Raw genomic sequence first — 57,162 nt, forward strand, 5'->3', positions numbered from 1 at the left:
TATTGGGTGACATCAAACCACCCCTGACCGCCCAGCCAGTCGCGCAATTCGACCAACCGCAGCGCATCATCGGGATCGGGGAAGCGCCTCGCCGCAATCGCCCCGGCATTGGTCAGAAACAGCAAAAGCACGACCAGCCCATAGGCCAGCCCCGCCCGTTTCAGGAAATCGCGAAAATCGCCCCTCATGCCGCGGCCCGCGGGGTAAAGATCACCAGCGTGCGCAGCATCCATGTGGCGACAAAGCTGATGCCCACCGCCGCGATCTTGGCAAGGCGCGGATCAAGCCCCGCCCATGCGCCCGCCCCGACAATCGCCGTGGTCAGCCCAAGGCCCAGCAAAGCCGAAGCCACAAACAGCCCCTTTTGCGCCCAACGCGCCGCGCCATGGCCCGCCTCAAACACCACCCGCGCCGACAGGGACCAATGCACCGCCACGCCCAACCCATAGGCCAGAGCCGAAGCCAGCGCCGCCGCCATCCCGGCATAGAGCAGCCCCAGAAACGCCCCCATGTCCGCGCCCAGCGCCACCACGCTGACGCCCAGATAGCGCAGGGCCGTGGCGCGCAGGAGGTCGATCATCAGGCGGCTGCCCTGTCCTCGGCACATTTTTCGGCGGCGATTTTGTGCGGAACCTCGCGCAGGGACGAAAGGGCAGCGGCCTGATCGCGGGTCGGGGTTACGCCGGCGCGTTCGCCCTCATCGCCCGCCTCGTGATATTCGGCGTCCTCGTTCACCTGCCAGATGTCGTAGATGCGCGCGCCGGCCTTGATGTTTTCCACCGTCAGCATCGCGGTCATCATCGCGTGATCCTGATTGTTGTAACGGTGCATCCCGTTGCGCCCCACCATATGCAAAGTGGGGAAGCGCGCCTCCAGATCATCGCGCATGGCGGCGACATGGGCGGCATAGCTCTCGTCATAGACCGGATAGGCTTTTTCCTGACGCACCACCGCGCCGCCGATCACCTGATCGGCGCTGACCAGGCCCAGAATCTCCATCTCACGCGTGGCAAGGGCGATCAGCTCATCATCGCTTTGCGACCACAAACCGTCGCCTTCGAAACAGAAATATTCAAGGCCGACGCAGGCGACATCCTCTTGCGGCACCATTTCGGGCGACCAACTGCGGAAATTCTGGATGCGGCCAACCTGCACCTTGGAATCATGGATATAGATCCAATTGTCCGGAAACAGATCCTTTGACCGGATCTTCAAAGCCACGGTCAGGAAGTCGCGATATTTCAATTCCATCGCGTCCGCCATGCTGACCGGCAGCGGATGGATGCGACTGGCCAGTTCGCGCATCGGGGCGCTGGAAATGACATGGGCGGCGCGGATCACGCGCTCTCCCCCGGCATGGCTGGCCGACACGCGCCATTGCCCGCCCGCCGCTTGCGAGAGTTGTTTGAGAGCATGGCCCATCAGCACTTCGCCCCGCCCGCTGGCGATGACATGATCGCGCGCCGCGTCCCACATCATGCCCGGCCCAAGGCGAGGATAGCGGAAGGATTCGAGCAAAGTCTTGGTCTGCATCCCGTCATTGGGACGTTTGTTCAGCCCCAGCGAACGCTTCAACCCGTCCACCACCGCGCCCCAGAGCGAGAGGCCCTTGATCCGCTGTGCGGCCCAATCGGCGCTCATTTCGTTGCAGGGCATGCCCCATACCTTTTCGGTATAGGTCTTGAAGAAGATCGAGAACAGCTTCTGCCCGAACTGATTCGTCGTCCAGTCCTCAAAGCTCTTCACCTCGCGGCGGGGGAACAGCTTGGCCTTGGCAAAGCTGGCCATGCAGGTCGTGCTGCGCCAGATGCCAAGATTGCGCAACGCCTCGAAGGCGCGCAGCGGATAGGAATAGAATTTGCCCTCGTAATAGATCCGGCTCATGCGCGGGCGCTGGATGAAATCATCGGGCAGGATTTCGTTCCACAGATCGACAACCGCCTGAGATTTAGAGAAAAAGCGATGGCCGCCAATGTCAAAACGATAGCCTTCGTGTTCGACCGTGCGCGAAATCCCGCCGACATAGCGTTCATCCTTTTCGATGACGCAGACGCTGTAACCCGCCTTGGTCAACAAATAGGCCGCCGTCAGCCCGGCCGGGCCAGCCCCGATAATGGCCACATCAACCGCCCGATCCGTGCCATGTTCGCCAGAAGAAAGGCCGCCGCAAACCATCTGTTTTCCTCAAATTCCGATCGTGGCGAAGGTGAAGGAAAATGGACAATATAAAGTTAATCCTGCCCTACCCTCCTCGCAAATCTACCTAACGGCGATCTCCCTAGGCGGGCGCAGGGAAAGCTGGCCATTTGCCCCACGCTGGGGCAGGATGACGTGGGTTAGGCATTAAAGGCGGGTTGGATGGGGAATGGTGCTGCGCTGCGCGGTCGATGGCTGCTGGCGCTGATGGTGGGCTGGGCTTTGGTGCTGGGCGGGCTGTGGCTGGCCGCGCCGCCCGAACATCCTGAAATCACGGTTTTCTATCGCCTGTTACAGGATCAATGGCTGCTGCTGGCCACATTATGGGCATGGGCCGGGGCGGCGCTGGCTCTGTGGCGATGGCGGCGTGTCGGGCCATGGCGGATGGGGTCGCGCGCGGTGGGCGTCGTGATTGCGCTGGCCTTTGTCGTGGCGCTGGCGGGCCATTACCTTGTCCTTTGCGGCTATGACCTCAGCCGCGACGAACAAATGGTCAGCTTTGACGCGGCCATTTATCGCAGCGGTCGACTGGCATGGCCGATCCCCACCCCGTGGCAGGGCGATATTGCCGCGCTCAACACGATTTTCATGATGCCTTTGGCCCATCCGGCGGCATGGGTTTCGACCTATCTGCCGGGCAATGCCTTGCTCGAAGCGATGCTGGGGCCGGTCAAGGCGCCCTTGCTGCTGGCCATATCGATACTGGCGCTCTGGCGCATCGCACAAAGGTTGCTGGGGCCGGATCAGGACGCACAGGCCGTCACGGTCGCGCTGTTCCTGTTGTCGGGTCAGGTGCTGTTTTCGGCGATGAGCCGCTTTGCCATGCCCGCCCATCTGGCCTTTAATCTGGTCTGGCTCTGGCTGTTCCTGTGCGACCGGCGGCGGACCGATCTGGCGGCGCTGGCGGTGGGATTTTTCGCCACAGGACTGCATCAACCCCTGTTCCATCCGATGTTCGTCGCGCCATGGCTGGCACTGTTGTTGTGGGATCGGCGCTGGGGCCGCGTGGTGCTGTTTGGGGCTGGTTATGTCGCGGTGGGCCTGTTCTGGCTGTGGTGGCCACAGATGACACTGCACGCGGTCATGGGGCCGGATTCCATGGTGGTCGAAGCGGGCAGCGATTACCTCTCGCGCCTGATCGATACGCTGGCGCAGAACCGGGACAATGGCACGTTGATGGCCGCCAATCTGCTGCGCATGGCGGCATGGACGCATCCCGCGCTCTGGGTGCTGGCGGCGCTTGGGGCGATTATGGGGTGGCGCGACGGGCGGGTGCTGGCGCTGATCGGCGGGATTGTCATCATTGTCGTGGTGATGGGGCTGATCCTGCCTTATCAGGGGCATGGCTTTGGCTATCGCTATCTCCACCCGATGCTGGGCAATGCGGCGCTGCTGGGCGGGCTGGGCTGGCAAAGGCTGGGCCATGCGTGGCGGGATCGGTTGCGTTCGGGGTTCGTGGCGCTGTCGGGGCTGACGCTGCTGGTGCTGATGCCGATGCAGGGGTGGATGGCCAACCGTTTCTATGGCGCCTTTGCCGCGGCCAGCGCCAAGATCGACACGGTTCATGCCGATTACATCATCATCGGCAATTATGATGCACCGCTGGCGCTCGATCTGGGTTTCAACTGGCCCGATCTGTCGAACCGCCCCTTGCGGTTGATCGAATATGATTATGACGATCTGGAAGAAATGGCCCCGCGCCTTTGCGCCCATGGCGAAACGGTGGCTCTGCCCCGGCGCAGTTTCTATTTCGGCATAGGCCGTGCGATCAACATGATGCCGGGGCGCACCACCGAGCGTCGCCGCGCATGGCACACGCTGGAATTCACCAAGGCCGGGTGCAAGGTCGTCAGCCTATTTTGACGCCAGATCGAGGACAGAGCGCGCCATCACGTCCCAAGAATAGCGCCCGCCCGCCCATGCGGCCATACTCGCCCGTTCCGCCATGGTCAGGCCCGGCGCGTCCAGCACGGTCGCGATCCGGGCCGCGCAGCCTTGCGGATCGCCCAAATCCACATCCACCCCGCGCATCCACCGCCCCGCCTGTGGGTCGGCCAGATGCGTGGGCGCGCCGCAAATCACCGGCAGGCCGCAAGCCATCGCCTCCTGAATCACCAGAGGATAGCCCTCCCCGACGCTGGGCAGCAGCAGGCAATCGGCGCTGCGATACAGTGCGGCCAGTTGCTCCGCGCTTTGCGGCCCCAGATCGTGGACATTGGGCAATCCCCATTGCCACGGCCGGATCGGCCCCGCCCCGGCCAGCAGAAAGCTGATATCGGGCCGCATCGCCGCCACTTCGCGAAGGATCGACAGGCCCTTTTTTTCGACAAAACGCCCGACAAACAGCACCCGCCGACGCCCGCCCGGCACGCCCTGCGCCGCCGGGCCGATATGGGTAAAAGTCGCGCCGTCCACGCCGTTGAACAGCAACGTATGATCGCGCCACGCCGGATCGCCCAGCAAATCTCGACGCACCGTGTCCGATATGAACACCAACCGATCCGCCGCCCACAGCATCGGGCGCGTCACCACGGCATTGGCCAGCGCCATCACCCCGCGCATCACCGCCGAGGCAAAGGGAATGCCCGCAATATGCTGGATCAACACCACCGGGCGCCCGCGCATCTTGCCCATCACCATGGCCAGAATAGAGGTCACATAAAGCGCATCATGCACCACCAAAGCATCAGCATTCCCCACCGCCCGCCACAGGGCCGCAATCCCCCTTGGCCCCGGAATGGGCATGGGCAGACCGCTCAGCTTCTCGGTCGGATTGACGCAGGGCAGCGAGATGGCGTGAATATCATTGGGGGCGGCATCCTGCGCGCTGGCCGCCCAAGTCACTTTGGCCCCCGCCGCCTTCATCCGGCGCGAAAGGTGGCCCGCCACGCGCTCTATCCCGCCAAGGTGGCTTTCGAAAAAATGGCTGACCATGAGGATGTGCATGGTGTGGGCTTAATCGCTTTGCCTCCGGCGGGCAAAGGGTCATCGACCCTTTACAATCCCGTTTTGGGGTGGTTTGTGGTGGGCCGGTGGCGTGGATCTTGGATTGCTATTAAAGCCTGCGGCGCGGCGAACTCGCGTCAAATGGCGCCGCAGGCTTTAAAATTGAAACCTATCCCCCATCAACCAAGGCAGCGTTTTCGGCACCCACCCCATATCGGGATTGCAAAGGGCCCCCGCCCTTTGCCCGCCGGAGGCATCTTCTTACCCCCTGCAGACCTTACTTCCGAACAATCGCCCACCGCGACAGCAGGAAATTCGCCCCGATCATCAGACAGGAGGCCAGAGGCGCGGCATAGACCATCGCCAGCCCGACCGGCCCGCGCAACACCCATGTCACGCCAAGGGCCAGCGGTGTGTTGGTGCTCATGGCAAGGGCATAGCGGCCATAGCGCGCCATGCTCATCGGTTCGCGAAAGGTCAGGTGGGAATGCAGGACGTAGCCGACCAGCGACACCAGCACAAAGGACAGCGCAAACCCGACCGCCGAAATCGCCAGCGGCCCGGCGCCCCGCATCGCCCAATCGGTGGCGATCATCACCCCATTATGCAGCCCAAGGCATGTCGCCGCGACAAAGCCATAGGCCAGACCCGTGCGCAGGCTCATGCCGTTACATGGGCGCGCACCAGATAGATGCAGGCATTGTCATCGCGCATCGCGGCGGGCGTCACGGCATCCTCAAATACAGCGCGCGCATTCATGACAATCGCCAGCGCCCCGGCGACCAAAGGCCCCAGCACCGGAAATTTGCGCAGGACAAAGGCAAAGGCCGTCAGGCGGATCATCGTCGTGGTGGCCAAAGGCCCACAGATTGAATGCATTTCCTCCACCTTGATCCCGCGCGTTTCCAGATCCAGCGCAAGGCCGGTCCGGGTCCAACGACGATGATCTTCGGGGTGGGGGTGATAGAACCAGCTGCCATGGGTGGAAAGGATCAGCGTCCCGTCCGGTTTAAGCAAACGGCGGATTTCCGCGCAATAGGCGTCCAGATCGGGGACATGCTCCAACACCTGGGCCGACAGGATGGCGTCCACGCTGTGATCGGGCAAAGGCACGCGTCCGTCCGGGCCGATGGGCAATTTGCCCTTGGCCACGGCGTCATCGTCAATATCGGCGGGCCGGTAATCCAGCCCCATGCCCCGCAACAGCGCCGCATAGGGCAGATCGCCGCATCCCAGATCGACAATCGTCGCGCCCTTGGGCAAACGCCCCGCCTGCGCCCGGATCAGCTTGGACAAAGGCGCCAGTTGCAGCCAGTCCGTGTGCCAGAAAGAAGGAGCCACGCGGCGCGTATTGTCCATTACAGATCCTCCTCACCCGGAACAAAGGCCGCATCATGCCCCGCGATGATCGCCAGCAAGAACCCGCCCAGCGCGGTCTGTACCCCGATCGCCCCGGACGCAGCGGCCACCACCAGCGGCAGCACCGAAGGCAGCGGCAAATAGCCGCCCGCGCGCCAGTTAATGCCGATCACGGCCAGACAAGCCCCTGAAAACACCATCAGTCCCAATCCCAACACCAGCGCATGTTCCAGCGTCAGCACCGGGCTGAAGCGGTCGAACCAGTTGTTGAGATCACGATAGCCGGTTCTTACGCCATAGAAATGGGTGGCCATCGCCATAATCGCGGCAAAATGACCCACGGTCAGCAAAAATCCCGCCAGAATGGTCCATCCCGCACCCACCACCGGATTGCCCGCCAGCCAGCCCATATCAAAGCCCAGCGCCACGCCCAGAATGCCCACCGCCGCCAGCATCGCGATCAGCGACGGCACGCCAAACACCCAAGTGGGCGAGAGCATCAACAAATAGCGCAAGTGCCGCCACCCATCGCGCCATGGCCGCAAATGCGGCGCCCGGTCGCGCAGATCGGGTTGCAGCTTGGCCGGCACCTGTTCGATATGCAGCCCGCGCAAGCTGGCTTTGATCACCATCTCGCTGGCAAATTCCATGCCGGTGGAGGACAGGCCGCATTCCATAAACGCCCGTTTCGTGATCGCGCGAATGCCGCAATGCGCGTCATCGATCCCGCTGCGGAAAAACAGGTTCAGTATGCCCGTCAGCACCGGATTGCCGATATAGCGGTTTTTCCATGGCATCGCCCCTTTGGCGATTCCCCCGGCAAAGCGCGACCCCATGCACAGATCCGCGCCATCGACCAATTGCCCGATCATCGCCACGCCATCGGTGAAATCATACGATCCATCGGCATCGCCCATCAACAGATAGCGCCCATGCCCGCCTTCGCATCCGCCGATCAGCGCCGCGCCATAACCGCGCCGGGGCACCGCCACCACGCGCGCGCCCTGTGACACGGCATAGGCCTGTGATCCGTCTGTGCTGCCATTATCGGCGATGATGATTTCGGATGTCAGGCCATAGGCCATCTCGATGCGATGCGCGGCCTCCTTGGCATTGGCGATGCAATGGGGAAGGCTTTGAATTTCGTTGAGACAGGGCATGATGATCGACACATCAATGCCTTGGCTTGCCTGCTCGCTCTCGCCCACTGTTCCACCCCGACCCCGAATGCGGCCACATGCCGGCTGCGCTGGTACGGACGGCGGGACTCGAACCCGCACGAGCAAAGCTCAAGGGATTTTAAGTCCCTGGCGTCTACCATTCCGCCACGTCCGCAAGGCAGGATCATGGCTCTGGCAGATCGGCGGGCAAACGGCAAGAGGGGCGCGTATGGGCACCATCACCCAATATCCCCCGCCCCCAACAAAAAACGCAGGCGCGCCCCCCCGGCTGCCTGCGTTTTTGTCGTAATCGGCCCGAAAGCCGGATTTTTCAGACGTTAAGCCGCGCGCGCATTTCCTTGCCCGGCTTGAAGAAAGGCACCTTCTTGCCCGGCACATCCACCGCTTCGCCGGTGCGCGGATTGCGCCCCTTGCGCGGATCGCGTTCGCGTGTGGAAAACGCGCCAAAGCCGCGCAATTCCACCCGGCCACCATCGGCCAGTCGCTGAGCGATTTCATCAAAGAACACATCGACGATCTTTTCCACATCGTCGGTGCGCAATTCAGGGTTGGCCTTCGCCAGCGCCTGCAACAGTTCAGATCTGATCATGAACACACCCCCTCTGGGCCGCGGTCCCATTCCTAATGGCCCGACCGTTCAAACAACCTCTCATCCGGGTCGAGTCTTTTTGCCGACCTCGGACTGTTTTATGTACAGAACTTCAAGACTTTGTACAATAGCGCCCTTAGGTGCAATACGGTGGAGCGCCTTGGATCAGCGACGATTTTGGTCGATTTTTTCAGACTGAGGGGATCGTCTGTTCCAATAATTCGCGCGCATCCAGGCCAAGGCGCGCGATCCGATCCAGCACCGCAGGCCATTCATTCTGCAAAAATTGTTGTTTTTCAGCGTTCAACAACCATTCGCGCGCGCCGGGGGCCACCATCATGCCCACCCCGCGCTGAACCTCGACCAATCCATCCAGTTGAAATTGCTGATACGCCTTGGCGACGGTCAAAGGATTGGCCCCCTGTTCCGCGGCCAGCGCCCGCACCGATGGCAACATCGTGCCTTCGGGATAGGTGCCATCAATGATCGCGGCAACGATCATATCGCGCAGCTTGAGATAGACCGGGCGGGTGTTGGCTGTCATGGCGCATCACTGCCATAATACAGCCCATCACACAAGCGCGACCATCGCGGCAAACGGCCAACTTGGCGCTTTCCTTTGCTTACTTCGATGTTAATTTGCGCCCCCATGACGACCCCTTCTGACGCGGCGCCTTTGCCCGCCGCCGCCACGACAACCGGCCCGACATGGTTTGGCCATCCGCGCCCGCTGGCCCGCCTGTTCGCCATCGAGATGTGGGAACGTTTTGGCTATTACGGCATGCGCGCCCTGCTCATGCTGTATCTGACCAAGCATTTCCTGTTGGGCGACCGGGTTTCGGCGGGGATCTATGGCGGATATACCGCGCTGGTTTACCTGACGCCGCTGATCGGGGGCCTGCTGGCGGATCAATATCTGGGGTCGAAACGTGCGGTCAAATTTGGCGCGCTGATCATGGCGGCGGGCTATTTCGCGCTGGCGCTGGGGGGATCGCCGGCGCGGCCATGGGCCGAATATGACGGCGCGCGCCACGCCATTGTCGTTTCGCATTTCCGCGACGGGCCAACCAGCGCCGCCGACGAAACCCGTTCGGTCGAGGATGGCGGGCGCCTGCTGCTGATCAAGGGGCTGGAGGATGGCAGCATCGACCTCATCGCCCCCGACGGATCGGTGTCGCGCCATTTGGCCCCCGGCGCGTTGAAGGAAGGCGCGGATCGCGATGAATTGCGCCTTGCCATCACGTTGATGGCGCTGTCGGCGGTGGCGGTGGGCAATGGCTTTTTCAAACCCAATATCGCCACCATCGTCGGCCTGCTCTATGCCGATGGCGATCAGCGGCGCGATGCGGGTTTCAGCATTTTCTACATGGGCATCAACCTTGGATCGTGGCTGGGGCAAATGGCCTGTCCGATCCTTGCCGACCATTTCGGCTGGGGGACGGGGCTGGCCTCGGCGGGGGCGGTGATGTTGATCGCATGGGCGATGATGCATTACAGCCAGAGCAGCCTTGGCGGGCTGGGCGAACCGCCAGTGGTGGCGGGGCGCGATCCGGCGCTGTGGATCTATCCGGCGGCGTTGCTGGCGATTCCGGCCTGCTATTTCCTTTTCACCAATCTGATGCATGCCGCCGCCCCCACGCCGGGGGCCGGATTTATCGGCTATCTGATGGGTCTGCCGGTGATGGGCAAATTGCTCTGCGCCACTTTCGGGATCAGCCTGCCCGCCATCCTGATCTGGTCATGGCGTGTGGGCAGCCGGGCCGAGTTTGAAATGATGCTGGCCGCGATCATCCTGATGGTGTTCAACACCGTGTTCTGGAGCCTGTTCGAACAGGCCGGATCGTCGCTGACCCTGTTCGCCGACCGCAATGTGGACCGCTCGGTATTCGGCTGGTTCGAAATGTCGGCGCCGGGGACGCAGCAATTCAACGCCATCGGCATCATCACGCTGGCCCCGATCATGGGGGCGCTGTGGTCGGTGCTGGCGCGGCGCGGGTGGGAACCCTCGATCCCGGTCAAATTCAGCATGGGGCTGATCGGCGTGGGCGCGGGTTTCCTGTTCCTCGTTTTGGGCACGCGTTTTGCCGGGGCGGATTATCGGGTCGGGCTGGGTTGGCTGGCGGGGCTTTATCTCATTCATTCGGTAGCGGAATTGTGCATCTCGCCCGTGGGCATGTCGATGATCACCAAACTGTCCATCGCCCGTGTGGTGGGTCTGATGATGGGGGCGTGGTATCTCTCGCTGGCCATGGGGCAATATGGCGCGGGCTTGTTGGCGCAAATGGCGACGGTGGAAACCGTGGGCGGCCAAGTCACCAACCTGAAGCTGAGCCTTGATACCTATGTGGCGGTGTTCACCCAGATCGGGATCGTGACGATCGGCGTTGGCCTCGTGCTGCTGGCTCTGGCCGTGCCGATCCGCAAACTGATGCATGGGGTAAGCTGAGGGGGCGAAGTATGGATCAGGCGTTTTCATGGCTGCTGACCGGGGCGATGGCCTTTGTCGGGTCACATTTCCTGATGTCCCACCCGTGGCGCGCCGGATTGCTGGCGCGGTTGGGGGAAAAGGGGTTTCTGGGGCTATATTCGGTCGTGTCCTTTGCCACGCTGGGCTGGACCATCGTCGCCTTTCGCGCGGTCGGGCCGGGTGGCACCCCGATCTGGGACGGTACGGGTGAGGCTATATGGGCCATCGCCAGCCTGCTCTCGCTGATCGGCATAACGCTGCTGCTGGGGTCGCTGCACGCCAATCCCGCCATGCCGCAGGTGCCGGGCGAAAAGATCGCCGCCGCCCGCGCCACCGGCGTCTTTGCCGTCACCCGCCACCCGATGATGTGGGGCATCGCGCTCTGGGCGCTGGCCCATGTGTTGGTCGCGCCGACGCCGCGTGTGATCGTGCTGATGGGGGCCATGGCGGTGCTGGCGCTGGTGGGCGCGCGGTTGCAGGATGGGAAAAAGGCCGAACTGCTGGGCGCCGCATGGGAAAGCTGGAGCGCGCAGACATCCTATTGGCCGCGTGTATCGGCGCTGGGGCGGATTTCGCCGATGTTGTGGGGCGTGGGGATCGTGGTGTGGCTGGGCGCGACGTTTGGGCATGTCCATGCAAATCACGTTCTGGCGGGCGTGTGGCGGTGGGTTTTGTGAGGTTTATGCCTCCGGCGGGCAAAGGGCGGGGGCCCTTTGCAATCCCGTTACTGTCAGCGTGGCGCTATGGGTTCGGCGCTTGGTGTAGGGCGCGGCGTTAGAATTTTTAAAGCCTGCGGCGCCAATCAACGCCACCTCGCCGCGCCGCAGGCTTTCAATCGATTACCCAATACGCAGCCCCGGCGATTCACCACCCCAATAACGGGATTGCAAAGGGTCGAGACCCTTTGCCCGCCGGAGGCACAAGCCCCCTTACTCCACGCCCGCCGAACACTCCGCACACATGCCCCGCAATTCCACCACCGGGCGTACATCGGCAAAGCCCGCCCCACGCGCCGCCTCGATCAACGCGCCGGTCAGACGGTCATCGTCGATATGCACCGCCTTTCCGCATCCGTCACAGATCAGGAAGATGCAGTCGTGGCGGCATCCGGGGTGCGGGTTGGCGATATAGGCATTGGCGCTTTCCACCCGGCGCGCCAGATTGGTGCGCACGAACAGGTCAAGGATGCGATAGACGCTGTTGGCGGCCACGCGCTTGTCGCGGGCCTTGGACACGGCCTCGGCAATGTCATAGGCGCTGGCGGGTTTGTCGCGCCCGGCAAGGGCGTCGAACACATCCCCGCGCATATCGGTCCATTGTTCCCCGGCATTTTCCAGCGTGGTGCGGGCGGCCGCAACCAGCCCTTCGCCGCTATATTCGCGGTGGCGGGGGTGTTCGTGGACATGGTCGTGGGCGTGTTCGTGGGTGGCGCTCATACCCCCTTATAGCCCAAATCAGTTGCGGGTGAAATCAGCCTTATAGAGGGCTGGAAACATCTGTTTGAACGCGGCCACCTTGGGCACGTCCCAATAGGCGATATAGGGGTGGGTCGGGTTGCGGACCATGAAGTCCTGATGCTCACCCTCGGCGGCATAGAATTGGCGATAGGGTTCGATTTTGGTCGCGATCCGCCCGCGCCACAGGCCCGACGCCGCAATCTGGCTCAGATAGGCCCGCGCCACGCGATCCTGTTCCGGCCCGATGGGGACCAAGGCGCTGCGATACTGCGGGCCGATATCCGGGCCTTGGCCATTGGCCTGGGTCGGGTCGATGATGACCGAGAAAAAGATGCGCAGCAGATCGTCATAGCGCACCTGCGCCGGATCATAGGTCACGCGCACCGCTTCGGCGTGGCCGGTGTTGCCATGACCGACATCATCATAATGAGCCGTATTCGCAGCCCCGCCGTGATAGCCGGAAACCGCGCTGGTCACGCCTTTGACATGGCTGAACACCGCCTCCACACCCCAGAAGCAGCCGCCGTCAAAGATCGCCTGTTTCAGGCCCGGCGTTTCCTGCGCCATGACCGTGGCCACAGGCGCCGTCACCGTGTGTGTGTTGGCCGCATCGGCATTCTGGCACGCGGCCAGCGCCAGCATGACGGGAAGGGCGAAGAGGATGCTCCGCCCCATCACCTTATTCCGTCGCGTGAACGGGCGAGGCGTTAGCCTGTCCCACAAGGCCGGAAATGCCACCCGAACCGGTGGCCATAACGGCTACGATCAAAGCGCCCCCCAGCGCAAAGCCAATAGCAAATGAGCGAAGCAAATCGCGGTTGAAGAGGCGCATAAAAAAGTCCGGAGGTTGTTTCTGGGGTCGCAAATGGTGATGAATTGGGCCGCGTCTAGGCCATCAAAGCTTAACCCAGCATGACACCGCGACCAAACGGGGCATATGTGCGACGAAATGCTGCAACGCAATGGGGCGTTGCAGCATTGCATCACATTGGCCGCAATCAATGGCGGAAATGGCGCATGCCGGTGAAGACCATGGCCAGACCGGCTTCGTCCGCCGCCTTGATGACTTCATCGTCGCGCATCGAACCGCCCGGCTGGATCACCATGGTCGCGCCCGCCTCGACCGCGGCCAGCAGACCGTCGGCAAAGGGGAAGAACGCATCGGAAGCCACCGCGCTGCCCTTGGTGCGGGTCTCGGCAAAACCGTGAGTTTCAGCCGCTTCGGCGGCCTTGGCGGCGGCGATGCGCGAGGAATCGCGACGGTTCATCTGGCCAGCACCAATGCCGGCGGTCACGCCTTCCTTGGCGTAAACGATGGCGTTCGACTTGACATGCTTGGCCACAGTCCAGGCGAACAGGGCGTCCTTCAATTCCTGTTCGCTGGGCTGACGCTTGGTCACGACTTTCAGGTCATCCAGAGTGATCGCGCCATTGTCGCGGTTCTGGACCAGCAGGCCGCCCGCAATCGGCTTGGCGATCAACCCGCCGCGCTTGGGCGAGGGGATTTCACCGATCAGCAGCAGGCGCAGGTTCTTCTTCTTGGCAAAGACCGCCTTGGCATCGTCATTGGCATCGGGCGCGACGACCACTTCGGTAAAGATGCCGCTGATCGCTTCGGCGGTCGGGCCGTCGAGCGGGCGGTTGACGGCGATGATGCCGCCGAACGCGCTGACGCTGTCGCATTTGAACGCCGCCTCATAGGCTTCGACCAGCGTGGATGCCGTGGCAACGCCGCAAGGGTTGGCGTGCTTGACGATCACGACGGTCGGCTCGGCATCGCGGAATTCGGCCAGCAGTTCGAGCGCAGCATCGGCGTCGTTGTAATTGTTATAGGACAGTTCCTTGCCCTGCACCTGCACGGCCTGAGCCAGACCCTTTTCCTTGGCGCCATGGGGCACGTAAAGCGCAGCAGCCTGATGCGGGTTTTCGCCGTAACGCAGCTCGGCCACGCGCGCGCCGGTGATGGCGATGGTCTCGGGGAAGGTTTCGCCCTGATCGACCGTGGCAAACCACTGGCTGATCGCGCCGTCATAGGCCGCGGTCAGCGCATAGGCCTTGGCGGCAAACTTGCGACGCTGGGCCAGCGTGGTTTCACCACCCGCCACGATGGCATAGTCGGCCGGATCGGTGACGATGGCGACGAAATCGTGGTTCTTGGCCGCAGAGCGAACCATGCTGGGGCCGCCGATGTCGATGTTCTCGATGATCTCTTCGCGCGTACCGCCCTTGGCGACCGTCTGAACGAAGGGATAGAGGTTGACCACCACCAGATCGATCGCGCCGATCTCATGCTCGTTCATGGATGCCACATGCTCGGCATTGTCGCGCACGGCCAGCAGGCCGCCGTGAACCTTGGGGTGCAGCGTCTTGACCCGGCCATCCATCATTTCGGGGAAACCGGTCAGCTCCGAAATGTCCTTCACATCCAGACCGGCGTCGCGCAATGCCTTGGCCGTGCCGCCGGTCGAAAACAGCTCAACACCCTTTGCGGCCAGCGCCTTGCCCAGATCAACAAGACCCGTCTTGTCCGAAACAGAGAGCAAAGCCCGGCGAATGGTGACAGTGTCAGTCATGGATGGAGTCGTCCTGTGAAGCTGCGTGTTTGGCGCGGCCCATAAGGATTTTGGCGGTTTTGGGAAGGGTGAAGGGGGGTAAAGGGCAAAGAAAATGCGAGGGGCTCGCCCCTCGCGCTCCCGTTACTGTCTTCGTTGCGCCATGGGTTCGGCCTCATGTATCGGACGAAACGTCTAAATTTTAAAAGTCTGCGGCGCCTTTAACGCGACCTCTCCGCGACGCAGGCAATAATTCAAACCGCTTCGCGGATCAGCGCCCAACTGCCAGCCAAGCGCAACCCCATAACGGGATCGCAAAGGGCCCCCGCCCTTTGCCCGCCGGAGGCAAAAACCCTAAACCCTACCCCATCTTCTTCAAAATCCACGAGAAGCTCCCGCCCCCCCGCGACACCATGCCCTGGATGACCAATTGCTGGACCGGCACAGGCCGCCCCTGCCCATCGGCCCAGATCGATTCCTCGATGGCGATTTCGCCCCCGCCGCTGCGGAATTGCCAGTAGGAGCCATCGGGCAGCGCCATGCCCACGCCCTGCTTATCCTGTGACAGGCCGATTTCGATGCCGGGGCCAAGGTGGAAACGCAGCGCATAGGAGACCATGCCCCGCTTGCCCTTGCGCCCGGTGGGGACCAGCAGATCCTCGCCGCGCAATTCGGTGCCGTCGTCGCGCAGGATCAGGATACGGCGATGCGTCAGGCCATAGCGCCCGGCATAGCCGTCATGGCTGGCCTCCAGCCTTGTTGCGCCCCAAGTGCGACTGGCCGCGCCATTGCGCTCGCCCTCGATGCTGCGACGGTCAACCTCAACCTCGGCCACGCCCGAGCCGAGGCCGCCATTTATCAGCACCGCCGTCGAATTGGCATCGTCCAGCACCAGCGTCGAATGGGCCGCCGTGGCGCGCAGCCCTTGTTCCAGCCGCACCGGCATAAGGCCACCCGCCGCCGCGCCGCCGCCGCAATTGATGATCACCCGCTGTCCGGCATGGCTGAGTTCAAAGGCCAGCGTCGAGGCGCAGCCATTGCGCGCATGGCGGGTCAATGGCGGGGGCGCAGCGTCGAATTGCATCACGCTCTTGCCCGCGACCACGCGCTGATAACCCCATTGGCGCACCTCGCGCAGGGGCCGCGTACGCACACCCGACGCCGCGATCAACGCCGAGACATCCGCCGCCGACACCGCCCATCCGCCCTGCCAGCTGCCCAAGGCGCCATCGCCGTGCGTCAGCGCCAGCAAAGGCGGCACCATCAGCGCCAGAATCGCCTCCAGCGCGGCGGGCGGTTCACGCCGCGTCGCGCGATAGCACGCGATGACCTGCACCAGCAGCGCAATCGCCTCCATCTGACCCAGCGGGCTGCGCGACATGCAGCCGCCATCGTCGCCCAACAATTCACCCAGCGAAGCGATCAGCCCTGCCTCACCATACAAGCGGCGCGGACGGCCATCGGGCAGCAGCAGCCCCGCCGCCACAATCGCGCACCACCCCGCCACCTGCGCCAGCGTATCTTCGCCCCGCGCCACGTTGCGGTCCAGCCAGCGGGCGTGATCGTTCATCGCCTCCAGCGTCTGAACCCGCAGCGTCTTGTCCCCGCCCGACAGCAGCAGCGGCGCATGGACCAGCCAGCCCAGCAGGCGCGCGCCCGTATAGGCCACCGTCCATGCCGGCCCCTTGCCGGGCCGCGACGGCGCCTTGGGATTGGCCATCAGCCAAGCGGCCAGAATGCGTTCGGCCACCGGCGAGACCTGTTCACGTGGCCCCGCCGCCTCCAGATCGGCCAGCCAGTGGAACCCATGCACCATCCGTTCAAGCGGCGGCACCATCCGCCCCGCCCCGGCCAGATCAAGCTGGGCAATCGGCTGTTTCAGCCCGTGGACCAGAAAATGGCCCGCCCGCAGCGCAGCCCCCGCCGCCTTGTCCCCCGGCAGAGGATTGGTGACGGTGGCCAGCAATTTGGGGCGCGCAGGTTTGCGAAAAGGCGCGGTCAGCACCGGCCCCGGAATGCCCATGCGATAGGCAAGCCGGATCAGCCTTTCCCCCGCGCCCAGCGAAGGCGGCGTAAAATCCGCCAGCGCCAGCGCGCGGCCCGGTTCAACCAACTGGGCCGCGACGTCACCCTGATCCGGCGTTTCGGCATCATCCGAATTCGCGTCCAGAGTTGGTAATGGGATAGCCTGCCCCTTGCCCTTACCCGACTTGCGGGTCTTGCCCTGTGCAGACATATCCAGGTTCATGGTTCAGCCCAGCCCCTTGAGAGCCGCGATATTGGCGGCATATTGATCCGGCCCACCCCGGAACGTCGCGGTGCCCGCCACAAGAGCGTTGGCCCCCGCCGAAACGGCCAGCGGCGCGGTGGTGGTGTCGATCCCGCCATCCACCTCCAGATGGATGTCGCGCCCGGTCTTGTCGATCATCTTGCGGATCGCCTCGATCTTGCGGAGTTGGCTGGAAATGAACTTTTGCCCGCCGAAACCGGGGTTCACGCTCATCACCAGAACCAGATCGATGTCATCGATCAGGTAATCCAGCATCTTGGCCGGGGTTGCCGGGTTCAGCGAAACGCCCGCCTTGCACCCGGCGGCGTGGATTGCCTGGACTGTGCGGTGGCTGTGGGGTCCGGCTTCGGGGTGGAACGTGATGATGTCGGCGCCCGCATCGGCAAAGGCCTGAATATAGGGGTCGACCGGCTGGATCATCAAATGGACGTCAAAGATCTTCTTCGTATGGGGGCGCAGCGCCTTGACCACCATCGGGCCGATGGTGATGTTGGGCACGAAATGGCCGTCCATGACGTCAACGTGGATCCAGTCCGCGCCGGCCGCGTCAATCGCGCGCACTTCTTCGCCAAGGCGCGAGAAATCGGCCGAAAGGATCGATGGAGCAATCAGGGGCGGCGTCATCACACCAGTTCCACACAAGTTGAATTGGCGATAAACGCCATGATTCGCGCACTCACAAGCACGTACATCTCCATTTTCCACACACTTATCGCCAAAGGCGGGTTCGTGAGGGGCAAAAACCCCGGATTTATGCGCATTACAGCGCCTCAAGTCTGCGATATTCCGGGCAAAGCCCGATAAACCAGAGCGCCTTGCAGTTTTCTGGGGAAAAACCAAGTACCGATGACCCGACACCGCCCGCATAGGGAAAATTCCGATGCAAAACCGGCCTTGCGTTGGTGAAAACTCTATTAGCCAAAACTAGGGCTAATGACCTGTTACCACCAACAGGCTTCGGCAAGAGCGTCCGACCTATCATGACGCCCAGGACGGATGCCCGACGATCGGCCGGATTGGCCAATTGGCAACGGCGGCTCGCATGGGTGGATAACAGCAATGGACAGTACGAATTCGCCACAGGAAGCCCAACGCAAGGGGCTACTGCGCCCAATCAATGTATTGGTGTTGGCCGCGATTTTCATGCTGGTGAGCGCAACAACCGTCACCCTGATGCGCATGAGCAAGGGCGCCGAAGAATATGAGCTTGGCATCATCAGCCGCGGTTGGCAGCATAACGTGCATCAATGGCAGGCCAGCGGTCAGGCGTTAATCCGTCAGGACGAAGCGCCAGCCCGACTGGAGGCTGGCGACCAGCGCTGGATCGAACAGGCCATTCTGGCCCCGATGCGCGCACAGACCGGGTCCGGGCAAGTCCGGCTTGACCCGGCCGGGACGAATGAAAAGGACACGGCGCTGCGCCTTGTCCATGGCGCCCCCATGCTCACGCTTCCCGTCACGGCGCAGACACTGGCCGGCGCGCCCGCGCCCTATGTTCTGCGCGTGACGGTGGATCAGGGCTTGATCTCGGCATTTGGGCGCCAGCATGGACAGACGCATCTTCTGCTGCCCAAGGGCAAACCGCCCATCAGCGACCATCACCACATGCCCCTGACCAGCCCGGATGGCCAATTGGTGGCCTCGGTGGCATGGCCCGCAATCAATCCGTTCAAGGCGTCGGAAACCGAGATTCCCCAGATGCTGGCGGCCATGGCGGCGGCATTTCTGATGCTGGTCTGGCTGTTCATGCGGCGCAGCAACACAATCGCCAGCGACCTTATCGCCAGCGAAGCGCGCGCGCGCCATCTGGCCTTTCACGACACGCTGACCGGATTGCCCAACCGCGCGATGATGTTCGACCGGTTGGGCCAGAATCTGGCCATGTCGCGGCGTTATGCGGGTGAAATGGCGGTGCATTGCCTCGATCTGGACCGGTTCAAGGAGGTCAATGACACGCTGGGCCATCATGCAGGCGACGAATTGATCCAGCAGGTCGGGCGGCGGCTGACCGAATTGTGCCGCGAATCCGATACCGTGGCGCGGCTTGGCGGCGATGAATTCGTGATCCTGCAACCCGAAGCCGACAGTTCGGGCGCGTCCCATCTGGCCCAGCGCGTGCTGCGCCTGTTCGAAACGCCCTTTGAACTGGAAGCGGGCGTGGTCGAGGTGGGTGTGTCGATTGGCGTCACGCTGATCTCCAATCCCGAAATCGAACCGGCCGAGGCGCTGCGTCAGGCCGATCTGGCGCTCTATGGGTCAAAGGAAAACGGGCGTAACCGCGTCACATTCTTTGAACCCGACATGGATGCGGCCCTGCGCATGCGGCGCAGTCTGGAAAGCGATCTGCGCAAGGCGCTGGCCGAAGACAGCCTGACCATGGTGTATCAGCCGCAAATGGACGGCAAGGGCCAGATCGAGGCGATGGAGGCGCTGGTGCGCTGGAACCATCCCGAACGCGGCGCCATCCCGCCCTCGATCTTTGTCCCTTTGTGCGAAGAAACAGGGCTGATCCTGGACCTTGGCGAATTCGTGTTCCGCCGCGTGTTCAAGGAAACCGCCGGATGGGACAATATCCGCGTGGCCATCAATGTTTCGGCGCTGCAATTGCGGTCGCCCATGTTCATGGCGACATTGACGCGATTGGTGGCCGAATTCCGGGCCAATCCTGAACGCTATGAAATCGAGATCACCGAAACCGCGCTGCTGGGCGATGATGGGGTCACGCGCGACAATATCACCATGCTGAAACAGGAAGGCTTTTCCATCGCGTTGGACGATTTCGGCACTGGCTATTCCAGCCTCAATTCGCTGCGCCGTTTTTCGGTCGACAAGATCAAGATCGACCGCAGCTTTGTCCATAATCTGGAGGCCAATGACGAGGCAGAGGGGCTTGTCGATGCCATCGTCAAATTGGGCCGGGCGATGAAATTGGATGTGGTGGCCGAAGGGGTGGAAACCGAACATCAGCGCGACCGACTGGCCGCCTGTGGATGCAGCACGTTTCAGGGTTTCCTGCTGTCCCGCCCGGTGCCTGCGGACGAATTGGACGGGCTGTTTTCGCGCCATAATCCGTAACATTCCCGATGTCCTGACTGGCCCGATCGCAACGGTTTGTTGATCATAAAGACGGCTCTGGCCCTGCCCTTTGTCGAGTCCGCCGATTGTCCGATCACCGTCCCATTCTTTGCAATCTGATCCGCAACCGCGCGGGCAATGCCTTGCCGATCATGGCGCTGATCATGGCGCTGTTGATGGCCTTTGTCGGGTGCGGGGTGGATGGGGCGCGGATGTATATGGTCAATGCCCGGCTGCAACAGGCCTGCGATGCGGGCGTTCTGGCCGGGCGCAAGGCGATGACGGATGCCACCACCGGCAACACGGCATTGGACGCGACCGCAACGGCCGCGGCCAATGCGTTTTTTGCCAACAATATCCGCACCGGATGGTATGGCATCACCTCGCTCAGCTTTACCCCCGCCAAGACCACCGACGCCCAGGTCAGCGCCACCGCAAGGGCCGTGGTGCCCATGACGCTGATGCGCATTTTCGGGTATAGTTCGATCACGCTGAACGCTGTGTGTCAGGCCACCTATCAGATCGGCGATACCGATGTGATCTTTGTGCTGGACACCACCGGGTCGATGGCCTGCCTGCCGTCGGATGATACGACCACCTGCAGCAACTATGTCAACTCGGCGGCCAAAGTTTCCTATGCCCGCCCGTCGGACGGCACGTCCAGCGGCAACACCAGCACCGCCGGATATCCCGGATCAACGGCCTATTACGTGACGGAAAAATCCGGTTCCCGCATCGCCGCCCTGCGCAGCGCAGTGCTCAGTTTCTATGACACGTTGGCCGCCTCGGTCGATGCCAGCACGCATGTCCGCTATGGCTTTGTCACCTATACATCGACGGTCAATGCCGGGCGCGCGATCATGGACATCAACCCCGCCTATATCGTTGGCGGGGTGGGCAGCGTTAATACAAGCTGGAACTATCAAACCCGCGTCCTGACCGGCACCGGCTTTTCGCTGTTCTGTTTCTGCACGGTTCCCAATTGGCAATATCAGCAAAGCCCCCAATTGCTGACCACCTATGTCACCGGCGCCGCCACGGTGGACACCACCAAATTCGTTTCGACCACCGACACCTGGGACGGATGTGTGGAGGAACCCTATACCACACCCCGCACGACCAGCTTTTCAACTTCCAGCCTGCCCAATGATCTCAACCCCGATTTAAAACCGGGCGGCGATATCAAAACCCAGTGGAAGCCGATGTGGCCCGCCGTCACCTATGCCCGCAATGATTTTACCAGCACCGCCAATGCCACGTCATCGGGCGACTCCAGCTATCACCCCAATCTGGACATCGCCGCCTACTATCAAAGCGGAACGATCAGTTGCGGCAAGCCGGTGTCGCGTTTGAAAACCATGACCCGAACCCAGGTGTCGAATTTTGTAAACGCGTCCGATTTTCGCGCCACGGGCGGCACCTATCACGATCTCGGCATGATCTGGGGCGCGCGCATGATATCGCCCGATGGCATTTTTGCCGCCGACACCGCCGCATGGTCCGGGCGCGACGCGCCAAAGCGGATCATCGTGTTCCTGACCGATGGCGACATGTCGCCCAGCCCATCTATCTATGGCGGATACGGCATTGAATATTACGACCAACGCGTTTCGGGCGGCGATCTGGGCAATCTCAAGGCCTATCACAACGCGCGCTTTCTGGCCGCCTGTGCCGCGGCCAAGGCCAAGAATGTCAGCATCTGGACTGTGGCGCTGGGCATGAGTTCGACAACCGAACTGACCCAATGCGCCACCACCCCGTCACAGGCCTTGTCCACCACATCGGGCGCGGGCCTTTCCACCCAATTCGCCACCATCGCGACAAAAGTGGCCAAGTTGAGGATTTCGAAATGAAACGCCTGTTGCATGATCGCGCGGGCGCCGCGCTGGTCGAATTCGCGATGGTTCTGCCGGTGATGCTGTTGATGGGCATGGGCCTGTGCGAAATGGCGTATCAGGCCTATATGCAGGCGATCCTGACGGGCGCTGTACAAAAAGCCGGGCGCGACAGCGCGATCGAGGATGCCAGCACCGCCACCATCGACGCCGCCGTGTTGCAGGCGGTCAAAAACATCAACGGCAATGCCGCCTTTGTCAGCGGCTATCCCTCGCGCAAATCCTATGCCTCCTATGGCTATATCTCGCCCGAAAGCTTTGTGGACACCAATGGCAATGGCGCGCGCGATGCGGGCGAATGCTTTACCGATGTGAACGGCAACGGGACATGGGACGCCGACCCCGGCGTTTCGGGCACGGGCAATGCGGGCGACACCGTGCTTTATTCGGTCAGCGTCACCTATACCCGCCTGTTCCCCCTTGGCATCTGGATGGGGTGGAGCCGCAATGCCACGCTTTCGGCCAGCACGATCCTGAAAAACCAGCCATGGGCCGTGACGGCCAGTTCCAGCCCGGCGACGGTCTGCACATGAAACGGGTATTGCGCCGGTTGATCGGCGACACGGGCGGCGCCTCGCTGATCGAATTTGCGCTGATGCTGCCCATTGTCTTTTATCTGGGCGGGGCGGGCATCGAATATACCAATCTGGCCCGCGTCCATATGCAGATCAGCCAGATCACGCTGAACCTTGCCGACAATGCCAGCCGGGTGGGCCTGTCCAGCAATCTGGCCGCGACGCAAATCCGCGAAAGCGATATGGTCGATGTGCTGGCCGGGGCCCGGTTGCAGGGCGCGGGGCTGGGCCTGACCACCAACGGGCGGGTGATCGTGTCCAGCCTGGAATATGTCCAGCAAAGCTATGACAGCGCCCCCGTACAGCGCATCCATTGGCAAAGATGCGTGGGATTGAAAAGCGGCAGCGGGTTTGATTCTTCCTATGGCACAACGTCGTCAACCGCGGGCACCGACGCCACATTGGCCAATGCCGGCACCACCATGTCCACCGGCATGGGCGACACCGGATACAAGGTCAGCGCGCCATCCGGCGGCGGCGTGGTCTTCGTCGAGGTGAACTACAACTATCAGCCCTTTTTCGGCACGATGTTCGTGGGCAACAAGCTGATGCATTACACCGCCAGTTTCGTCGTGCGCGACCTGCGCGATTATGCCCAGATCTATAATCCCAGTCCGGTGGCGGTGCGGATGAGTTGTGAGAAATATTCAAGTTGAAGGGGTGTAATGCGAGGGTCTAGACCCTCGCGCTCCCTTTACTGTCTTCGGTGCGCCACGGATTCTGCCGCAACTGACACTTTCAACGTTTTGAATCAAAAGCCTGCGGCGCCAATTCGCGCGAGCTTCCCGCGCCGCAGGCTTTCAAATCCCCATCCACCCCCCCCATCAACAAACCATCCCCCCATAACGGGATTGCAAAGGGCCCCCGCCCTTTGCCCGCCGGAGGCAGATCACCGCCCCACCCCCAATTTCCTCTGCGCCATGCCGGTCAAACAGGCGTGGAGGATGTAATTGGCGTTCTGCGCACTGCGATAGGACACATCCAGCACGGGGGCGGTATCGAGCAGTTCAAACCCCACCACCTGCGCCGAGGCACAGACCGAGCGCACCAGCGGCACCGCCTCGCGCATGGTCAGGCCATAGGGCACCGGACGGCCCGCGCCCGCGGCATAGGCCGGGTCCAGCACCGATATGTCGAAGGAGACAAAGACCTTGCCCGGCCCCGCCCTGACCGCCGAGGCGACCTTGCCCGCGACCGCTTCCCAGCCGTCCTTTTCGATCCGCTCCATGCCCAGCATGGTCACGCCTGATGCCGCCATCCGCGCGCTGTCGGCATTGGATGTTTCCGGGCCGCGTGTGCCGACCTGCACCACTTGCCGACCGGTGATGACGCCATCGGACAGCAGGCGGCGCAGGGATTGGTTGTCGGAATGGAAATGCTCGGACGTATCCTCCGCCTCGGCATGGGCGTCGAATTGGACGAGGGTAAAGCTGCCCTTGCCATAGGCGTCGGTCATGGCGGCCACATCGGGATACATCAGCGCGTGATCACCCCCCACTATAAAGGGCGCCGCCCCCGTCCCCGCCACGTCGCGCAGCATGAAGCGGACGTGGTCGATGCTGCGCTCCACGCTCATGTAATCAATCGCCAGATCGCCAAAATCGGCCAGAGACAGCACCGTCGCCGGGTCCACCCCCGCCACCGGATCATTACCCACCAGCGCATCGGCCGAACGCAGGAACAACGGCCCATGTTTGCCATCGCGCCACCCGCTGGAAAAATCGAGGGGGATGCCGACAAAGGCCACCTCGACCTTGCCCGCGATCAGGTCTTCCTTGCGCACGGCCACCGGGGCGTGGGCAAAGGTGGGAATGCCGCCTTTCTGGAACATGTAATGGTCAAGGCTGATCGGTCCGGGCGCGCGGCGATATTCGTCCAGCATCGCCGGTTTCAGCGTGGTGGACGCATTGAACCCTGTCGCGCCGGGGTTCAGGGCAATCGCGCCGGCGTCTTTGCCGGGGTGAAAGGCGGCATCCTGCGCCACCTGCATCAAACTGTTGATATAGGCCGCGACATCCTCGTCCGACCGGGTGCGCAGCGCATCGGCCAGTTTCGCAGGCGTCAGATGAAAGGGTGCCAGCCGCGCCTCGTCCCCGGCAAAGGCCTGCGCGGCGGGGGGGAGTCTGGCGATCTTGCCCGCCACCTCTGGCGGAAAGACATAAGGCGCCGCGATGACAGGCTGGGCGGTCATCAGGGCCAGAGCAAGAGCAAGCCGGCGCATCACTTGTACTCCTTGCCCAGAGGCGCTTTGTAACTGGAGGAAAGCGGCGAGAGCCAGTGCGGCTTGGTCATCCCCTTTTTGTGCATGGCAATGCCCGCCAGACACGCATTGACCAGCACCGCGCTGTTATAGGCGGTCTTGTAACTGGTATCGAGATAGGGGGCGACCTCGACCAGATCGATGCCGACAATCTCGTTTTCCGCGCAAAGGCGGCGGAAAATCGGCTGCGCCTCGCGCATGGTCAATCCGCCCGGAACCGGCGTTCCCGTCCCCGGCATGAAGGCCGGGTCCAAAACGTCGATGTCGAAACTGATCCAGAGCTTATTGGTGTTGCGCTTGGCCTCGTTGACGGCGGCCTCCATCACCCGATCCCAGCCGATTTTCTCGACCTCGACCATCGTGTGGTAATTCATCCCCTGTTCGCGCATCCATTTGAATGTGTCGATGTCGGGGCCGCGCGCGCGCAACCCCACCTGTACGTAATTCTTGCCCAGAACATGCCCTTCATGGATCACGCGATAGACAGGTTGCCCATGGTCGATCAGGTGAACCCGGTCGGACCCCGCGTCATAATGCGAATCGAAATGGACAACCCCCACCGTACCCTTGCCATGCACATCGGCCATCGCGGCAAGGTTGGGATATTCAAGGCTATGGTCCCCGCCGATGACGATGGGGATGGCGCCGGTTCTGGCAATACTCGCCACTTCACGCCGGACATGGGCGACGCTGCGTTCGGTCGACAGGTTGTCGATGGCGATGTCGCCGTAATCGGCAATCCGCAGCGCCTGTGTCGGGTTGATCATGGAATACATGTCATTGCCAAAGGCCGATGGCGCGCCAAACGACGTGCGCACGCCCAGCGGCCCGTTCTTCGCATCGCGCCACCCGCTGCCCATATCCAGCGGTGCGCCGACAATTGCCACCTGCACCTTGCCCGCGATCAGGTCTTCGGGCGTCAGGGCGACGGGGGCATTGGCAAAGGTGGGGATGCCGCTGCCATAGCCGGAGATATATTTGCCAAGGCTGATCGGGCCGGGTTCGCGTTTGGGGTTCAGGATCGAGGGGCGGGGCAGGGTCCATGCGTTGAACATGGGCGATGATGTGTCCAGAGCGATGCTGGCCCTGTCCCGGCCCGGTTTGAAATCGATCTGTTCTTTCAGCGACACCAGCGCCGCGACATAATTGGCCACCTCCTTGGCGGACAGGCTTTCAAAGCGTTTGAACATCACCTCTGGCTTGACGATGCGCCGCGTCTCGCCCGATTTCAGGAAATCCATCTGTTCTTTGGTCAATTCGACCAGCTTGCCCTCGGCCTCCTTGGGAATGTCAATCGGCTTGGGGGGCGTTGGCTTGCGGGTGACGACCGCGGGGTCTTCACCGATCTCGATCACGCCCGCCTGCTGGGCAATGGCCACGCCCGCCAGAATCGCCCCGCCCGCCATCAGGCTCCAGCCTATTGCAGCTCTGCTCACGCGTATGTCCCCCAAAGCCAAAAGAATCTTTTGACGATCGTCCGAAAAATTGACCTATCGCCGCACGCGCGCGAATGGGGCGTTTGACGTAGCGGGGCGGGTTTCAGCCCTTTTCCCGCCCTTCGACATGGATGTCATAGCCCTGACGCAGCTTGCCCAGCGCGCTTTCCAATGCGCGATTGGCCTGCGCCGTGATCCAGTCCTGTCGCACCAGATCACGCACATCGGCATAGGAGCGTGGGGCGGGCGCAAAACGAGCGTTGACACGCACGAAATGGGCGCCGCGCTGCGACATCACGGGGCCTGCCCATTGGCCCACCGGCTGTTTTCGGATCGCGTCCAGAAAGCCCAGGCCGAACATGCCCGAAATCATGCTTTCGCCATAACGAGGCATTTGCCGCCCCATCCAGAAATCATCGCCCGCGACACCCCGCCCCGCCCGCAATTGCGCCAGAACCCGCGCCGGATCGGCGGGGGGCCGCGCAAAATAGATCTGGTCGAAACTGATCGCCGGTTCGACGACATAGGCCCCGGCATGCTCGGCATAAAAGGCCAGCAGATCATCCTCGCCTGGTTCGGCGGGGTGGGGGGCCAATTCCATGCGCATCCGCTCGATAATCCGCTCGCGTATGGCGCGGTCGGACAGATGCAGCCCCCGCCGCACCCCTTCGGCCAGCAGGACTTCGTCATCCACCTCGCGCCGGATCAGCTTTTGCTTCTCGGCCTCGCCGGGCTGATGGCCCGCCATGGCGGCATAGTCGGACGCCATGGCCGCCTGCGCCGCAGCGGACAGGTCGATGCGGTTTTCCCGATGCCCGAACGCCTGCCATCCGCCGAACAGCGCCACGCCCGCCACCGCAAACCACAGCAACGGATCGCGCAACCATGCGCGCATCAGATCTGCACCAAATGCGCCACATCCGCCGCGCTTTTATCCGCCACCGCGCCGGTCTCGATGATCCGCCCGCCCTGCATCGCGGCATAGCGGTCGGCAAAGCGCCAGACGAAATCGAGATATTGTTCGACCACCAGCACCGTCATGCCCAATTCATCGCGCACCCGCACCAGCGCCGCCTCGATCTGCTGCACCACATTGGGCTGGATCCCCTCTGTCGGTTCGTCCAGCAGTAGCAGGCGCGGCCCGCCCGCCAACGCACGGGCGATGGCCAATTGCTGCTGCTCTCCGCCCGACAGGAAACCGGCGGCGCGCCCCCGGATTTCGGCCAGTTTGGGGAAAAGTTCGAAAAGGTAATCGGGCAGACGCGCCCTGCCCCCCGCCGCATTGCCCCCCGCCGCCGAAAGGCCGGTTTCCAGATTTTCCTGAACCGTCAATTGCGGAAAGACATGCCGCCCCTGCGGCACGAAACCGATCCCGGCGCGCGCACGGCCATGCGCGCTGGCGGGCACCGGCTCTCCGTCCAGCAGGATACGCCCCGTCGACCCCCGCGTGCCCATGATGGCGTGCAGCAAGGTCGTCTTGCCCACCCCGTTGCGCCCGATCAGCGCCATCACCTCACCCCTGGCCAAGGTCAGGTCGATGTCCCACAACACCTGACTTTGCCCATAGGCCGCGCAAAGGCCCGCAATGTCGAGCAGCCCGCTCATGCCCCATGCCCCAGATAGACCGCCGCCACCGCCGGATCGGCGCGCACCTCGGCAATCGACCCCTGACACAGGAATTTGCCCTGATGCATCACCGTCACCTTGGCGTTGAGTTGCTCGACAAAGCTCATGTCATGGTCGATCACCAACACCGTATGATCCGCCCCAAGGCCCCGGATCAGTTCCGCCGTGCGCCGCGTTTCGGCCGGCCCCATGCCCGCCGTCGGTTCGTCCAGCAGGATGAGTTCGGCCCCCGTCGCCAGCACCATGCCGATTTCCAGCCATTGCTTTTGCCCATGCGCCAATTCCCCGGCGGGCATATCGGCCAGATCGGACAGGCCCACTTGCATCAGGATCGCCTCGACATTTTCGCGTTCGGAGGCGGGAATGCCAAAGCCCAGACTTTTCCACCAGCGCCGGTCCTTGCGCGCGGCCAGAGCCACATTGTCCCGCACGCTCAACGTGGGCAGGACGCCGGGCGCCTGAAACTTGCGGCAAATGCCGCGCGCGACGATGTCCTGTTCGGGCATACGCTGGATCTCTTCGCCGCGAAACACCACGCGGCCCGATGTCGGGCGCACCCGCCCGATGATCGTGTCGCACAGGGTCGATTTGCCCGCGCCATTGGGGCCGATCACCACCCGCACTTCGCCCCGGCCCAGCGTCAGGGAAAAGCCGTCGAGCGCCTTGAAGCCGGAATAATCGACCACCACCCCGTCAACGGCCAGCAGCAGGTCATGGGTCGCCTCGCTCATGTGCCGACCTTTCGTGCTGATGCCCATTTCAGACCCGCCAGCCCCTGCGGCAACATCGTGACCACAAGGATAAAGGCCATGCCCATCGCATAGGGCCATGCCGCGGGCATCACGCTGGAAATTGCGTCCCGCGCCAGATTGACCGCCAGCGCCCCGACAATTGCGCCGGGCAGGCTCATCCGCCCGCCGATCGCCACCCAGACCACCATCTCGATCGATGGCACCACCCCGATCAACGCGGGCGAAATCACCCCCGCATGCAACGTGAACAAGGCCCCGCCCAGCGCCGAAAGCATCGCGGCCACGGCAAAGGCCACCACCTTGAACGGCACCGGATCATAACCCAGAAACCGCACCCGGTTTTCCCCGTCTCGCGCCGCGCGCAACAACATGCCAAAGCGCGAGGCCAGCAGCGCCCTCACCCCGACGAAGGCAGCCACCAGCAAAGCCAGCGTCAGCCAGTATAGCCCGCGCCCCACCATGGGATCGGAAAAATAGAACCCAAACAAGGATGTGAAATTGGTGAGGCCGTTAAACCCCCCCGTCACATCCTGTCGGCTGATGATCAACGTGGCAAAGGCCAGCGCCAGTGCCTGTGTGATCAGCGAGAAATAGGTGCCCGACACCCGCCGGTGAAACACCGCCCAGCCAAACCCCGCCGCCAACAATCCCGGCACGACCAACGCCGCGACAATCGCAAAGGCGCCCGATTGGAACGGCACCCACCATATCGGCAAGGTCTCCCGCCCGCTCCACACCATGAAATCGGGAATTTCGCCCATGGGCAGATCGGCCAGTTTGATGTGCATGGCAATGGCATAGCCGCCAAGGCCAAAGAACACCCCCTGACCCAGCGACAAGATGCCGCCATGCCCCCATGTCAACGCAATGCCCAGCGCCACGATTCCCATGGCCAGAAAGCGCGCCAGCAGATTGGTCGAATAATCCGACAGCACCAGCGGCATCACCGCCCCGGCCAGCAACAGCGCCCAAGGTGCAAATCTACGCATCAAGCGCCCTCGACTTGACGGAAACCACCCCTTGCGGGCGGATCTGGATGAACAGGACGACAAAGATCAGCAGCAGCATCTGCGCCACCGACACATCGACAAAAACCTGCGCCAGCGCGACGAAAAGCCCCAACACCACGGCGGCCACGCATGTGCCGACAATCGAGCCAAGCCCCCCCATCACCACCACCAGAAAGGCGGGAATAATATAGGATTGTCCGACATTGGGCGTCACCGGCCCCAACAGCGCCAGCATGACCCCGGCCAGACCCGCAATGCCCGACCCAAGGCAGAAGACCACCAGATCAACCCGCCCCACATCAATGCCGCAGGCCGATGCCATCATCCGGTCCTGATTGACCGCGCGCACCAACAGGCCGATCCGCGTATAGCGCAGGATCAGACTCAGCCCGCCCAGAACCAGCAAAGCGACAAGGATTATGAACAGCCGGGTGGTGGGCAGCAAAACTGCCCCCAGCGCCACGCCACCACCCAGCCATTCGGGTGCGCGAACCTCGACGCCAATGGCACCGAAAATATCGCGCGCCCCCTGTTGCACGACGAGACTTGCCCCCCAAGTCGCCAGCAACGTATCGAGCGGCCTTGCCGACAAACGCCTTATCAGCGCGCCTTGCACCAGTGCCCCCACCAGTGCGGCGCCCACAAAGGCAACCGGCATCGCCACCACGATTCCCAACGGCCCCGGCACCACCTGCAAGGTGAGATAGGCCAGATAACCGCCCAACATCAGCATTTCGCCATGCGCCATGTTGATCACGCGCATCAGCCCGAACGACAGCGCCAAGCCCAGCGCCGCCAACAGATACAACGAGGCCAGCGAAGCCCCGTTGAAAAGTTGCGCCAGAAACAGCACGCCGGTTAAAGCTTGCAGACCTTGCCCGGAAAGGCAACCGGATCATAGGGTTCGGGCGAAATATCCTTGCCGCTGTCGGCGATGATCTCGAATTGACCATCGGCCTTCAACTTACCGATATAGGCTTTCTGGATCAGGCTCTGGTTCGGGGCAAAAGAGACCATGCCCATGGGCGTCGAAAAGGCGCCCAGTCCCGCCACCGCCTTGCGCACGGCCTGCGGGTCAAAGGATGCGGCCTTTTCCACCGCCGCTTTCCACGCGTAAACGTCCAGATAGCCGTGGATCATCGGATCGGTGATGGCCGCATCGGCGCCATATTTCTTTCGATAGGCGTCAATGAATTTGGCGTTTTCCGCGCCCGGCAGGCTCTGGAAATAGTTCCAGCTGGCATAGGATCCCTCGACCAGAGCGGTACCCATGGCCTGGGCCTCCTGTTCACCGATGGAAAAGCTCATGACCGGAATCTTTTTGGGGTCCAGCCCGGCCGCCGCCATCTGTTTGAAAAAGGCGACGTTGGAATCGCCGTTCAATGTGTTGATGATGATCGCGGGTTTGGCCTGTGCGATTTTGGCGATCACGCCGGAAAAATCGGTGCCCCCCAACGGCACATAGCTTTCGCCCAGAACGGTCAGCCCATCCTTCTCAATATGCTTTTTCAGGATCAGATTGGCCGTGCGCGGATAGACATAATCGCTGCCGATCAGGAAGAAGGTCTTGTACCCCTGCTTCACCGCCCATTCCAGCGCGGGCAGAGCCTGCTGGTTGGGCTGGGCGCCCGAGTACATGATGCTCTGCGAACATTCATTGCCCTCGAACTGGACCGGATACCACAACAGGTTCCTGGTCCGCTCGAACACCGGCAACATCGCCTTGCGGCTTGCCGAAGTCCAGCCGCCGAACACCGTGACGGCATGGTCGCTCTCGATCAGCTTGGACGCCTTTTGCGCAAAGGTCGAAGGATCGGACGCGCCATCCTCGATCACGGCATTGATCTTTTTGCCCAACACGCCGCCGCTGGCATTGATCTCCTCGATCGCCAGCATTTCGGCGTTTTTGACCGTGATTTCCGAAATCGCCATCGTGCCGGTCAGCGATTGCAGCACGCCCACCGAAACGCCGTCACCCGCAGGCGCATCGCCCCCGCCCTTGCACGCCGCCAACACCACCGCGACGCCCGCCAAAAGCAAGCCCTGTTTCGCCCTATTCCACGTTTGAACGGAGATCGTCATCCAAGCCCCCTGCCTGAATCCTCTGATGCGCCAGAGGCTATCCCCCGAAAGGCTATCCCAAGCCCTTTGACCAACCATTCGTCATTTGACGTAGGATGTTGCGGCCCGTTTGCGGGTTACAAAATCCCGGCAAAAGCTGGCGATCGGGGGGCCGAGGGGTGGCGACAGGCAAGGTTATGGGCTGGCTCGATGGGGCCGGGCAATTCAAACGCAAGGTGGCATGGAAAAAGGCGTTGCGTGATCCGCTGGTGATCTGCGCGGGCGTCGGTGCCTTGCTGTTTGCCGCCTATGCCGGGGTGGAGGCATGGCGCCATCCGCCAATCGCCTATACGCCCGCCATGGCCGCCAGCGACGCCGCCGAATTCGAGGCCGCGACCGGCCGCCGCCCCAATCCGGGCGAGGCAGCGAAGATGAAATCCGACTGGATCGCGGATGAATTGCTGTTCCGCGAGGCTTTGGCCCGCCATGTCGAATTGACCGATCCGGAAATCCGCAAAAGGATGATCGACAAACAACGCTATGCCATTGCGGGCGCGCCGGGTGATCCGGGCGAGGAAGATCTGGTCGATTTCTATGCCACGCATCAGGACCGATACCGCGCCGAACCGCGTATCAGCATGGCGCAGGTCTATTTCGCCGCCCCGCCGCGTGATGGCGCGGATATTCTGGCCCGGCTGAACCGGGGTGAAGCGGTCAAGGGCGACGATTTCTGGATGGGCAGCCGCCTGCCCGATTACGGATTTTCCATGCTGCGCGGCCTGTTTGGTCAGAGCGTCCTGAACGCATTGCAGAACGCGCCAACGGGGCGCTGGATCGGGCCTTTGGCCGGCCCGCGCGGCTATCACTTCGTGTTGAAACAGGGCCAAAGCCCCGCCCGCCGTCTGAGCTTTGGCGAGGTGCGGGCGCAGGTGGCGCAGGATTGGGCGATGGATCAGACCGCCCGCGCCGTGAATGCCCATATCGCCCAATTGCAGGAGAAATATGATGTCGCGGATCGTTAAAGCGCTGTTTTTCCTGCTGCTGGCCATACCTGGTCTGGCGCGGGCGGATATTTTCCTGGGCGCCGATGTCGCCCTGTCGCGGGCCGAAGCGGCAACAGGCGAACATGCCTATGACCTCTCGATCAACCTGCCCCAATCGCTGGCGCGGCCCGGCGATGTGACATTGCCCGATGGTTGCCATCAGACCGCCATGACGCGTCAAGGCGTGGGCGCCAATGTCCAGATCGCCATCAGCTTTTCCTGCAACCGCGCCTTTCGCCCCGATGATGTGATCGCAACGCCGTGGAAGGTCGATGGCGCGCGTTTCTCCAGCTCGGTTCTGGGCGCGGGCGTCGATCGCAGCCTTTCGGGCGGCGACACAGGCCTTGTCCTGCCCGTGGGCGAAGCGGCGGCCAGCGCCCGCTCGATCGGTGACATCGCCCGCGCATTCATGATGCAGGGCGTGTGGCATATCTGGATGGGTTGGGACCATCTGTGCTTTGTCCTGTGCCTTGCCTTGCTGGCACGCGGGCGACAGCTTGTGTCGCTGATCACGGCCTTCACGCTGGGCCATTCGCTGTCGCTGGGGCTGGCCTTTTTCGATCTGGTCCATGCGCCTGTACCCCCGGTGGAGGCGGCCATCGCCCTGTCCATCACCTTTATGGCGCGAGAGGCGCTGATGGCGCTGCGCGGTGTGACCCATGGTTTTGCGCGCCATGTCACGGTGGTTTCCGCCTTTGGCCTGCTGCACGGGCTGGGTTTTGCCACGGTGCTGGGCGAATTGGGCGTGGCGCAGGGGGAGAAGATGCCGGCGCTGCTGTTCTTCAATCTGGGCGTGGAATGCGGACAATTGCTGTTTGTGGGCGCGCTGCTGCTGACCTTTTCCAGCCTGTCGCGAGTGGGGGCGGACCGGCCGATGCGTCTGGCCGCGCTCTATGGTGCGGGCATGATCGGCGCTTTCTGGATGTGTGAGCGCGTGGCGGGTTTTGTCGCCTGAAACCGGGAATGGGGGGATTTCCATGAGCTTTAAACATATCTGCATCGCCGCACTGATGATCGCGGCCAGCGCCACCGCCATTTCGGTCAGCGCCGATCCCGAACGCCCCACCCCTCCGGCATGGCTGGAGGGCAAGCTCAAGACGCTACCCAAGGAAAAGCGCGAATTCCTGTTGTCGGACAAGGCCGAGGGCATCGTCGGCAGCTGGGACAAGCTGTTGATGCGGTTGAAGGATAAGAATGCCAAGGAAATCGAGGCCTATGCCGATGGCATGATGGAATTGGTCGAAGCGGGCAAATTCAAACCGGGCCGCGATCTGGAGGCCGAATATTTCGACACCAGCGCCGAGGGCTACAACAACTGGAAATTGCGCCGCCCGGCTTTTCTGGACCCCAAGCGTGACCCTGGCCCGATCAACCTGTCCTATTATCAGCGCGGCGGCGGGGGCGGCGGCACCGGGGGTGTTTATGCGGGCGGCATCGCCACTTTCGCAGGCGCGCCGGTGGCGGTCTATCCCGAAGATCTGGTCGCGGGCAAAGTGGATGTGGCGATGGTCGGCGCGCCGCTGGACATGGGTTCGGGCTATCGCGGGGCCAAGGGCGGCCCCAACGCCATGCGCAGCCAATATGGCGCGGGCGGCATCGACATGTACACGCTGGTCGATCCTTCGGCGGTCCTCAATCTGGCCGATGCGGGCGATATTGCCATCGACAACATGAGCACCGAGCGCAGCGTCCAGCATGTGCGCGAACGCGTGGCGCAAATCGCGCGGACCGGGGCCATCCCCTTCATCATCGGTGGCGACCACAGCCTTGAATATGCCGATACCGCGGGCCTTGCCGATGTACATGGCAAGGCCAGTTTCGGGGTCGTCCATTTCGATTCGCATTACGATGCGGGGCGCGGGCGCGACCATTTCCTGACCCATGGCGCACCGGTTTATCGCACGATCAAGGAAGGCCATGTCGCGGGCAAGAACTATATTCAGGTCGGCCTGCGCGGCCCATGGCCCAGCGCGGAAGGATTCGAATGGATGCGCAACAATGGCATCCGCTATCACGCAATGCCCGAAATCGAGAAAAACGGCTGGGCCGCCACGATGGAGCGCGCGTTGAAAGAGGCGCGTGAGGGCAATAAAAAGCTCTATGTCTCGTTTGACGTGGACGTTCTGGACCCGGCCTTTGAACCGGGAACGGGCACGCCGGTGCCGGGTGGGTTAACCATGCGCGAGGCCATTCCCATTGTGCGCCGCCTGTGTGCGGAAAACGATCTGGTGGGCTTTGAAATCGTCGAACTGGCCCCGATCCTTGACCCCACCTATCGCAGCGCGCTTAACGCCAATTTCATCATGCATGCCTGTCTGACGGGTGTGGCCATGCGCAAAAAGGGCATCAGCGACCCCAATTACCTGTCCCCGTTAACCACCGATCATGGCCAGCCGGGCGCCTATGAGGCCGCGCTGAAAGCCGACAAGGCGGAAAAGATCGACCCCAATTTCGGCCCCCATCCCAAACCAGCGGGCACGAAATAACCCCTGCGTGATCTTGCGCAAAACCGATACGTCAAACCACTCATGGCGTGGGACAACAGGGCGCGCATCATGGATGCAATGAACATGAACCCCGCCATCAATAGGACGCGCCATCAAAGGCTTTCGGGCCATGCACGCGTTCTGTTCGGGGCCAATGGCATTGCCGATATCTATCAACGTGCGCCTTCGCGCCTGTTGTTTCCGGTGGCGGGCGCGGGGGAATTTCCGCTGGCCGTATCGCTGACCACCAGCGGGGGCCTGACGGGCGGCGACCATGTGCGGGTGGAAATCGGCGTGGCGGCGGGGGCCTGCGGCACGGTTTCGACACAGGCGGCTGAAAAGCTCTATCGCGTGTTGCCCGAAGACCCCGACATTCGGGTAGAAACCAGTATTACCGTGGGTGACGCGGGCCGCTGTGAATGGCTGGGACAGGAAGCGATCCTGTTTGAAGGCACGCGCCTGCGCCGCCGTCTGGACGCCGATCTGGCGGGCACGGGCGCCTTGCTGGCGGTCGAAACGCTGGTGCTGGGGCGCAGCGCGATGGGTGAGGCGTTTACACAAGGGCTGATCCATGACGCCTGGCGCATCCGGCGCGACGGGCGGCTGATCTGGGCCGACGGATTGCATGTGGCGGGCGATATTGCCGGGGCGGCGGCCCAGCCTTTCGGCTTTGCCGGAGCGCGGGCCATGGCCACGCTGATCTATGCCGGACCGGGGGCGGGCGATCATCTCGATCTGGCCCGCGATCTGGCCGATGGCCCCTTTGCCGGGGCCAGTTGCTTTGACGGGATCCTGCTGATGCGCTGGATCGCGGATGATGCGCAAAACCTGCGGGGGCGGGTGATGCGGGCAGTATGTGCCATGCGCGCGGCAGTCTTTGGCCTGCCCGCGCAATTGCCGGCGCTTTGGACATGTTAAGGGGGATGGTCCATGCAATTGACGCCACGGGAGAAGGACAAGCTGCTTGTCGCGATGGCCGCGATGGTGGCGCGCGGCCGGCTCGAACGCGGGGTGCGGCTTAATCATCCCGAAGCCATCGCATTGATCACCGAACATGTCGTCGAAGGCGCGCGTGACGGCAAATCCGTGGCTGATCTGATGGCCAGCGGCGGCCATGTCATCACCCGCGATCAGGTGATGGAAGGCATTGCCGAAATGATCCACGAGATTCAGGTCGAAGCCACCTTTCCCGACGGCACCAAGCTGGTGACCGTCCACAAGCCGATCCGGTGAGCGTGATGGGCATGTCCAAAATCATTCCGGGCGAAATCATCCCCGCGCCGGGCAACATCCTTCTCAACGAAGGGCGCATCGCCATCACGCTGACCGTCGCCAACACCGGCGACCGCCCGGTACAGGTGGGCAGCCATTATCACTTTGCCGAGGTCAACCCAGCGCTGGATTTCGACCGGGCCGCCGCACGCGGCATGCGGCTCGACATTGCCAGCGGCACCGCGATCCGTTTCGAACCCGGACAGTCGCGCGAGATCCGCCTGATCCCCTATGCCGGTGCGCGTCGGGTCATTGGGTTTCGCGGCGCCGTGATGGGGGATCTGTAACATGCCGGTGTCCATCCCCCGCGCCAACTATGTCGCCATGTTCGGGCCGACGGTGGGCGACCGTATCCGGCTGGGCGATTCGGCGCTGCTGATCCGGGTCGAACGCGATTTCACCACCTATGGCGAGGAGGTGAAATTCGGCGGCGGCAAGGTGATCCGCGACGGCATGGGCCAATCCCAGATGACGCGGGCCGATGGCGCGCCCGACACGGTCATCACCAATGCCGTGATCCTTGACCATTGGGGCGTGGTCAAAGCCGACATCGCCATCCGCGATGGCCGGATCAGCGCCATCGGCAAGGCGGGCAATCCCGACACTCAACCCGGCGTGACCATCCCCATCGGCCCCGGCACCGAAATCATTGCGGGCGAAGGGCGGATCATCACGGCGGGCGGGATCGACGCCCATATCCATTTCATCTGTCCGCAACAGGTCGAAGATGCGCTGAACTCGGGCATCACCACGATGCTGGGCGGGGGCACGGGGCCGGCGCATGGCACGCTGGCCACCACATGCACGCCGGGCGCATGGCATATCGGGCGGATGCTGCAATCGCTCGAATCGCTGCCGATGAATTTCGGCCTGTTCGGCAAGGGCAACGCCAGCCACCCCGCCGCGCTGGAGGAAATGATCCGCGCGGGGGCCTGCGGGCTCAAACTGCACGAGGATTGGGGCACCACGCCTGCGGCCATCGATTGCTGTCTGTCGGTGGCCGATGATTACGACATTCAGGTCACGCTGCACACCGACACTCTTAATGAAAGCGGCTTTGTCGAAAGCACGATTGACGCGTTCAAAGGGCGCACCATCCACGCATTCCATACCGAGGGTGCGGGCGGAGGCCATGCGCCCGACATCATCCGCGTCGCGGGCCTGCCCCATGTGTTGCCGTCGTCGACCAATCCGACGCGGCCCTATACGGTCAACACGCTGGACGAACATCTCGACATGCTGATGGTGTGCCACCACCTCGACCCGCGCATTGCCGAGGATGTGGCCTTTGCCGAAAGCCGGATCCGCCGCGAAACCATTGCGGCGGAGGATATCCTGCACGACCTTGGCGCGTTTTCGATGATGTCGTCCGACAGTCAGGCGATGGGGCGCGTGGGCGAAACGATCATCCGCTGCTGGCAAACCGCGCATAAGATGAAGGTGCAGCGCGGGAGCCTGGCGGGCGATGGGGACGATGACAACAACCGGGCGCGGCGCTATATCGCCAAATATACGATCAACCCGGCCATCGCCCATGGCATTTCGCATGTCGTCGGATCGGTCGAGGTGGGCAAACTGGCCGATCTGGTGCTGTGGTCGCCCGCCTTCTTTGCCGCCAAACCCGATATGATCATCAAGGGCGGCAGCATCGCCGCCGCGCCGATGGGCGATCCCAATGCCTCGATCCCGACGCCCCAGCCGGTGCATTACCGCCCGATGTTCGGCGCACTGGGCCGGGCGGGGGTGCAATCCTCGCTGCATTTCGTGTCCGCCGCCGGGGTGGCCGAGGGGATTGCGGAACGTCTGGGTCTGGAACGCCCGTTGGAGGCCGTCACCAACACGCGAGGCGGGATTTCCAAGGCGTCGATGATCCACAATGCCGCCTTGCCCCATATCGAGGTCGATCCCGAAACCTATGAAGTGCGCGCCGATGGCGAATTGCTGACCTGTGAACCGGCCAGCGAATTGCCCTTTGCCCAGCGTTATTTCCTGTTCTGAAAGGCCGCTTCTTGACCGATCTTGTTGCGCATGACGTTCTGCCCGCCGGATCATGGGACCGGGCGACGGCCTGCGACCATATCACGCTGGATTATGATGCGCGCCACCGCCGCCGCTATCGCTATATCGCGGATCATGGCACGGATTTCGTGCTGGATCTGCCGCGTGCGGTGCTGTTGCGCCATGGGGACGGGTTGCGCCTGTCCGATGGGCGTGTGGTGCTGGTTCAGGCCGTGCCCGAGGCGCTGATGCTGGTGCGCGCCTCCTCGCCGCTCGAACTGGTCAAATTGGCCTGGCACATCGGCAATCGTCACCTGACCGCCGAAATTCACGAGGATCATGTGCTGTTGCGCCGTGACGGGGTGATTTTCGACATGCTGGTCGGCCTGGGCGCGGATGTGTCGATGGTCGATGCACCCTTTACCCCCGAAGGCGGCGCCTATGCCGGGGATGAAGGGCACGATCATCATCACGACCATCATCACGATCACGGGCATCACCATCATGCTCACTGAAGGCGCGCTCCATCTCCTGCTGGCGTGGACATCGCCCTCGCTGCCCATTGGCGGCTATACCTATAGCCATGGGCTGGAAACCGCCGTTGAAACCGGCGCTGTGCGGCGCTGGGGCGAATTGGTCGATTACGCGGGCGCGGTGGTGGCGCATGGCGGTGGCTGGGTCGATGCTGTGTTAATCGCCCATGCGATGCGCGCCGCGCATGATCCCGCCGCGTTTGACGCCATCGCCGAATTGGCCACCGCATTCCGGTCGAGCAGCGAAACCGCGCTGGAAAGCCGCCAGCAGGGATCGGCCTTTCTGTCCGTCGTGCGCCGGGCGTGGCCGCATGCGGCGCTGGACGAATTTGCCGCGCGGTGGGGGGACCATCCGGTGGCCCATGGCGCGGTCTTTGCTCTGGCCTGCGCCGCGCATGGCGTGGGTGAAGTCGCCGCGATCCATGGGTTTTTGCATGCCACCGCGGCCAATCTGGTGTCTGCCGGAGTGCGTCTGGTGCCTTTGGGGCAAACCGACGGGCAATTGGCGATGGCGGCCCTGTCCACCCGCCTACCCGCGATTGTCGGGGCTGCGCTGTCCTGTCCGCTCGATGATCTGGGCACGGCGGCCCCGCTGCTTGAACTGGCCAGTTTTCATCACGAAACCCTTTATACAAGGCTGTTCCGCTCATGACTTCCGTAAATGGCCCTTTGCGCGTCGGTATCGGCGGCCCGGTGGGTTCGGGCAAAACCGCCCTGACCGACCGCCTGTGCAAGGCGATGCGCGATGCCTATAATATCGCGGCCATCACCAATGACATTTACACGCGCGAGGATGCCGAGTTTCTGACCCGTTCCGGCGCGCTGGTGCCCGAACGCATCATGGGGGTGGAAACGGGCGGTTGCCCCCACACCGCCATCCGCGAGGATGCCAGCATCAATCTGGCCGCGGTCGATGACATGGCCAAACGCTTTCCCGGGCTTGAGATCGTATTTATCGAGAGCGGCGGTGACAATCTGGCCGCGACCTTCAGCCCCGAACTGGCCGATATCACGATCTATGTCATCGACGTTTCGGCGGGCGACAAGATCCCGCGCAAGGGTGGCCCCGGCATTACACGCAGCGATCTTTTGGTCATCAACAAGATCGACCTTGCCCCTTTGGTGGGCGCCGATTTGGGCGTGATGGACCGCGATGCAAGGAAAATGCGCGGGGACCGGCCCTTTCTCTTTACCAATTTAAAGGACAACATCGGCCTTGCCGACATCATCGCCTTTATCGTGAAAACCGGCGGATTGCCGGGGCGCGACACGGTCTGAGGCCGCCTGTGAACCTTGATCACATCCTTCATGAAAAGCGGGCCTATAACCAATGGGTGGCCAGCGAGACCATGGAGGATTACGCGCTGCGCTATACCGCGATTTCGGCGCGGCGGTGGAGCGCGGGCCGCGTGGCCGGCACGGCGATCGGGGCCTGCGCCTTTCTGGCGTGTGAGGCGATCGGGGCGGGCATAACGCTCAATTTCGGCTTTGCCAATGCGATGGCGGCCATCGGCTTTACGGTGGCGATCATGTTTGTGCTGGGCGCGCCAATTGCCATTGCGGCGGCGCGGTATGGGCTGGACATCGACCTGCTGACGCGCGGGGGCGGGTTTGGCTATATCGGATCGACGCTGACCTCGCTGATCTATGCCTCCTTCACCTTCCTGCTCTTTGCGGTCGAGGCGACAATCATGGCCAGCGCGCTGGTGGCGATGACCGGCATGGCGCTGCCGCTGGCCTATCTGGCCTGCGCGCTGGTGGTGATCCCGGTGGCGGTTTACGGGATGAGCGCGATCACGCGGTTTCAACATGCCACGCAAGGCTTGTGGATCGCGTTGCAAATGGCGCCGATAATCTGGCTGATCTGGGCCGATAATGGCGCGGTCATGGCCGGGTGGAGCCATTTTGCCGGGATGGATGGCGCGCATCGCGGCCTGTCGCTGGTGCCCTTTGGGCTTGCGGTTTCGACGTTGCTTTCGCTCCTGCCCCAGATTGGTGAACAGGCCGACTATCTGCGCTTTACCCCGCCGGTGGAAAAGGTCGGGCGCTGGCGCTGGTGGGGGGCGGTCATGCTGGCGGGGCCGGGGTGGAGCCTGATCGGCGCGGTCAAGCTGATGCTGGGCAGCGCGCTGGCCTGGCTGGTGCTGTCGGGCGGATGGGATGCGGAGGCGGCATCCAGCCCGATCGCCATGTTCCACCATGTCTTTACCCGCATGGCGGGCGATGGCCGGGTGGGGCTAGCGCTGGCCGGACTGCTGGTAATTGTGGCCCAGATGAAGATCAACGTCACCAATGCCTATGCCGGGTCGATTGCTTGGTCGAACTTCTTTGCCCGCCTGACGCACAGTCACCCCGGACGTGTGGTGTGGATCGCGTTCAATGTGATTGTCGCCCTGTTGCTGATGGAAACAGGGGTGATGGGCACGATTGCGGCGGTGCTGCCGATTTATGCCTGTATCGCGGCGGGGTGGATCGGGGCGCTGTCGGCCGATTTGATGGTGTCCAAACCTTTGGGCCTGTCGCCCCGCACCATCGAGTTCAAGCGCGCCCATCTTTACGACATCAACCCGGTGGGCGTGGGGGCGCTGGCTTTGTCGATGGTGGCATCGATGCTGGCCAATGGGGGATTGCTGGGGGCGGTGGCCGAAGCCTTTGCGCCCTTGATCGCATTGGTGGTGGCCTTTGTCGCGGCGCCGGTTCTGGCGGCGGTGACGCGGGGCCGGTTCTATTTTGCCCGCGTGGCGCAGGATCAGCCCCAAGGGCTGCAAAGCTGTACCATCTGCGAAAATGCCTTCGAAGCGCCCGATATGGCGCATTGTCCGCTGCACAAGGGGGCGATCTGTTCCCTGTGCTGCACGCTGGAGGCGCGATGCCACGACCGGTGCAAACCGCGTGCCCGCGCCACCCAACAAATGGTGGATGCCGTGAGTGCAATGGTGCCTGAACCCTTGTCGGGCAAGGTGAACACCACATTGGGCCAGTTCGTGCTGGTCATGGTGGTGCTCTCGGGGGTGATGACCGGCATCGTTGGCGCGGTCTATTGGGAAATGAGCCAGCGTATTCTGCCCGAAAGCCTGCCGGCGGTGCGCACCATTCTGGGCGTCACGCTGGTGCTGCTGCTTTTGCTGGGCGGGGTGCTGGGCTGGCTGATCGTGCTGGCGCATGAAAGCCGCCGCTCCGCTCTGGCCGAGGCGGAACATCATGTCTCCAGCCTTCAGGCCGAAGTCGCCGCCCATAATGCCACGCTGGAGGAATTGCATCAGGCCAAGGAATCAGCCGAGGCCGCCAATGCCGCCAAAAGCCGCTATCTGGTTTCGGTCAGCCACGAGATCCGCTCGCCGCTCAATTCGATCTATGGCTATGCCCAATTGCTGGAACGCGGGCATGATATTGCCCCCATCGAGGCGGCGCGCATCATCCGGCGGTCGTCCGAACATCTGACCAATCTGGTCGAAGGCCTGCTTGACATCAGCCATGTCGAAAGCGGGGTACTGCGCCTGTCGAATGACACGGTGCGGCTGAAAAGCTTTCTGGACCAGATCGCCAGCATGTTCCGCCCGCAGGCCCAATCGCGCGGGCTGAAACTGGTTTACGACAAACAGGGCAACCTGCCCGAATTCGTGCGCACCGATCAAAAACGCCTGCGCCAGATCCTGATCAACCTGCTTTCGAACGCGATCAAGTTTACCAAGGCGGGCCAGATCACCTTTGGCGTGTCCTATCGTTCGCAAGTGATGACCTTTACCATCGCCGACACCGGCATCGGCATCGAAAAGGCCGATCTGGATAAAATCTTTGCCCCCTTTGAACGCGGCACCCACCCCGAGGCGCAGCGGCAAAAGGGCATCGGTCTGGGCCTGGCCATTACGCAGGCATTGGTCCACATCCTTGGCGGCGATCTGGCCGTGACCAGCGAACCGGGCGTGGGCACGACCTTTACCGTCCGCCTGATGCTCAGCCCGGTGCAGGCCAGTGTGCAGGAGGTCAAAAGCACCCGCGACATCACCGGTTTCGACGGGCCGCCGCGCAGCGTCCTGCTGATCGATGATGATCCGGATCAGACCTCGCTGCTGCGCGGATTGCTCGAACCTTTGGGCTTTACCATCCATTTCGCCAACAATGGCGATGATGGGCTGAAACTGGCGCAAAAGCATCAGCCCGAACTCGTGCTGCTCGATGTCACCATGCCCGGCCTGTCGGGATGGGAGGTGGCGCGGCGTCTGCGCGCGATGCGCGGCACCGACATACGCATCGTCATGGTATCGGGCGACGCGCATGAAATTCAACAGGGCAGCGCGGGTTTCATCGCCCATGACCAGTTCCTGATCAAACCGGTCGATCTGGACGCGCTGATCGATGCGGTGGGCAGCCTGCTGGGCCTGCATTGGCAGGGACGGTCCGAAGAACCCGAAACGCCCGACACCGCGCCCGAACGCGACATCCTGCCCGAGGCCGCCCTGCCCTTCCTTTGCGATATCGAAAGCGATTTGCGCATCGGCCATGTGCGCGGCGTGGAAAAATCGGTGCGCGCGATGGAGGCCGCTGTGCCGCAGGCCGCGCCGCTGGCCAAGCGGCTGCTGGCCTGTCTCGACCGGTTCGATCTCAACGAATTGGCCGCCGAACTGGCGCTTTATCAAAAGGGCAAAAGCCCCGGCAAGGATAACGTATAATGCGCCACGATCCCTTGGTGGCGCAAAGCCCGTTGCCGCATGTCGATACGGTTCTGGTGGTGGATGATACGCCCGAATCGCTGCGCTTTCTGGCCGACACGCTGGAGGTGGAGGGCATCCGCGTCCTGATCGCCACCAGCGGCGAGGCGGCGCTTTCGCTGCTGTCCCATATCGTGCCCGACCTGATCCTGATGGATGCGGTCATGCCCGGCATCGGCGGGTTCGAGGCCACACGCATCCTCAAACGCAACCCGGCCAGCGCCCGCGTCCCCGTCATTTTCATGACCGGCCTGACCGAAAGCGAACATGTGTTGGCAGCGCTTGAGGCGGGCGGGGTCGACTATGTGCGCAAACCTTTGGTCATCAACGAATTGATGGCGCGGGTCCGGGTGCATATGGCCAATGCCCGACTGGCACAGGACAGTCAGGCGGCGCTGGATGCCAGCGGGCGGCACCTGATCGCGATGGGGCGTGACGAACATCTGCTGTGGTGGACCCCGCAAGCGGGCAGCCTGCTTTCCGAAAGCTGTCCCGATTGGGACGCGATGCCCGGGCCGGCGCCTGCGGCCATGCGCGCATCGCTCGCCCGGCTTGCCCGCGCGGATGAAAGCGGGGCGACCGTCCGGCTGGAATTGCCGCATTCGACGCTGGAAATGGTGTTGGTGACGCAATTGCGCGGGGCCGAATGGCTTGTCCGCCTCAACGACGTCAATCCGGCCAGCGATATCGCCCTGCTGCAAAGCCGCCATGGTTTGACCAGCCGCGAGGCCGAGGTCCTGCTCTGGATCAGCTATGGCAAGCCCAACCGCGTGATCAGCGAGATCCTGTCGATCTCGCCGCGCACGGTGAACAAGCATCTGGAGCAGATCTTTGTCAAGCTGGGCGTGGAAACCCGCGCGGCGGCGGCGGCTCTGGCCGTGCGGGTGATCAGCGGGTAATCGCCGCCATCAACCGCGCGGCCGTCGCATCGCCATGGGCAAAGCGCGTGGCCTCGATCACCAGTTCGGGCGACGGGCGGATGCCGGTGTAAAGCTCGAACTGTTCGATGGCCTGCAGCACGATGACTTCGGCGCCCGAAATGATCGCCTTGCCCGCCTGCTCGGCCGCGATGATGAAGGGCGTTTGCGCGGGCTGCGCCACCACGTCAAAGGCGATGGCGCAATCCTCGATCATGGCGCGGGGAAAGGCCAGCATGTCCGCATCGCCCCCTTCCATCCCCAACGGCGTGACATTGACCAGCAAAGGCGCGCCATCCTCCGGCAAATCGGCCCGCCACGTATAACCATATTGCGCGGCCAGTGCCCCGCCCGCCGCCTCATTGCGCGCAACAATCGTGCCTTGCGCAAAACCCCGGTCGCGCAGGGCCGCCACCACCGCCTTGGCCATGCCCCCGCTGCCGCGCAGGATAAAGGGTTGGGCCGGATCGGCATCGCTGGCCGCGATCAGATCGCGCACGGCGATGAAATCGGTGTTGTAACCCGTCAGTCGCCCGTCATCATTGACGATCGTGTTGACGCTCTCGATCACGGCTGCCGAGGGTTCGATTGCGTCCAGCAGCGGGATCACCGCCTCCTTGAACGGCATAGACACCGCCGACCCGCGAATGTTCAGCGCCCGGATCCCGCCCACCGCCGCGGGCAGGTCGCGCGTCGAAAAGCTCTTGTAGATAAAGTCCAGCCCCAGCGCTTCATAAAGCCAGTTATGCAGCCGCGATCCCGCATTGCCGGGACGCCCCGACAGGGACATGCAAAGCTGTGTATCGCGGCCAATGGGGGGCTTGGTCATGCAAAAATCTCCTTTGTTGGCCGGTTTAGCCCGTTCAGTACGGCAACGCTAAAAGGAATACGTATCGGAGAGGATCACATCCTTTGCAAAGAAGTGGTTTGCAAATTTGCAAGATTACCATGGACGCCGCCCCCGTCCTGACGCATCACCCGCGCCATGTCCCATCCGCCCGCCATTTGCCTGACACGGGCGCGATCCGGTTCACGATCGGGCCCGCTCACTATCGAGATGGCCCTTTCATCGCTTGATGGGTTGAGCCTTGCGCGGACCCGGCGTATCGCGGCCACCATATCGGCGCTGGACGGCGGCGAAGGCAGGCGCAGGGCAGCCCCCCCATTATGCGCAGGCCATCGCCCAATATGCCCCGCGCCGCGCCGAATTGGAGAATGATTGAATGACCGCCCCCGCTTCTGCCGACCTGCGTTATGACTGGACCCGCGAGGAAATTGCCGCCCTGTTCGACCTGCCCTTTACCGAGCTGGTCTTTCGCGCGGCGCAGGTTCACCGCGAAAACCATGCCCCCAATGAGGTGCAGCTCTCCACGCTGCTCTCGATCAAGACCGGCGGATGCGTCGAGGATTGCGGCTATTGCAGCCAGAGCGTCAAGGCCGACAGCGGGGTCAAGGCCACCAAGCTGATGGAAGTGCAGTCGGTCCTGCAAGCCGCCGCCCGCGCCAAGGATCAGGGGTCCAGCCGTTTCTGCATGGGCGCGGCATGGCGCAACCCCAAGGACCGCGACATGCCCGCCATCATCGAAATGGTGAAGGGCGTGCGTTCGATGGGCCTTGAAACCTGCATGACGCTGGGCATGCTGTCCCCGGCGCAGGCCGATATGCTGGCCGATGCGGGGCTGGATTATTACAACCACAACATTGATACCAGCCCCGAAAAATACGAGGAAATCACCAGCACCCGCAAGATGAGCGACCGTCTCGACACGCTGGGTCAGGTGCGCCGCGCGGGCATCAACGTGTGCAGCGGAGGGATCGTCGGCATGGGCGAAACGCGTGAGGATCGCGTGGGCTTTGTCCACACGCTGGCCACGCTGCCGTCGCATCCGCAGAGCGTGCCGATCAACGCGCTGGTCCCGGTCAAGGGCACGGTGCTGGGCGATATGCTGGCCGATACGCCGCTGGCCAAGATCGATGACGTGGAATTCGTGCGCACCGTGGCGGTGGCGCGCATCACCATGCCCGGATCGATGGTGCGCCTGTCGGCAGGGCGCGAGAGCATGTCGGAAATGACCCAGGCCATGTGCTTTATGGCGGGCGCCAATTCGATCTTCACCGGCGACAAGCTGCTGACCGCGCCCAATGCGGGCGATGACAATGACATGGCGATGTTCGCCCGCCTTGGCATCAAGCCGATGGCGGTCACGCGCACCGATGCGGAAATTGCCGCCGAATCCATGCCCAAGGGCTGCGTCAAGCTGGAGCAGATGGTCTGAAGGCGTTTGAAGACCTGCTTGCCGCCGCGCTGGATCGCATAGACCAGCGCGGAGAGCGGCGCGCCCTGCGCGCCACGGTGGCGCAGGGCGCGGGGCGTTTGCTGCGCAATGGGGCGGTGCTGGTCGATTTTTCCAGCAATGATTATCTGGGCCTCTCGCGCCATCCCTTGCTGGCACAGCGCAGCGCGGAATGGGCATTGGCCCATGGCGCAGGCTCGGCGGCCTCGCGGCTGGTGACGGGCACGCATCCGCTGCATCTGGCGGTCGAGGAAAAGATCGCCCGGTTCAAGGGCAAGGAAGCCGCGCTGATCTTCCCCAGCGGGTGGCATTGCAATGCGGCGGTGCTGGCGGCGATGCTGAAGGCCGCGCCGGGGGCACAGCTTTTCACCGACCGGCTGATCCATGGCAGTTTGCACGCGGGCTCAGCGGCGCATCGACAGATCCGTTTCCGCCACAATGACCTGTCGCATCTGGCACAATTGCTGGAACAGGCCGAGGGCGGGCCAAAGATCATCGTCACCGAAAGCGTGTTCAGCATGGATGGCGACCGGGCCGATGTCGCCGCGCTGTCGGCTCTGGCAAAAGCGCATGATGCGTTCCTCTATGTTGACGAGGCCCATGCCACCGGCGTTCTGGGTCCGCAGGGGCGCGGATTGACCTATGGCCATGATATCGATCTGGTCATGGGCACGTTCAGCAAGGGACTGGGCGCGATGGGCGCCTATGTCGCGGGCAGCCGGTTGCTGATCGACTATCTGGTCAATGCCTGCGGAGGGTTTATCTTTTCGACGGCCCCCTCGCCCGCGATGTTGGGCGCGGTGGATGCAGCGCTCGATCTGGTGCCCGACATGGATCGTGAACGGACGGTTCTGGCCGACCATGGCGCCTTTTTCCGTGCGCATCTGAACGATGCCGGGATCGGCACAGAGCGCAGCAGCACCCAGATCGTCCCCGTCATCGTGGGCGAGGCCGAGGCGGCGGTCGCCTTGGCGCAGGATCTGACGCGGGCGGGCATGCTGGCCGTGGCGATCCGCCCGCCCACCGTGCCGCCGGGCACCAGCCGGTTGCGCGTGGCGCTGCATGCCGATCATGCGCGCGCCGATGTCGAAGCCCTGGCGCAGGCCATTGCCGCGCGGATCGGGCGATGAGGATCGCCCTGCTCCACGGCTGGGGTTTTGACGCGGGCGTGTGGGATGCGCTGGCACCGATGTTGCCGGGTCAGATTATCCGCATGGATCGGGGCTATTTCGGCGCGGCGGCGGATTGTGGGCGGCCTGATGTGATGATCGGCCATTCGTTGGGCGCTATGCTGTTGGCGCGGCGGTGGCCGGACGTGCCGCTGGTGGCGATCAACGGGTTTGACCGCTTCTGCGGGCCGGATGCCGTCGCCCCCCGCATTGTCGAGCGCATGGCCAAACGTTTTGCGCAGGATGCGGCGCGGGTTCTGGATGATTTCCGCGCCGGCATTGATGCGCCCCCTGCCCCGCCGATTGTTTCACGTGAAAGCCTGAGCGCCGATCTGGCACTGCTGGGCGATCAAACGGCGGCGGGTGGGCATGGCGCGCCCTTGCTGGTCCTGCAATCCGGGGATGATCCGCTGTTGCCCGCCATTCTGCGCGAAAGGACGTTTGGCGGCGTGGCGGCGCAGGTTTGCCCCGATGGCGGGCACATGTTGCCGGTTACGCGGGCCGCATGGTGCGCCGGGCATATCCAGGCGTTTATGCGATGATGCCGGGCCGCCTGATTACCGACGCCTTTGGCCGGGCGCAGGATTATGACGCCCATGCCGGGGTGCAACGGCAAGTGGCCGAGGCCTTGGCCCGGTGGATTGCCGAGGCGGGTTGCGGCAACGCGCGCCGCGTGCTGGAAATCGGCTGTGGCACGGGGCTGCTGGGCGCGGCGCTGATGCCGATGCTGGACGGGGCGGCATGGTGCATGACCGATCTGTCGCCCGCCATGCTGGCGCGGGCGCGGGCGCGTTTTGCCGGGACGGGCGGGATCACCTATCGCGTGATGGATGGTCAGGTGCCCGACATCGACGGCCCCTTTGACCTGATCACCTCCAGCCTTGCCTTTCAATGGTTCGATGATCTGGCCGGTGCTCTGAGGCGATTGGAAACCTTGCTGGCGCCGGGCGGAACGCTGGCTTTTGCCACGATGGTCGCGGGCAGTTTTGCCGAGTGGCGTGAGGCGCATGGCGATCTGCCCTGCGGCATGGCGGAATATCCATCGGCACAGAATTTGCGCGCGATGGGATGTGATGTGCGCGAAATATCGCTGTCGGTGGGCGGCGGCGGACGGGCGTTTCTGCGCCATTTGCGCGGGATTGGCGCCGATGTGCCGCGCGCCGGTCATCGTCCGTTGAGCGCGGGCCAGATGCGTCAGGTGATCGCGCGATTCGATTCGCATGGAGGCCAGGCGACCTATCGTGTGGCGCTTTGCCTGCTTCGACGCGACCGTTAGAATGCTGCGCTGCAAAATGCAGTTTTATGCAAATTGGTCTTTGGTACCATAGGCCATAGCGCAAAATCGCCCGAAAACGCGGTTCTTTGCGTTTACGTAATCGGAAGTTGCGTTATTTGCATCAAACGCCTTCATTTTGCACTTGCGAACAAGCCCGGTGATCCGCATAAGGGACGTGCCTTTCAGGCATCCTCTCCCAAACTTTCCAAAGGCCAGCCTCCGGGCTGGCCATTTTTTTGCCTGTCGTCCGGGGCAAGGCCGCCGGGTTACAGCCGATCGAACACCGATCCCATGCGGGGAGCAAACAGACGCTCATAGGTTTTGAGCAGGCTGGTGTCGGTCATCGACGCCACATAGTCGCAAATCGCCCGCACCCCATATTGATCATACGCAGGCAGACGGTCACGGGGCAGCAGGCGCCTCGGATCAGCCTGCATCGCCTCGAACACGGCCACCACCATCGTCTGACCCTTGAACTCCAGATGCTGGACCGCCGGACTGGTGATCACCTCGCGCACGACCAGATCTTTCAGCACATCGAGGAAAGCCTTCTGTCCCGGCGCCATCCCCACGCGCCAGCGCAACAGCGGCGAGGCAAACTCTTCCATCTCGACATAATGCACCGCCGTCAGGAAATGATGCACCAGCCGACCGATGAAGCGTTTCCGGCTGTTTTCGCCGCCATAAAGGCCATCGACGAATTGGCGCATGACGTCATTGGCGCTCTCGCCCGGATATTTGGCCTTGAGCGCGTCGAGGAACGTGGGACAGCGATCCGTCACCGCCGCGGCAAATGTCTCGCGGTGGATGAGGTCAAGCGCGATGGCATCCTCAAGATCATGGACGCCGTAGGCAATGTCATCGGCCACATCCATGATCGAACAATCGAGCGATTTGTGGCGCGATTTGGCGTGGCCGCCGGGCTTGGCCGTAAAGCTTTGGAACAGGGCCCGGTCCGATGCGGACTCCGATGCAGACAAAGGATCGAGAATCCAATCCACCACGTCCCGCTCGCTATCCAGATAGCATTTGGGCGGCTTGGCGCTGGCCGCATCGATGATGCGCAAGGTGGTTGGGCCGGTTGCCAACCTCGGCGTGATGTCCGGATTGCGCACATCGGAAAAAGCCACCGGATATTTCAGCACGCCCAGCAAAGTCCGCCGCGCCAGATTGGCCCCCGCCCCTTGCGAGAAAGTCTCCAGCCGCGAGAGGATGCGCAGCGTCTGGCCATTGCCTTCAAACCCGCCATGGTCGCGCATACAGTAATTCAGCGCCACCTCTCCCCCATGGCCAAAGGGCGGGTGGCCGAAATCATGGGTGCATCCGATGGCATGGATCAGGCTGCGCCCCGGCAGGATCCCGGTGGCGGGATGGTCGGGCGCGTCCTTTTGCAATTGCCGCGCAATGCCGCCTGCGATCTGCGCCACCTCCAGCGAATGGGTCAGGCGCGTGCGATAAAAATCGCTGTCGCCAAGGTTGAGGATTTGCGTCTTGCCCTGAAGCCGCCGGAAAGAGGCCGAATGGATCACCCGCGCATAATCGATGTCGCCGCCATCGCGGGCGTCCTCACTTTGCGGGGTCCAGTTTTCGCGGCGGGCCAGCCAGGGCATCATGTCATCCATGGGCGCGGCCTATAGCATGGCTCGACACAGGTGCGCGCGGCTGTCACAGAATTATCCCCATGGAACAATTGTGGCAATTGCTGGGGCTGGCGGGCGTGCTGTTGCTGGGTTTTATCAGCCCGGGGCCGAATTTCATCGCCGTTACCTCGATCACGATGGGCGGCACGCGCCGCGCCGGTCTGCTGGCGGGGCTGGCGATGGGGCTGGCTTCGGCGACATGGACGTTGATGGCGGTGGTGGGCATGGGGGCGGTGCTCAAGACCTCGCCTGCCGTGCTGCTGGTGCTGCGCTATGCCGGGGCGGCCTATCTGATCTGGCTGGGGGTGAAACTGGTGCTGGGCGCGCCCGCTCCCATGCCCGGCCCGATGCCCGCCCCGGTGCAGGACGCCGCCCATGGCCTCCACGCCTTTCGCCGCGCCTATCTGGTCAGCATGACCAACCCCAAGGCTCTGGCCTTTTACGCCAGCGTGTTGACCGTCATCATGCCGCCCCACCCGCCGCTGTGGTTTTCGGTCGCGCTGGTGGCGATTGCCGGGCTGGTGTCGGCGGGGTGGTATTGCGCGGTCGCGCTGGGCTTTTCACACCCCCGCGTTCTGGCCGGATTTGCCCGCGCCAAATTCTGGATCGAAGGGGCCATGGGCCTTGCGCTGATGGCGATCGGCGCAAGGCTGATGATGGATGTTTAGCCTTCCCAGCCCAGACCCAGTGCCTTGGCGATGGCGATATAGTCCACCACCACTTCGGCGCGGCCCTGTGCGCTGGTGATCGCGGCCTGCAATACCTGGGCTTCGCGTTCGGTCTGTTCCAGCTTGGACGATGTCCCCGCGCTGACCCGTTGCGCGCCAAGGCGGGCGCTGGACTGTGCCGTGCCTTCGCCCGCTTCCAACTGCATCAGGCGTTCACGCGCTGCGCCAAAACGCGACAGGCTGCTTTCGGCATCTTCCAGAGCGGTCAGGACGGCGCGGCGATATTGCGCCTGCGCGCTGTCGCGCTGTGCCTTGGCCTGCGCCACGCTGGCCTGCCCCTTGCCCCAATCGAGGCCGGACCATTTGATCTGGGGCAGGATGCCATAGGCCGCTGTCGCCGGATCGACGATGCTGGTGATCGAGGAACTGCCCATGCCCAGAATGCCGGTGAGGGACAGGCGGGGGCGCAATTTCGCCCGCGCCACGCCCACCTGCGCCGTTTGCGCGGCCAGCAGGCGTTCGGCCGCGCGCACATCGGGACGCCGGGCCAAAAGATCGGCCGGATCACCCACCGCCACCTTGGCGGGCAGAACGGGCAGCGGCTTGACCTGCGCCAATGCGGCATCCAGTTCCCCCGGCGCCTTTCCGGTCAGCACGGCGAGCTGGTTCATCGCCACTTCGACCTGCGCCCGGATCGGGGCGGCCTGCGCCATGGCGCTGCGCATATCGCCTTCGTATCGCGCCACATCGGCCAGCGTCGCCACGCCCGCGCCATGGCGTTGCCGCACAAGGCCCAGCGCCTGTTCGCGCAAGGTGACGACCTGCGCCACCATTACCGCGCGGTTCTGTGCATCGCGCAGGTTCACATAGGCCTGCGCCACCTGCGCCGAAAGGCTGACCTGCGCATCGGCCAGCTGCGCCTTGGCCCGATCCTCATTGGCGCGGGCATTTTCATTGGTGCGCTTGTTGATGCCCCAGAAATCCGGTTCCCACGAGGCCGTCGCGCCAAGGTTGTAGATTTCGAGCGAGCTGCGGCTTCCCCCCGCGCTGAACGCCGGGAGTTCGGCCTTGCCCGCGATAAATGTGGGGGCAACCGAAGGCAGATCGCTGGCCTTCTTCTGGCGCAGCACCGCGGCGGCTTCGCGCACCTTGGCCTGTGCATCCTCGACACTGGGGCTGTGGGCCAGAGCCTCGGTGATCAGCCCGTTAAGCTGCGCATCACCCAAAACTTCCCACCAACGCGCCAGAACGGGCGCGTCCTGCGCATCCACGGCCCCGCGCACAAAGGCGGCGCCATGGGCCATCTTGGGCGGCCCGGCATAATCCGGCCCTACCGTACAGGCGCCCAGAGCCAATGGCAGCGCCAGCGGCAACCCCACAGCAATCATCATCGGCAAACGGGTCATCATGGCTCTCGTCAATGCATGGGAACGTCGGGCGCGGCGTCTTTGGAAAACGGGCGCAGCAAAAGGACCAGCGGCAGCACGATCAACGTACCATAGCCCATGATCCGGAAAATATCGTTATAGGTCATCACCAGCGCCTGAAGCTGAAGCTGGCCCTCGATCTGGGGCGCGGCGCGCAGCAGGCCGCCCATCGCGCGCACCTGATCCTGCACCATCACGCTGTTGGCGTGGAGCGTTTCCTCCAACCGGCGCGTGTGGAGCCAGATACGGTTGTCCTGAATGATGGCAATCCCGGCCAGAGCGATGCTGCCCCCCAGATTACGCACCGAATTGAACAGACCCGACGCGTCGCCCGCCAGTTCGCGCGGCACCGAACGCACACAGGCCTGTGACAGGAACAACATGCCCAAAATCTGACCCACGCCGCGCATCAGCTGGGATTCGACGAAATCGCTGCCATCCGAACTCATCGTCATGCCCGTGTCGACCAATGACGACACGCCCATGATCGCCAGCCCGAAGAACACCGCCACGCGCACGTCGATACGCTTTAACAGGATCGGCACGATGGCCATCATGAACAGGCTGGGCAGGCCGGAGATCAAGACGATCTTGCCCGATTGCAGCGCGTTGTAATTGGCCACCGCCGCCAGAAACTGGGGGATCACATAGGACGTGCCATAAAGCACCATACCCAGCACCAGCCCCATCACCGCCACCGCGCCAAATTGCCGGTCGAGCAGGAGCCGAAGCTGAATCACCGGGCGCTTGGCAAATTTCTGCCCCAGAAACAGGCTGACAAAGCCCAGCGCGCTGACCAGCGCCATTTCGCGGATCAGGTCAGAGGAAAACCACTGCTCACGCTGCCCTTCCTCCAGCAAGACCGTCAAACCGCCCAGCCCCAGCGCCAACCCGGCAATGCCAAACCAGTCAGCATTGGCAAATTCGCCCAAATGGCTTTTCTCGTGCGGCAGGCCCAAAATCAGCAGCAGCAGCAGCGCGATACAAACCGGCAGGTTGAGGAAGAAGGCATAGTGCCAGCTGACATTCTCGGTCAGCCAACCGCCCACCAGCGGCCCCATCACCGGCCCCATCACCGCCGTCACGCCAAAGGCGGCAATGCCGATCGGTTGCTGTTCACGCGGCAAACGCATGGCGATGATCGTCTGCGCCGTGGGGATCAACGCCCCCCCGGTAAAGCCCTGACCCACGCGCCCGATGATCATCATCGTCAGGCTGTCGGCCCAGCCGCAGATCATCGAGAAGAAGGTGAACAGGCTGGCCGCGATCAACAGAAATGTGCGCAGGCCCAGCACCCGCTGAAGCCAGGCGGCCAGCGGGATGATGACGATTTCGGCCACCAGATAGGACGTGGCCACCCACGTCCCCTCGGTGCCCGAAGCGCCGATTTCACCCTGAATCGTAGGCAGCGCGGAATTGACGATGGAAATGTCGAGCGTCGCCATCAGCGCGCCCAACGTTCCCGCCGCCACCGCCAGCCATGCCGACAGGTCGGCCTTTACCGGAGGCGCATCGACCATGATCAATGCGCCGTTTTCGTGTCCACCATCGCCGTCACCGACAGACCCGGCACCAACAGGCGGCGCGTATCGGCGTCGGCTTCAATGCGGATGCGCACCGGCACGCGCTGGACGATCTTGGTGAAATTGCCGGTCGCATTGCTGGGCGCGATCAGGCTGAAGCTGGACCCGGTGCCGGGCGCAAGGCTCTCGATCTTGCCCTTGATGGCGCGGCCATCGAGAGCATCGACCTTGATCGACACATCCTGTCCGGGGCGCATATGGGCCAATTGCGTTTCCTTGAAATTGGCCACGACATAGATCTTGGACAAAGGCACCAGCGTCATCAGGCGCGTGCCCGCCGACACGAACTGGCCCTGCATCACGGTCTTGTCCCCAATGCGGCCGTCGATGGCGGCGCGGATCGTGGTGGCGTCCAGATCGACATTGGCGGCGTCAAACTGGGCCTTGCCGCCCTGTCCCTGCGCGGCGGCCTGTCTGGCCTGCGCCTCGATGCTGGCGATGCGGCGTTGCTGGGCCTCGATGGCGGCTTCCTGGGCGCGGACCTGCGCGGCGGATTGATCGGCCGCGGCGCGCAATTGCGACAATTGCTGCGCCTGTTCTGCCCCGCTCGCCACCAGAGGGGTAAAGCGCTTGACCTGATCGGCGTCGAACTTGGCTTTGGCTTGCGCGGCGCTCAACTGGGCGCGGGCCTGTTCGATCCCGGCGCGCTGTTCGGCAATGGCGGCCTGCGCATTGGCTTCCAAGGCCTGCGCAATGGCGACCTGCGCCGATGCCTGCGCGGTCTTGGCCTTGTAATCGCGCGGGTCGAGCGTGATCAAAGGCGTCCCCGCCTTCACATCCTGGTTATCCTGAACCAGCACCTGTGCCACATAGCCAGAAATACGCGGCGAGACGGCCAAAGTATCCGCCGCGATCTGGGCGTCGTTGGTTTCCTCGATATAGCGACCATGGGTGAAATAATCCCACCCCCACCAGCCGCCGCCCAGCAAAACCGCCAATCCCAGGATGGGCAGGACTTTGCGTGCGGTCGAAGACGAGGAATTCTCAGAGGAATCAACAGTCGGGGGAGTTTCGGTCATGCAGTACTCTCATACGTACCAGGGCCAAATCGCATGCCAAACCTATTGGCCAAGCATCGTTATGCTGGGGGTATAGTGGTTTTCCGCCAGTGACAAGCCTGTCAAAAGCGCTTCCCCGCCCGTAAACCATACGGTGTAATGGAAGTCAATCAGCCCGATGCTCCATGACGCAACGAAAACCTATGTGGCTGGTTGAACTGTCTATCGATTGGGGGTGGCGGGCCGCCGGTCGATAGCGCTGGCAATAGGATGGCGCGCATAGGTGCGAGCCGCCCTTGATCACCTTGCGCGGGATTTTGGCGGTAGGTTGGGCGGGGTCGAAACTCTTGGCGCGAAAACCCCCACGCGGATTGTCGATGGCGCAACAGGCGCTCTTCTTGCGCGGGCGCGCATCGCCCGGCAGGCTCCACCAATCCTCGCAGATTTCCCAGACATTGCCGATCATGTCATGGATGCCATAACCATTGGCGGGAAAGGCGCGCACAGGGCTGGTCCGCACCCAGCCGTCGGCGGCGGTGTTGGCAAAGGGGAACAGGCCCTGCCATGTGTTGGCCCTATGCTCGCCCCCCGGCGTCAATTCGTCCCCCCATGCATATTCGGCATCCTCCAGCCCGCCGCGCGCGGCAAATTCAAACTCGGCCTCGGTGGGCAGGCGTTTGCCCGCCCATGCGGCATAGGCGGCGGCATCCTGATGCGTCACATGCACGACCGGGTGGTCAAGAATATCCGCAATATCGCTCTCCGGCCCCAACGGATGGCGCCAGCACGCCCCCGCCACCCATCGCCACCATTGCGACGGATCACCCAGATCCACCGGCCGGTCGGTCATCGTGAAAACCAGCGATCCGGCCACCGCCAGCGCGGGGTCCATACCGGGATAATCCCGCGGATCGGGCGGGGTTTCGGCAAAGGTCTTGTATCCGGTGGCCGCGACAAAAGCGGCGAATTGCGCGTTGGTCACCGGGGTTTCATCAACCCAGAATGAAGCAACCCGCACCTTTCGGCACGGGGCTTCCTCCGGATAAAAGGCCGAAGATCCCATCTTGAACACGCCGCCTTCGACAAGGCGCATATTCGATGGGGCGGGCGAAGGCTGCGGCATGGTCATCGCCTATGTCTATGTCCGGATAAACGGCTTGCAAAGGCCCCTTACTTTTCGGGAATCTTCTTGAGCTGTTCGGCCACGGTGGGCGAATTGACGAAAGGCTTGCCCGCCGCTTTGGCCGCGCCCTTGGCCATGGTGTCGGGCATGATGTCGTCCAAACGGTCGGTCCGATTGGGTTCAACCAGCCATTCTTCCGGGAAAGGAGCCGCCCCCGTCCCCCCCTTCATCCGCCGCACCGAACCGATGGCCTGACGCGCGGTATATGGGATCATGTGCTTGCCCTTATCATTCGCCAT

General features: G+C 63.0%; 53 protein-coding genes and 1 tRNA gene (2 of these 54 cut by a window edge). 24 read left to right on the forward strand and 30 right to left on the reverse strand.

Features of this window, described 5'->3' with window-relative positions; genetic code table 11:
- The 3 genes in view from ACZ9HU_RS15085 to ACZ9HU_RS15095 are tightly spaced (each overlapping or abutting the next) and all read right to left on the reverse strand, a layout consistent with a single transcriptional unit that may run on beyond the window.
- Window positions 1-188: the 5' portion of a hypothetical protein gene (locus tag ACZ9HU_RS15085; RefSeq protein ID WP_476106046.1), read on the reverse strand. 1,591 nt of this gene lie to the left of the window's left edge; only the first 188 of its 1,779 coding nucleotides appear in the window; the start codon lies at window positions 186-188; its stop codon lies beyond the left edge, outside the window.
- Window positions 185-580 (reverse strand): GtrA family protein, encoded by a 396-nt coding sequence (locus ACZ9HU_RS15090; RefSeq protein ID WP_476106047.1) that lies wholly within the window; start codon window positions 578-580, stop codon window positions 185-187. The genes ACZ9HU_RS15085 and ACZ9HU_RS15090 overlap by 4 nt, the downstream gene beginning before the upstream one ends.
- Window positions 580-2,175 (reverse strand): NAD(P)/FAD-dependent oxidoreductase, encoded by a 1,596-nt coding sequence (locus ACZ9HU_RS15095; protein ID WP_476106048.1) that lies wholly within the window; start codon window positions 2,173-2,175, stop codon window positions 580-582. The genes ACZ9HU_RS15090 and ACZ9HU_RS15095 overlap by 1 nt, the downstream gene beginning before the upstream one ends.
- 183 nt (window positions 2,176-2,358) lie before the next feature.
- On the opposite strand from ACZ9HU_RS15095, the gene ACZ9HU_RS15100 reads away from it, so the two are divergent.
- A complete protein-coding gene (locus ACZ9HU_RS15100; RefSeq protein WP_476106049.1) occupies window positions 2,359-4,059 on the forward strand; it encodes a hypothetical protein in 1,701 nt (566 codons plus the stop codon).
- Here ACZ9HU_RS15100 and ACZ9HU_RS15105 read toward each other — a convergent pair.
- The 7 genes from ACZ9HU_RS15105 to ACZ9HU_RS15135 form a co-directional block, all read right to left on the reverse strand.
- Complete coding sequence (locus tag ACZ9HU_RS15105) at window positions 4,051-5,142, reverse strand: glycosyltransferase family 4 protein (RefSeq protein ID WP_476106050.1); 1,092 nt, start codon at window positions 5,140-5,142, stop codon at window positions 4,051-4,053. The genes ACZ9HU_RS15100 and ACZ9HU_RS15105 overlap by 9 nt on opposite strands.
- A gap of 277 nt (window positions 5,143-5,419) precedes the next feature.
- The gene (locus ACZ9HU_RS15110; protein WP_476106051.1) at window positions 5,420-5,806 is read right to left on the reverse strand and encodes a GtrA family protein; all 387 of its coding nucleotides are present in this window, start codon (window positions 5,804-5,806) and stop codon (window positions 5,420-5,422) included.
- A complete protein-coding gene (locus ACZ9HU_RS15115) occupies window positions 5,803-6,501 on the reverse strand; it encodes a class I SAM-dependent methyltransferase (protein ID WP_476106052.1) in 699 nt (232 codons plus the stop codon). Before ACZ9HU_RS15115 ends, ACZ9HU_RS15110 begins: the two co-directional genes overlap by 4 nt.
- On the reverse strand, window positions 6,501-7,673 hold the full coding sequence (locus tag ACZ9HU_RS15120) for a glycosyltransferase family 2 protein (RefSeq protein WP_476106053.1): 1,173 nt from the start codon (window positions 7,671-7,673) through the stop codon (window positions 6,501-6,503). Before ACZ9HU_RS15120 ends, ACZ9HU_RS15115 begins: the two co-directional genes overlap by 1 nt.
- Before the next feature lie 78 nt (window positions 7,674-7,751).
- A tRNA-Leu gene (locus ACZ9HU_RS15125) sits at window positions 7,752-7,836 on the reverse strand.
- A 156-nt stretch (window positions 7,837-7,992) separates the two neighbouring features.
- Window positions 7,993-8,271: an integration host factor subunit beta gene (locus tag ACZ9HU_RS15130; protein ID WP_476106054.1), complete on the reverse strand. Its 279-nt coding sequence runs from the start codon at window positions 8,269-8,271 to the stop codon at window positions 7,993-7,995.
- A 190-nt stretch (window positions 8,272-8,461) separates the two neighbouring features.
- Window positions 8,462-8,815, reverse strand: a complete 354-nt coding sequence (locus ACZ9HU_RS15135; protein WP_476106055.1) for a GntR family transcriptional regulator — start codon at window positions 8,813-8,815, stop codon at window positions 8,462-8,464.
- 105 nt (window positions 8,816-8,920) lie between these two features.
- Here ACZ9HU_RS15135 and ACZ9HU_RS15140 point away from each other — a divergent pair, with 105 nt between their 5' ends.
- Together ACZ9HU_RS15140 and ACZ9HU_RS15145 are read left to right on the forward strand one after the other, a co-directional pair.
- The gene (locus tag ACZ9HU_RS15140) at window positions 8,921-10,717 is read left to right on the forward strand and encodes a peptide MFS transporter (protein WP_476106056.1); all 1,797 of its coding nucleotides are present in this window, start codon (window positions 8,921-8,923) and stop codon (window positions 10,715-10,717) included.
- Between the two features lie 11 nt (window positions 10,718-10,728).
- Entirely contained in the window at window positions 10,729-11,415 is a 687-nt protein-coding gene (locus ACZ9HU_RS15145) for an NnrU family protein (RefSeq protein WP_476106057.1), read from the forward strand.
- Window positions 11,416-11,667: 252 nt separating this feature from the next.
- Here the strand turns inward: ACZ9HU_RS15145 and ACZ9HU_RS15150 are convergent, their stop codons facing one another.
- The 5 genes from ACZ9HU_RS15150 to rpe form a co-directional block, all read right to left on the reverse strand.
- The gene (locus ACZ9HU_RS15150) at window positions 11,668-12,174 is read right to left on the reverse strand and encodes a Fur family transcriptional regulator (RefSeq protein WP_476106058.1); all 507 of its coding nucleotides are present in this window, start codon (window positions 12,172-12,174) and stop codon (window positions 11,668-11,670) included.
- Between the two features lie 18 nt (window positions 12,175-12,192).
- The gene (gene msrA / locus ACZ9HU_RS15155) at window positions 12,193-12,870 is read right to left on the reverse strand and encodes a peptide-methionine (S)-S-oxide reductase MsrA (RefSeq protein ID WP_476106059.1); all 678 of its coding nucleotides are present in this window, start codon (window positions 12,868-12,870) and stop codon (window positions 12,193-12,195) included.
- Between the two features lie 323 nt (window positions 12,871-13,193).
- Window positions 13,194-14,768: a bifunctional phosphoribosylaminoimidazolecarboxamide formyltransferase/IMP cyclohydrolase gene (gene purH, locus ACZ9HU_RS15160; protein ID WP_476106060.1), complete on the reverse strand. Its 1,575-nt coding sequence runs from the start codon at window positions 14,766-14,768 to the stop codon at window positions 13,194-13,196.
- A gap of 340 nt (window positions 14,769-15,108) precedes the next feature.
- Window positions 15,109-16,995, reverse strand: a complete 1,887-nt coding sequence (locus ACZ9HU_RS15165; protein ID WP_476106061.1) for a heparinase II/III family protein — start codon at window positions 16,993-16,995, stop codon at window positions 15,109-15,111.
- Between the two features lie 3 nt (window positions 16,996-16,998).
- On the reverse strand, window positions 16,999-17,661 hold the full coding sequence (rpe, locus tag ACZ9HU_RS15170) for a ribulose-phosphate 3-epimerase (RefSeq protein ID WP_476106062.1): 663 nt from the start codon (window positions 17,659-17,661) through the stop codon (window positions 16,999-17,001).
- A gap of 435 nt (window positions 17,662-18,096) precedes the next feature.
- Between rpe and ACZ9HU_RS15175 the strand changes: the two genes are divergently transcribed.
- The 4 genes from ACZ9HU_RS15175 to ACZ9HU_RS15190 all read left to right on the forward strand — a co-directional run bounded on the left by ACZ9HU_RS15175 (window position 18,097) and on the right by ACZ9HU_RS15190 (window position 23,238).
- Window positions 18,097-20,112, forward strand: coding sequence for a putative bifunctional diguanylate cyclase/phosphodiesterase (locus tag ACZ9HU_RS15175; RefSeq protein WP_476106063.1), 2,016 nt, complete (start codon window positions 18,097-18,099; stop codon window positions 20,110-20,112).
- Between the two features lie 86 nt (window positions 20,113-20,198).
- Window positions 20,199-21,965, forward strand: coding sequence for a TadE/TadG family type IV pilus assembly protein (locus ACZ9HU_RS15180; RefSeq protein WP_476106064.1), 1,767 nt, complete (start codon window positions 20,199-20,201; stop codon window positions 21,963-21,965).
- On the forward strand, window positions 21,962-22,540 hold the full coding sequence (locus ACZ9HU_RS15185) for a TadE/TadG family type IV pilus assembly protein (RefSeq protein ID WP_476106065.1): 579 nt from the start codon (window positions 21,962-21,964) through the stop codon (window positions 22,538-22,540). The genes ACZ9HU_RS15180 and ACZ9HU_RS15185 overlap by 4 nt, the downstream gene beginning before the upstream one ends.
- Entirely contained in the window at window positions 22,495-23,238 is a 744-nt protein-coding gene (locus ACZ9HU_RS15190; RefSeq protein WP_476106066.1) for a TadE/TadG family type IV pilus assembly protein, read from the forward strand. The genes ACZ9HU_RS15185 and ACZ9HU_RS15190 overlap by 46 nt, the downstream gene beginning before the upstream one ends.
- A 233-nt stretch (window positions 23,239-23,471) precedes the next feature.
- On the opposite strand, the gene ACZ9HU_RS15195 is transcribed toward ACZ9HU_RS15190, so the two are convergent.
- From ACZ9HU_RS15195 to urtA, 8 genes are all read right to left on the reverse strand, one after another.
- Window positions 23,472-24,803, reverse strand: coding sequence for an agmatinase family protein (locus tag ACZ9HU_RS15195; protein WP_476106067.1), 1,332 nt, complete (start codon window positions 24,801-24,803; stop codon window positions 23,472-23,474).
- Window positions 24,803-26,278, reverse strand: a complete 1,476-nt coding sequence (locus ACZ9HU_RS15200) for an agmatinase family protein (protein ID WP_476106068.1) — start codon at window positions 26,276-26,278, stop codon at window positions 24,803-24,805. The genes ACZ9HU_RS15195 and ACZ9HU_RS15200 overlap by 1 nt, the downstream gene beginning before the upstream one ends.
- Before the next feature lie 103 nt (window positions 26,279-26,381).
- Window positions 26,382-27,173 carry a peptidyl-prolyl cis-trans isomerase gene (locus tag ACZ9HU_RS15205; RefSeq protein ID WP_476106069.1) on the reverse strand — a complete coding sequence of 264 codons (792 nt, stop codon included), beginning with the start codon at window positions 27,171-27,173 and terminating at the stop codon, window positions 26,382-26,384.
- Window positions 27,173-27,883 (reverse strand): ATP-binding cassette domain-containing protein, encoded by a 711-nt coding sequence (locus ACZ9HU_RS15210; protein WP_476106070.1) that lies wholly within the window; start codon window positions 27,881-27,883, stop codon window positions 27,173-27,175. The genes ACZ9HU_RS15205 and ACZ9HU_RS15210 overlap by 1 nt, the downstream gene beginning before the upstream one ends.
- A complete protein-coding gene (gene urtD / locus ACZ9HU_RS15215; protein WP_476106071.1) occupies window positions 27,880-28,635 on the reverse strand; it encodes an urea ABC transporter ATP-binding protein UrtD in 756 nt (251 codons plus the stop codon). Before urtD ends, ACZ9HU_RS15210 begins: the two co-directional genes overlap by 4 nt.
- On the reverse strand, window positions 28,632-29,645 hold the full coding sequence (urtC, locus tag ACZ9HU_RS15220) for an urea ABC transporter permease subunit UrtC (protein ID WP_476106072.1): 1,014 nt from the start codon (window positions 29,643-29,645) through the stop codon (window positions 28,632-28,634). Before urtC ends, urtD begins: the two co-directional genes overlap by 4 nt.
- A complete protein-coding gene (urtB, locus tag ACZ9HU_RS15225) occupies window positions 29,638-30,519 on the reverse strand; it encodes an urea ABC transporter permease subunit UrtB (RefSeq protein WP_476106073.1) in 882 nt (293 codons plus the stop codon). The genes urtC and urtB overlap by 8 nt, the downstream gene beginning before the upstream one ends.
- 5 nt (window positions 30,520-30,524) lie before the next feature.
- Window positions 30,525-31,748 (reverse strand): urea ABC transporter substrate-binding protein, encoded by a 1,224-nt coding sequence (gene urtA, locus ACZ9HU_RS15230; protein WP_476106074.1) that lies wholly within the window; start codon window positions 31,746-31,748, stop codon window positions 30,525-30,527.
- Between the two features lie 158 nt (window positions 31,749-31,906).
- On the opposite strand from urtA, the gene ACZ9HU_RS15235 reads away from it, so the two are divergent.
- The 12 genes from ACZ9HU_RS15235 to ACZ9HU_RS15290 all read left to right on the forward strand — a co-directional run bounded on the left by ACZ9HU_RS15235 (window position 31,907) and on the right by ACZ9HU_RS15290 (window position 44,667).
- Window positions 31,907-32,749 (forward strand): peptidyl-prolyl cis-trans isomerase, encoded by an 843-nt coding sequence (locus ACZ9HU_RS15235; RefSeq protein WP_476106075.1) that lies wholly within the window; start codon window positions 31,907-31,909, stop codon window positions 32,747-32,749.
- Window positions 32,733-33,725 carry a HupE/UreJ family protein gene (locus ACZ9HU_RS15240; protein WP_476106076.1) on the forward strand — a complete coding sequence of 331 codons (993 nt, stop codon included), beginning with the start codon at window positions 32,733-32,735 and terminating at the stop codon, window positions 33,723-33,725. The genes ACZ9HU_RS15235 and ACZ9HU_RS15240 overlap by 17 nt, the downstream gene beginning before the upstream one ends.
- 22 nt (window positions 33,726-33,747) lie before the next feature.
- Window positions 33,748-35,256: an agmatinase family protein gene (locus ACZ9HU_RS15245; RefSeq protein ID WP_476106077.1), complete on the forward strand. Its 1,509-nt coding sequence runs from the start codon at window positions 33,748-33,750 to the stop codon at window positions 35,254-35,256.
- Window positions 35,257-35,325: 69 nt separating this feature from the next.
- Window positions 35,326-36,174, forward strand: a complete 849-nt coding sequence (locus ACZ9HU_RS15250; protein WP_476106078.1) for an urease accessory protein UreD — start codon at window positions 35,326-35,328, stop codon at window positions 36,172-36,174.
- Between the two features lie 12 nt (window positions 36,175-36,186).
- Window positions 36,187-36,489 (forward strand): urease subunit gamma, encoded by a 303-nt coding sequence (locus tag ACZ9HU_RS15255; protein WP_476106079.1) that lies wholly within the window; start codon window positions 36,187-36,189, stop codon window positions 36,487-36,489.
- Window positions 36,490-36,500: 11 nt separating this feature from the next.
- A complete protein-coding gene (locus tag ACZ9HU_RS15260; protein ID WP_476106080.1) occupies window positions 36,501-36,815 on the forward strand; it encodes an urease subunit beta in 315 nt (104 codons plus the stop codon).
- Between the two features lies 1 nt (window position 36,816).
- Window positions 36,817-38,526, forward strand: coding sequence for an urease subunit alpha (gene ureC / locus ACZ9HU_RS15265; protein ID WP_476106081.1), 1,710 nt, complete (start codon window positions 36,817-36,819; stop codon window positions 38,524-38,526).
- An 11-nt stretch (window positions 38,527-38,537) separates the two neighbouring features.
- Window positions 38,538-39,041: an urease accessory protein UreE gene (locus tag ACZ9HU_RS15270; protein ID WP_476106082.1), complete on the forward strand. Its 504-nt coding sequence runs from the start codon at window positions 38,538-38,540 to the stop codon at window positions 39,039-39,041.
- Window positions 38,968-39,711, forward strand: coding sequence for an urease accessory protein UreF (locus ACZ9HU_RS15275; protein WP_476106083.1), 744 nt, complete (start codon window positions 38,968-38,970; stop codon window positions 39,709-39,711). The genes ACZ9HU_RS15270 and ACZ9HU_RS15275 overlap by 74 nt, the downstream gene beginning before the upstream one ends.
- Window positions 39,708-40,337, forward strand: a complete 630-nt coding sequence (gene ureG / locus ACZ9HU_RS15280; RefSeq protein ID WP_476106084.1) for an urease accessory protein UreG — start codon at window positions 39,708-39,710, stop codon at window positions 40,335-40,337. Before ACZ9HU_RS15275 ends, ureG begins: the two co-directional genes overlap by 4 nt.
- Window positions 40,338-40,345: 8 nt before the next feature.
- Window positions 40,346-43,729 carry a hybrid sensor histidine kinase/response regulator gene (locus ACZ9HU_RS15285; RefSeq protein ID WP_476106085.1) on the forward strand — a complete coding sequence of 1,128 codons (3,384 nt, stop codon included), beginning with the start codon at window positions 40,346-40,348 and terminating at the stop codon, window positions 43,727-43,729.
- On the forward strand, window positions 43,729-44,667 hold the full coding sequence (locus ACZ9HU_RS15290) for a response regulator (RefSeq protein ID WP_476106086.1): 939 nt from the start codon (window positions 43,729-43,731) through the stop codon (window positions 44,665-44,667). Before ACZ9HU_RS15285 ends, ACZ9HU_RS15290 begins: the two co-directional genes overlap by 1 nt.
- On the opposite strand, the gene ACZ9HU_RS15295 is transcribed toward ACZ9HU_RS15290, so the two are convergent.
- Complete coding sequence (locus ACZ9HU_RS15295; RefSeq protein ID WP_476106087.1) at window positions 44,657-45,514, reverse strand: shikimate 5-dehydrogenase; 858 nt, start codon at window positions 45,512-45,514, stop codon at window positions 44,657-44,659. The genes ACZ9HU_RS15290 and ACZ9HU_RS15295 overlap by 11 nt on opposite strands.
- A gap of 394 nt (window positions 45,515-45,908) precedes the next feature.
- On the opposite strand from ACZ9HU_RS15295, the gene bioB reads away from it, so the two are divergent.
- Genes bioB through ACZ9HU_RS15315 form a run of 4 tightly spaced genes read left to right on the forward strand, consistent with a single transcriptional unit; the run spans window position 45,909 to window position 49,424 of the window.
- On the forward strand, window positions 45,909-46,961 hold the full coding sequence (bioB, locus tag ACZ9HU_RS15300) for a biotin synthase BioB (RefSeq protein ID WP_476106088.1): 1,053 nt from the start codon (window positions 45,909-45,911) through the stop codon (window positions 46,959-46,961).
- Entirely contained in the window at window positions 46,958-48,109 is a 1,152-nt protein-coding gene (locus ACZ9HU_RS15305; protein WP_476106139.1) for an aminotransferase class I/II-fold pyridoxal phosphate-dependent enzyme, read from the forward strand. Before bioB ends, ACZ9HU_RS15305 begins: the two co-directional genes overlap by 4 nt.
- The gene (locus ACZ9HU_RS15310; RefSeq protein WP_476106090.1) at window positions 48,106-48,690 is read left to right on the forward strand and encodes an alpha/beta fold hydrolase; all 585 of its coding nucleotides are present in this window, start codon (window positions 48,106-48,108) and stop codon (window positions 48,688-48,690) included. Before ACZ9HU_RS15305 ends, ACZ9HU_RS15310 begins: the two co-directional genes overlap by 4 nt.
- The gene (locus ACZ9HU_RS15315) at window positions 48,687-49,424 is read left to right on the forward strand and encodes a methyltransferase (protein ID WP_476106091.1); all 738 of its coding nucleotides are present in this window, start codon (window positions 48,687-48,689) and stop codon (window positions 49,422-49,424) included. Before ACZ9HU_RS15310 ends, ACZ9HU_RS15315 begins: the two co-directional genes overlap by 4 nt.
- Before the next feature lie 266 nt (window positions 49,425-49,690).
- On the opposite strand, the gene ACZ9HU_RS15320 is transcribed toward ACZ9HU_RS15315, so the two are convergent.
- Window positions 49,691-51,037, reverse strand: coding sequence for an anti-phage deoxyguanosine triphosphatase (locus ACZ9HU_RS15320; RefSeq protein ID WP_476106141.1), 1,347 nt, complete (start codon window positions 51,035-51,037; stop codon window positions 49,691-49,693).
- A gap of 68 nt (window positions 51,038-51,105) precedes the next feature.
- Between ACZ9HU_RS15320 and ACZ9HU_RS15325 the strand changes: the two genes are divergently transcribed.
- The gene (locus tag ACZ9HU_RS15325) at window positions 51,106-51,732 is read left to right on the forward strand and encodes a LysE family translocator (protein ID WP_476106092.1); all 627 of its coding nucleotides are present in this window, start codon (window positions 51,106-51,108) and stop codon (window positions 51,730-51,732) included.
- Here ACZ9HU_RS15325 and ACZ9HU_RS15330 read toward each other — a convergent pair.
- From ACZ9HU_RS15330 to ACZ9HU_RS15350, 5 genes are all read right to left on the reverse strand, one after another.
- Complete coding sequence (locus ACZ9HU_RS15330; protein WP_476106094.1) at window positions 51,729-53,141, reverse strand: efflux transporter outer membrane subunit; 1,413 nt, start codon at window positions 53,139-53,141, stop codon at window positions 51,729-51,731. The genes ACZ9HU_RS15325 and ACZ9HU_RS15330 overlap by 4 nt on opposite strands.
- A gap of 8 nt (window positions 53,142-53,149) precedes the next feature.
- Window positions 53,150-54,679: an MDR family MFS transporter gene (locus tag ACZ9HU_RS15335; RefSeq protein WP_476106095.1), complete on the reverse strand. Its 1,530-nt coding sequence runs from the start codon at window positions 54,677-54,679 to the stop codon at window positions 53,150-53,152.
- Window positions 54,680-54,681: 2 nt separating this feature from the next.
- On the reverse strand, window positions 54,682-55,761 hold the full coding sequence (locus tag ACZ9HU_RS15340; protein ID WP_476106096.1) for an HlyD family secretion protein: 1,080 nt from the start codon (window positions 55,759-55,761) through the stop codon (window positions 54,682-54,684).
- Window positions 55,762-55,906: 145 nt separating this feature from the next.
- A complete protein-coding gene (locus ACZ9HU_RS15345; RefSeq protein WP_476106143.1) occupies window positions 55,907-56,833 on the reverse strand; it encodes a formylglycine-generating enzyme family protein in 927 nt (308 codons plus the stop codon).
- A gap of 77 nt (window positions 56,834-56,910) precedes the next feature.
- A protein-coding gene (locus tag ACZ9HU_RS15350) for a sulfatase family protein (RefSeq protein ID WP_476106145.1) crosses the window boundary here: on the reverse strand, window positions 56,911-57,162 show its 3' portion. The gene runs 1,458 nt beyond the window's last position; only the last 252 of its 1,710 coding nucleotides appear in the window; its start codon lies off the right edge, out of view — the gene reads right to left on this strand; its stop codon occupies window positions 56,911-56,913.

The sequence above is a fragment of the Novosphingobium sp. Sphag1I genome (assembly GCF_056279125.1).

Coding starts and splice junctions, on each gene's coding strand:
- ACZ9HU_RS15090 (WP_476106047.1), bottom strand. CDS start 580: ATGATCGACCTCCTGCGCGCCACGGCCCTGCGCTATCTGGGCGTCAGC.
- ACZ9HU_RS15095 (WP_476106048.1), bottom strand. CDS start 2,175: ATGGTTTGCGGCGGCCTTTCTTCTGGCGAACATGGCACGGATCGGGCG.
- ACZ9HU_RS15100 (WP_476106049.1), top strand. CDS start 2,359: ATGGGGAATGGTGCTGCGCTGCGCGGTCGATGGCTGCTGGCGCTGATG.
- ACZ9HU_RS15105 (WP_476106050.1), bottom strand. CDS start 5,142: ATGCACATCCTCATGGTCAGCCATTTTTTCGAAAGCCACCTTGGCGGG.
- ACZ9HU_RS15110 (WP_476106051.1), bottom strand. CDS start 5,806: ATGAGCCTGCGCACGGGTCTGGCCTATGGCTTTGTCGCGGCGACATGC.
- ACZ9HU_RS15115 (WP_476106052.1), bottom strand. CDS start 6,501: ATGGACAATACGCGCCGCGTGGCTCCTTCTTTCTGGCACACGGACTGG.
- ACZ9HU_RS15130 (WP_476106054.1), bottom strand. CDS start 8,271: ATGATCAGATCTGAACTGTTGCAGGCGCTGGCGAAGGCCAACCCTGAA.
- ACZ9HU_RS15135 (WP_476106055.1), bottom strand. CDS start 8,815: ATGACAGCCAACACCCGCCCGGTCTATCTCAAGCTGCGCGATATGATC.
- ACZ9HU_RS15140 (WP_476106056.1), top strand. CDS start 8,921: ATGACGACCCCTTCTGACGCGGCGCCTTTGCCCGCCGCCGCCACGACA.
- ACZ9HU_RS15145 (WP_476106057.1), top strand. CDS start 10,729: ATGGATCAGGCGTTTTCATGGCTGCTGACCGGGGCGATGGCCTTTGTC.
- ACZ9HU_RS15150 (WP_476106058.1), bottom strand. CDS start 12,174: ATGAGCGCCACCCACGAACACGCCCACGACCATGTCCACGAACACCCC.
- msrA (WP_476106059.1), bottom strand. CDS start 12,870: ATGGGGCGGAGCATCCTCTTCGCCCTTCCCGTCATGCTGGCGCTGGCC.
- purH (WP_476106060.1), bottom strand. CDS start 14,768: ATGACTGACACTGTCACCATTCGCCGGGCTTTGCTCTCTGTTTCGGAC.
- ACZ9HU_RS15165 (WP_476106061.1), bottom strand. CDS start 16,995: ATGAACCTGGATATGTCTGCACAGGGCAAGACCCGCAAGTCGGGTAAG.
- rpe (WP_476106062.1), bottom strand. CDS start 17,661: ATGACGCCGCCCCTGATTGCTCCATCGATCCTTTCGGCCGATTTCTCG.
- ACZ9HU_RS15175 (WP_476106063.1), top strand. CDS start 18,097: ATGGACAGTACGAATTCGCCACAGGAAGCCCAACGCAAGGGGCTACTG.
- ACZ9HU_RS15185 (WP_476106065.1), top strand. CDS start 21,962: ATGAAACGCCTGTTGCATGATCGCGCGGGCGCCGCGCTGGTCGAATTC.
- ACZ9HU_RS15190 (WP_476106066.1), top strand. CDS start 22,495: ATGGGCCGTGACGGCCAGTTCCAGCCCGGCGACGGTCTGCACATGAAA.
- ACZ9HU_RS15195 (WP_476106067.1), bottom strand. CDS start 24,803: ATGCGCCGGCTTGCTCTTGCTCTGGCCCTGATGACCGCCCAGCCTGTC.
- ACZ9HU_RS15205 (WP_476106069.1), bottom strand. CDS start 27,173: ATGCGCGCATGGTTGCGCGATCCGTTGCTGTGGTTTGCGGTGGCGGGC.
- ACZ9HU_RS15210 (WP_476106070.1), bottom strand. CDS start 27,883: ATGAGCGGGCTGCTCGACATTGCGGGCCTTTGCGCGGCCTATGGGCAA.
- urtD (WP_476106071.1), bottom strand. CDS start 28,635: ATGAGCGAGGCGACCCATGACCTGCTGCTGGCCGTTGACGGGGTGGTG.
- urtC (WP_476106072.1), bottom strand. CDS start 29,645: ATGCGTAGATTTGCACCTTGGGCGCTGTTGCTGGCCGGGGCGGTGATG.
- urtA (WP_476106074.1), bottom strand. CDS start 31,748: ATGACGATCTCCGTTCAAACGTGGAATAGGGCGAAACAGGGCTTGCTT.
- ACZ9HU_RS15240 (WP_476106076.1), top strand. CDS start 32,733: ATGTCGCGGATCGTTAAAGCGCTGTTTTTCCTGCTGCTGGCCATACCT.
- ACZ9HU_RS15245 (WP_476106077.1), top strand. CDS start 33,748: ATGAGCTTTAAACATATCTGCATCGCCGCACTGATGATCGCGGCCAGC.
- ACZ9HU_RS15250 (WP_476106078.1), top strand. CDS start 35,326: ATGGATGCAATGAACATGAACCCCGCCATCAATAGGACGCGCCATCAA.
- ACZ9HU_RS15255 (WP_476106079.1), top strand. CDS start 36,187: ATGCAATTGACGCCACGGGAGAAGGACAAGCTGCTTGTCGCGATGGCC.
- ACZ9HU_RS15260 (WP_476106080.1), top strand. CDS start 36,501: ATGTCCAAAATCATTCCGGGCGAAATCATCCCCGCGCCGGGCAACATC.
- ureC (WP_476106081.1), top strand. CDS start 36,817: ATGCCGGTGTCCATCCCCCGCGCCAACTATGTCGCCATGTTCGGGCCG.
- ACZ9HU_RS15275 (WP_476106083.1), top strand. CDS start 38,968: ATGCCGGGGATGAAGGGCACGATCATCATCACGACCATCATCACGATC.
- ureG (WP_476106084.1), top strand. CDS start 39,708: ATGACTTCCGTAAATGGCCCTTTGCGCGTCGGTATCGGCGGCCCGGTG.
- ACZ9HU_RS15290 (WP_476106086.1), top strand. CDS start 43,729: ATGCGCCACGATCCCTTGGTGGCGCAAAGCCCGTTGCCGCATGTCGAT.
- ACZ9HU_RS15295 (WP_476106087.1), bottom strand. CDS start 45,514: ATGACCAAGCCCCCCATTGGCCGCGATACACAGCTTTGCATGTCCCTG.
- bioB (WP_476106088.1), top strand. CDS start 45,909: ATGACCGCCCCCGCTTCTGCCGACCTGCGTTATGACTGGACCCGCGAG.
- ACZ9HU_RS15310 (WP_476106090.1), top strand. CDS start 48,106: ATGAGGATCGCCCTGCTCCACGGCTGGGGTTTTGACGCGGGCGTGTGG.
- ACZ9HU_RS15315 (WP_476106091.1), top strand. CDS start 48,687: ATGATGCCGGGCCGCCTGATTACCGACGCCTTTGGCCGGGCGCAGGAT.
- ACZ9HU_RS15320 (WP_476106141.1), bottom strand. CDS start 51,037: ATGATGCCCTGGCTGGCCCGCCGCGAAAACTGGACCCCGCAAAGTGAG.
- ACZ9HU_RS15325 (WP_476106092.1), top strand. CDS start 51,106: ATGGAACAATTGTGGCAATTGCTGGGGCTGGCGGGCGTGCTGTTGCTG.
- ACZ9HU_RS15330 (WP_476106094.1), bottom strand. CDS start 53,141: ATGATGACCCGTTTGCCGATGATGATTGCTGTGGGGTTGCCGCTGGCG.
- ACZ9HU_RS15335 (WP_476106095.1), bottom strand. CDS start 54,679: ATGGTCGATGCGCCTCCGGTAAAGGCCGACCTGTCGGCATGGCTGGCG.
- ACZ9HU_RS15340 (WP_476106096.1), bottom strand. CDS start 55,761: ATGACCGAAACTCCCCCGACTGTTGATTCCTCTGAGAATTCCTCGTCT.
- ACZ9HU_RS15345 (WP_476106143.1), bottom strand. CDS start 56,833: ATGCGCCTTGTCGAAGGCGGCGTGTTCAAGATGGGATCTTCGGCCTTT.